Genomic DNA, 41,388 nt, shown 5'->3' with positions numbered 1-41,388 from the left:
GAACTACGGGGTTAGCTCGGTCAAATAAGAGAAACCGCTGCAAGTAAAGAAATACACTTGCAAGTACGCTCTATTCCCAAGAAGCTCCCACTTCAAGCGTGAAGAACCGCAAGGTTTAGCTAAGTGGTGAGTAGTTCACATCAATAGATTGTAAAACATTAGCCAAATTTTGCGAGGAGCATCCTGCAGTCATATCTTGTTACCGAGTAGCGGGAGAAATAAGCTATATTGCTCATGTTGCTACGGATTCCGTGGAATCGCTTGAGCAATTCATTGATGCGTCAATGGTTTATGGAACACCGTCAACCAATATTGTTTTATCATCTGTTACTGAGCAAATAATTATACCCTTAAAATAAAAAAGTTTCTTCTTGCCAAGATGTCTGCAGAAGAAACTTAGTCTCACTTTTCATTCAGTAGTTTTTTGTATGTTTGATATGTTTGAAGTGCAGTAAGCAAAATGAAAAGAAATAAGATTGGGCAAAGAACTAAAAGAATAATTTTTCCACTCACGACATCCATGACATAGAGTACAAGTGCTAAAACACAAAGGAACAGCATGTTGAATCCTAATTTTCTCATAAAAACCCCTCCAATTTTAAAATAAAGCTATGTCTAGTTTGACATAGCTTTTGTTTCGTCTTGGTGTACTGTCTCGATAATTGACGGATCAGCTTCGATTTCTTTTAACTTCTTGAATGATGCAATTGCAACTTCCACTTGATCATCTTTTGGTTCTTTTGTTGTTAAAAGTTGAAGCCAAAGCCCTGGGTAACCTAAGAATTTCAGACCAGGAATATTTCTGCAAGCGTTCGTTGCTTGAAGTACTTCGAATGAAATCCCTAAAACAACTGGAATTAATAAAATGCGGTCTACTACTCGAAGCCAAAGTGGATCAACAGGAACGAAGAAATATAAAACCATTCCGACGAAAACAGTAAATAGCATAAAGCTTGAACCGCAACGATAGTGAAGTCTAGATTGCTTTTGGACATTTTCGACAGTTAATTCCTCACCATTTTCGTAGCAATTAATTACTTTGTGTTCGGAGCCGTGATATTGGAACACCCGCTTAATAATCGGGGTGAGTGATACTAAATAAATATAGGAAACGAGTAATACTAATTTAAATGCGCTTTCTAACAATATTTGCGCCGTGTCACTTGGGAATTGATTATGCAGTAATTGAGCTAAAAATATCGGAATCAATGTGAAAACGAATTTTCCAAAAAGAAATGAAAGTACGCCGATTGCTGCAACGCCTAACCAAAGTTGTAATTTTGACGCGTTTTTCTCTTTTTCAGCAGCGGATAATTCCTCACCGGGGTTAACATCATAACGATCGCTCGCAAACTGCAGATGTTTTGAACCGTTTGCCGCAGACTCAATCAATGCGATAATACCTCTTATTAAAGGGATTTTCTTCATTTTTTGATACATTGGATTTTTAACGCGTTTAGCGTAATAGTAGTCGATTGAGCCATCATTTCGACGAATAGCAGAAACCGTATGCTGTCCACCGCCCATCATGACACCTTCGACTAGCGCTTGCCCACCATATATTGGTGTAGTAGGTTGTTTACTCAATTTCACACCGCTCTCTATGTATTTATCATAATGGACTAATTGTACTAAAAAAAATAAATAAACTCTAGAAAAAGATGTCATCACGATTAAAACGTTACGCTTCACGAAATATATGCTAAAATAGAACCGATAATATGAATAGAGGAGCGATTCATTTGAAATATCTTTGTTTAAATGGTCCGAATCTTCACCGTTTAGGGAAGAGAGAGCCTGAGATTTATGGTCATGAAACATTGCAAGATGTTGAACAAATGCTTCGAAGTGTAGCAGAGCAGTTCGGTTCGGAAGTGGAATTGAAGCAATCGAACTATGAAGGTCAGTTAATTGATTGGATTTATGACGCTGAAGATACAGGATTAGATGGTATCGTCTTTAATCCAGGAGCTTTCACGCATACGAGTGTTGCATTGCGGGATGCGATTGCAAGTGTAGAAATTCCGGTAGTTGAGATTCATATTTCAAATATACATAAACGAGAGGAGTTCCGTCACCATTCATATTTAGCGCCTGTTTGCGTTGGGCAAATTAGTGGTTTAGGTACTTTTGGATACGAAGCGGGATTACGTTCGTTAATACAATTGAAAAAGGGGAGTTTATAATGATGAAAGTCGAAAAATTAAGAAATTTACTTGCTGAGCAAAATGTTGAGGGGATTTTAATTACAAATCCTTATAACTTAAGATATATGACTGGTTTTACTGGAACTGCTGGGGTAGCGGTAATTAGTAAAAATGACGCGGTCTTCATTACAGATTTCCGTTATACGGAGCAAGCTGCTAAGCAAATCACTGGATTCCGCATTGCGCAACATACTTCTACAATGGTAGAAGAAATCGCGAAGCAAGTAAGCGATATGAATATTAAAACACTTGGTTTCGAAAAAGAAAACGTGACTTACGCTCAATTCCTTTTATATGAAAAGTACTTAAAAACTGATTTAGTCGGTGTTGAGGGACTAATTGAAAAATTACGTATGATCAAAACACCTGATGAAATAAAAATTATTAAAGTCGCTTGTGAAATCGTTGATGCGGCTTATGAACATATTATTAAATTCATTAAACCGGGCCTTACAGAATTACAAGTTTCGAATGAATTAGAGTTCTTTATGCGTCAGCAAGGAGCAACTCAATCTTCTTTTGATACAATTGTTGCTTCAGGTTTGCGTTCTGCATTGCCACATGGCGTCGCAACTGATAAAATAATAGAAAAGGGTGACTTTGTCACTTTAGACTATGGTGCGCTTTACAATGGCTATATCTCAGATACAACGCGTACGATAGCTGTCGGAGAACCAACAGCACAGTTAAAAGAGATTTATGATGTTGTTTTACAATCTCAATTACTTGGTCTTAAAGAGTTTAAGCCAGGTATTACTGGTCTGGAAGCAGATAAAATTGTACGTGATTATATTACGGAAAAAGGCTATGGAGAAGCATTTGGTCACTCTACAGGTCATGGAATTGGTTTAGAAGTCCATGAAGGCCCAGGGTTGTCACATCGTTCTCATGTAGTTTTAGAGCCAGGTATGACAGTTACTTGTGAGCCAGGCATTTATTTACCAGGTATTGGCGGCGTACGTATTGAAGACGATCTTCTAATTACTGCTGACGGCAACGAGGTATTAACAAGTGCCCCTAAAGAGTTAATTATTTTATAATATATTTATTTGGAGGAAATTTAGAATGATCTCAGTAAACGATTTTAAAACAGGCTTAACAATCGGTGTAGACGGAAACCTTTTCCGTGTTATCGAATTCCAACACGTAAAACCAGGTAAAGGCGCTGCATTCGTACGTTCTAAATTACGTAACCTACGTAACGGTAACGTAACTGAAAAAACTTTCCGCGCTGGTGAGAAAGTTGAAAAAGCACAAATCGACAACCGTAAAATGCAGTACTTATATGCATCTGGCGACCAATATTCATTCATGGATATGGAAACTTACGAGCAAATCGAATTAGCTGAATCTCAATTAGAGTATGAATTAAAATTCCTTCTTGAAAACATGGAAGTTCAAATTTTATCTTACGAAACTGAAATTCTAGGTGTTACACTACCTAACACAGTTGAGCTTACAGTTGCTGAAACTGAACCGGGTATTAAAGGTGATACTGCTTCAGGTGGTTCTAAACCAGCTAAGATGGAAACAGGCTTAGTTGTTAACGTACCATTCTTCGTAAACGAAAATGATAAATTAATCATTAACACGGAAGACGGATCTTACGTTTCACGTGCTTAATTGGACGAAATAACCTCTCACTTGCGAGAGGTTATTTTTTTCAGTATAATTAGCACCAGATGATAATAATTAATATAATCATCAAGTTATTAAAAAAACTGTGATAGTACAGTTGTCGAAAGCGATTTATTGTATTGAGTGTAATCGTTTACATAAAATGAAATTTGGTTTACTCATTCTGAATTTTATTTTTTCAGAAATTTTGTATTGTGTTTCATACGCTTATTTTCTGTAATACGACTAATAATATCTGTTTTTTAATAAATTGTTTCAAAACTTTGAAAAAAGAGATAAAATAATAAGTGTATTATAATACACACAAATAAGGGGAGTTTATTTATGTTAAAAATTCAAGAAATTCGTGAAATCATTAAATTGGTGGATTCATCTTCAGTGGATGAGTTTGTTTTTGAACATGACGATACTAAACTAAAACTTAAAAAGAATTCAGGCACTACAGTAGTTTCCACTACTCAAGCTGCACCTGTAGCAGTAGCTCCAGTTGTTGAAGCGCCAAAGGCACCAGAAGCGCCAAAAGCTGAAGTTGTTAAAGCTCCAGAAGCACCAAAAGCAGTGAAAGAAGAAGTAGTTGCAGATGCAAATCTACATAAAATTACTTCACCTATGGTTGGTACGTTCTACGCATCTCCAAACCCAGAATCACCTGCGTTTGTTAAAGCGGGCGACAAAGTTGGAGAAGAATCAATCGTTTGTATCGTTGAAGCAATGAAATTATTCAATGAGATTGAAGCAGAAGTAACTGGTGAAATCGTTGAGGTATTAGTTGAAAATGGCGAATTAGTTGAATACGGCCAACCTCTATTCCTAGTAAAAGAAGCGTAGAAGGGGAGTCCTATTGATGAAAAAAGTATTAATTGCCAACCGTGGTGAAATTGCAGTACGTGTTATTCGTGCTTGTAAAGAATTAGACATTCAGTCTGTAGCTGTATATTCAGAAGCAGATGCTGAAGCGTTACACGTTCAATTAGCTGACGAAGCTTATTGTATCGGACCTAAGTTTTCTGCAGATAGTTATTTAAAAATTGATCGCATTTTAGCGGTTGCAGAAAAAACAGGTTGTGACGGGATTCATCCTGGATACGGTTTCTTAGCAGAGAATGCTTCATTTGCTGAAGCTTGTGAAGATGCAGGAATTACTTTTATCGGACCAACTTCTGATGCTATTAAAGTAATGGGAATAAAAGATGTGGCTCGTGATACGATGGAAGCTGCTGGTGTACCGTTAGTACCGGGTACTGGTATTGTTCCTGATATTGAAACAGGCCGTAAATGGGCGAGTGAAATTGGCTATCCGGTCATCATCAAAGCAACTGCTGGTGGTGGTGGTAAAGGAATCCGTGTTGCTCGCACAGAAGAAGAACTTGTTAAAGGGATTGAGATTACTCAAAATGAAGCAGCTGCAGCATTTGGTAATCCAGGGGTGTACCTTGAGAAGTTTATCGAACTATTCCGCCATTGTGAAATTCAAGTATTAGCAGATAATTATGGTAACGTAATTCACTTAGGTGAACGTGATTGTACAGTACAGCGCCGTATGCAAAAATTAGTTGAAGAAGCTCCATCTCCAGCGCTTTCAGAAGAAAGACGTGAAGAAATGGGTCAAGCGGCGGTTAAAGCTGCTGAAGCTTGTTCTTATAGAGGTGCTGGTACTTGTGAATTTATTTACGACTACCGTGAAGATAAATTCTACTTTATGGAAATGAACACGCGTATCCAAGTAGAACATACAGTAACAGAAGCAATTACAGGTGTGGATTTAGTTTCACAACAATTAAAAATTGCATCTGGTGAAAAATTGGTGTATAAACAAGAAGATGTGAAATTGAATGGTTGGGCGATTGAATGCCGTATTAACGCAGAAAACCCATACAAAAACTTCATGCCTTCAGCTGGTAAAGTAGATACTTACATTACGCCTGGTGGTATCGGGGTTCGTATTGACTCAGCTATGTACGCTGGATATTCAATCCCACCTTATTACGATTCAATGGTTGCGAAACTAATCGTTCATGCAGATACGCGTGAAGCTGCGATCGCAAAAATGAAACGTGCATTAGGTGAATTTGTTGTAGAGGGTCCTGGTATTCATACAACTATTCCTTTCCATGAAAAATTAATGAGTAATGAAGTATTCAAATCTGGGAAATTCAACACGAAATTCTTAGAAGAAAACGACGTTATTAATTCTTAATAATGAGAGGGGCAGATTCAATGGCTGAAAAAGAGATTCAATCATTGCCACAAAGTACGCCGAATGGTAAAGAGGCTTTAGGTGATATTGAAGTAGCACCCGAGGTAATTGAAGTGATTGCTGGAATCGCAACAACAGAAGTAGAAGGAATCTTTGGTACAAGAGGGACTTTCGCAACTGGTGTAGCAGAGAAATTCGGCAAGAAAGTTCATGGTAAGGGAATCAAAACGGAATGGACGGAAGATGGATTAATCGTTGATGTATACTGTGTCGTGCAATATGGCGTAGCAGTTGCACATGTAGCGCGTGAGGTCCAACGTCAAATTCGTGAATCAATTGAAAATATGACAGATCTTCAGACAAAAGAAGTGAATGTTCATATTACAGGGGTTCAATTTGAACAAGCTGCAAATTCAAAAGCTGAATAAATGCCCACATATAGACGTTTTGAGCTGAAAAGCTTGAAACGTCTATTTTTTACAATTGACATAAAGACGAACATTTATTATAATTGGTATTGAAATCGTTCGCTTATGTTAATTATCACGAAAAAATAAACAGATTTTTAAAACTTGTCGTAAAGCGTATGATGACAAGCAAAAGTGTGATAAAATAAACTTCATATGAAAATAATTGTTATAGTGTTTGTATTATTGTAAACATTATAAAAAGGAGTTAATTAACATGAAGCGTCGCGAAGCACGCGAAAAAGCGTTACAAACACTTTTTCAACTAGAAAATACTGAAATGACTGTAGAGGCTGCTATTGAGCATGCTGTTGCAGAAGGAAAGTCATCTACATTTTTTGAACAACTTGTACACGGTACAGTAGATCATTTAGAAGAAATCGATGCATCACTTGAAAGCAAATTAGAAAAATGGTCATTAAACCGTTTAGCTAAAATTGAACGTACTATTTTACGTTTAGCTGCTTTTGAATTACTATACACGCCAGAAACACCTAGCAATGTTGTAATCAATGAAGCTGTTGAAATTTCTAAAACATTCGGCGATGAACAATCAGGCAAGTTCGTGAACGGCGTATTATCAAAATACTAGATCGTTAATGGGGCATTAGGGAGAGTTCGCTCTTCCTCACAACCTGTTGACGCATCAAGCTGAATTCGGGAGTGTTAAAAATGTCAAGTCAACTTATTAATGGTAAAGAGATTGGTCAACAAATTCGCGTTTCAATTAAAGAAGAGGTTCAACAATTAGCTACTAAAGGGATCACACCTGGATTAGCAGTGATTCTAGTTGGAGAAGATCCAGCTTCACATACATATGTAGCGAACAAAGAAAAAGCCTGTCAACAACTTGGGATTTATTCAGAGTTAATTAAGCTACCAGAACAAACTACAGAAGAACAACTACTGCAACAAATCGAGCAGTTGAACAGTTCAGCTAAAATTGATGGAATATTGGTTCAATTACCATTACCTAAACATATTAATGAACAAAAAGTAATCGAAACAATTTCTCCTCTTAAAGATGTTGATGGTTTCCACCCAGTGAGTGTTGGTAAAATGCTCCTAGGTCAAGAAACATTTCTTCCTTGTACACCACATGGCGTTATGAAATTACTTGAATTTTCGAATGTGGATGTAGCAGGTAAGCATGCAGTTGTCATCGGTAGAAGTCATATAGTAGGTGTGCCAATGGGGCAACTACTGCTTCAAAAAGACGCGACTGTCACATACTGTCATTCGAAAACACCTGACTTAGAAGCGATTACGAAACAAGCTGATATTTTAGTTGTTGCGGTTGGTCGAGCGAAGATGATTAAATCACATCATATTAAAGAAGGTGCAGTTGTTATTGATGTTGGTATGAATCGTGATGAATTTGGCAAACTTTGCGGTGACGTTGATTTCGCTGATGTTGTAGACCATACAGCAGCAATTACACCTGTACCTGGTGGAGTTGGCCCAATGACAATTACAATGTTGATGGTCAACACAATACAATCTGCAAAAATGAAGCTAGTATAAGACAAATGAGCATTATTAAGGTAAAATAGAATATACAGAAAGCTGATTTTCTGCGGAATTTCAGCTTTTTTTCATGGACGAATATCACTTCAGAAGATAAAAGGGAGCGCCCCTTAATTGGAAGGAGAAAAAAATGACAGTAAATTACTTAACAGTTCAAGCGTTAACTAAATATATTAAGCGAAAATTTGAAGTGGATCCTTATTTACGAGAAGTGTATGTGAAGGGTGAACTTTCGAATGTTAAATTACATACATCTGGACATATTTACTTCACCTTAAAAGATGAGAAATCGCAAATTCAAGCAGTTATGTATGCGCGCAATGCAAACGCTTTAAAGTTCAAACCTGAAAACGGTATGAAAGTAATGATTCAAGGTGATGTGAATGTCTATGAATCATCTGGGCGATATCAGTTATATGCAAATGATATCCAACCAGATGGAGTCGGTAGTTTGCATATCGCATTTGAACAATTGAAAAAAGAGTTAGAAGCAAGAGGGTATTTCAAACCGGAATTCAAACAACCAATTGTCAAATTTCCTAAGAAAATCGGTGTCATTACTGCCAAAACTGGTGCAGCCATTCGTGATATTCTCTCAACATTGAAACGACATTATCCAATTGCGGAAGTAGTCGTCATTCCTACATTAGTGCAAGGGAAGAATGCCGCTCCTCAAATTGCAGAGGCGATTAAGCGAGCGAATGAAGTTGGTCAGATCGATACATTAATCGTCGGTCGTGGCGGTGGCTCAATTGAAGATTTATGGGCATTTAATGAAGAAATAGTCGCTCAAGCGATTTTCGAAAGTCATATTCCAATCATTAGTGCGGTCGGACATGAAACGGACGTTACAATTACGGATTTCGTAGCGGATTTACGTGCGCCAACACCGACTGGAGCTGCAAAAATGGCAGTTCCTGATCAAATCGAATTAATGCAGTATATTATGTCTTTGAAAGCAAGGGTCTTTAATCAGACGCAAGGGATTTTGAAACATGAGCGAGCGCGCTTGAATCGCGTTCAAAACTCATATACAATGCAATACCCTGACAGACTATATCGCCCGTTTATTGAGCAATTAGCAAGGTTAGACGAACAATTAGACCACTATACTAAGCGAACGATTGAGCGAAGTAAAAATCAACAAATGCAATTAACGGAGCGATTACGAGCGCAAAATCCGATTAAAGAAGTGCAGTTCTTAAAACAATCAATCGATCAAATGACTACTAAATTATCTTACTTGGCGCAACATCAAGTCGAGCAAAAGCGTCAACTATTGTTTAATAATGTTCGTTCACTCGAAATATTAAATCCATTAGCCATTATGACTAGAGGATATGCGATTTTGTATGAAGAAAAAAATGTCGTGAAGTCGATTGAACAAATAAAAGTAGACCAAAACTTAAAATTAAAGTTAGCGGATGGACAAGCAAATGTGAAAGTACTTGAAATTACAAAATCGGAGGGAAAATAATGGCTAAAAAGAATGATTTCGCACAATCTATTTCTAAATTAGAAGAAATTGTGGCAGCTTTAGAAAAAGGCGATGTTCCGTTAGAAGATGCGATAGAATTGTACAAAGAGGGCATGACTTTATCGAAATCTTGCCATTCACAATTAGAAAAAGCAGAAAAACAATTAGTGACGATGATGGATGAAGAAGGCATTGAAACACCAATGACGAATAACGATGAGAAAGAGGCGTAGGAAATGACAGATGAACTAAAGCACTTTATGAACATTGAAATTCCAAAAGTGGAGAAACATATGTATGACCTAGTAGAAGGAATTGATGCTCCGCAGTCTTTAAAAGAACCAATGATTTATTCTTTAAAAGCTGGTGGTAAGAGAGTTAGACCACTATTTGTGCTTGCGGTATTAGATCACTTCCATGTACAATCGGAAGCTGGATACACTGCAGCATCTGCTGTTGAGATGATTCATACATATTCGCTAATTCATGATGATCTACCGAGTATGGATAATGACGATTTCCGCCGTGGAAAACCTACGAATCATAAAGTATTTGGTGAAGCACATGCAACGCTTGCAGGTGATGCATTGAATACATTACCATTTGGCATTCTGGCTCGTCTGAAAGATGTACCAGCCGAAACAAAAATTGAATTGATTCAACTTTTAAGTGAAACTGCTGGCGCAGAAGGTATGGTTGGCGGTCAAGTTCTTGATATGGAAGGTGAACAGCGTCTTTTAAATTTAGAAGAACTTGTTCGTGTTCATGAGAATAAGACGGGCGCTATTTTACGTTTTAGTATTGAAGCAGGAGCGATTTTAGCAGGTGCAACAAAAGAACAGCGTGAAATTTTAGTTGAATACGCGTATCATATTGGATTAGCATTCCAAATTAAAGATGATATTTTAGATATTGAAGGAACGACTGAAGAACTAGGCAAAACTGCTGGCAAAGATGAAGCGAGCGACAAGAGTACGTATCCTGCACTTTTAACTTTGGAAGGTGCGAAACAAAAATTACAAGATCATGCTACGAAAGCGCATGAATGTCTAATGAAAATCCCGTCTAGTAGTAAATATCTATCAGATTTAACGGATTATATAGTACATCGTAACAAGTAGTCATACTTAACACTTTCTGTTCGAGTTAATGACTGTTATAATAGTGAAAAAACGTCGTGTGAGTAAAATCTATGATAAGTAAAGGTGTGTGATGGTGATGGATTTAAACACAATTTCTAGTCCATCCTTTCTAAAGAATTTAACAAAAAAACAATTACAAGATTTAGCGGAAGATATTCGCAAATTTTTAATTGAGAAATGTTCTATTACAGGAGGGCATATCGGGCCAAATCTTGGAGTTGTCGAATTAACAATCGCACTTCATAGAGTATTTAATAGCCCTGAAGATAAGTTTTTATTTGATGTTGGACATCAAGCATATGTTCATAAAATTTTAACGGGCAGAGCGGATCAATTTGATACGTTACGCCAATATAAAGGATTATGTGGATTCCCGAAGCGCAACGAAAGCGAACATGATGTTTGGGAAACTGGCCATAGTTCTACTTCTTTATCAGGTGCGATGGGAATGGCAGCTGCTAGAGATGTCAAAGGCGAGAAGAATTTCGTCGTTCCAATTATCGGTGACGGAGCTTTAACAGGTGGTATGGCTTTTGAAGCATTAAACCATATTGGTCACGAAAAAACGAATATGACTGTTATTTTAAATGACAATGAAATGTCAATTGCGCCAAACGTTGGTGCGATGCATAATATGTTAACTAGAATGCGTTCTGCTACGCCTTATAATCGTGCAAAAGACGATTTAGAAGGTTTATTAAAGCGTATCCCAGCATTCGGAAATCGTTTAGCATCTACTGCTGAACGCGTTAAAGATGGCTTGAAATATTTAGTTGTTCCTGGCATGTTCTTTGAGGAACTTGGATTTACTTATTTAGGGCCTATTAATGGGCATGATTTTGAAGCATTAGAAGCTACATTAAATAGTGCGAAAAAAATTGAAGGACCTGTTCTAGTACATGTTGTAACGAAAAAAGGTAAAGGTTATTCACCTGCTGAAAACGATACAATTGGTACATGGCATGGTACTGGCCCATATAAAATGGAAACAGGGGACTTCGTTAAATCGAAAGTCACTGCTCCAGGTTGGTCTAAATTAATTGCAGATTCAGTTTCAGAGATTGCTCGTCAAGATCCAAGAGTCGTGACGATTACGCCAGCGATGCCTGTTGGTTCAAAATTAGAAGGCTTTGCAAAAGAGTTTCCAAACCGATTCTTCGATGTAGGTATTGCTGAACAGCATGCTACAACGATGGCAGCGGGTATGGCAGCAGAAGGTACAAAGCCATTCCTTGCAATCTATTCGACATTCTTACAACGTGCGTATGATCAAATGCTACATGATATTTGCCGTCAAAAGCTAAATGTTTTTGTAGGAATTGACCGTTCGGGATTAGTAGGAGCAGATGGAGAAACACATCAAGGTGTATTTGATATTAACTTCCTACGTTCTATGCCGAACATCGTTATTATGATGCCGAAAGATGAAAACGAAGGACAACATATGGTTAAAACCGCATTAGATTATGATGACGGTCCAATTTGCTTACGTTACCCACGTGGTAATGGTTTAGGTGTACCGATGGACGAAGAAATGAAAGCTATTCCAATTGGTACTTGGGAAGTGTTACAAGAAGGCGCCGATGCTACGATTCTAACTTTCGGTACGACAATCCCACTTGCTAAAGAAGCTGCAAAAGCACTTGAAGAAAAAGGGCTTAAAGTCGAAGTCGTCAATGCTCGTTTCATCAAACCTTTGGACGAAGAAATGCTTCACAGTATTTATCAATCGAAAAAACCTGTATTAACGATTGAAGAATCAATGTTACAAGGTGGATTTGGTAGTGCGGTACTAGAGTTTGCAAATGATCACGGTTATGATACTTCATGCACGGATCGCCTAGGTATTCCAGATGAATTCATCGAACATGGTAGCGTCGACTTACTAATGCGTGATATCGATTTAACGGCTGAAGAAGCTGAAAAACGAATCGAAAAATTAGTTCAGAAAAAAACAGAACAAGAAGGTCTAGAAGCATAATGGCAGATAAAGTCCAAAAAGAACGCGTTGATATTTTACTCGTACAACGAGGATTATGTGAAACACGTGAAAAAGCAAAACGTACAATTATGGCAGGACAAGTATTCTCAAAAGAGGTACGTGTCGATAAAGCTGGCGAAAAAATACCAGTAGATCAAGATTTAACAATTAAAGGCCAACAACTGCGATATGTAAGTCGCGGTGGCCTTAAATTAGAAAAAGCATTAGAACAATTTGATGTGTCAGTTGAAGGCAAACTAATGCTTGATATTGGTTCTTCAACTGGTGGATTTACAGATTGTGCATTACAAAATGGTGCGCGACATGCCTATGCACTTGATGTTGGTTCGAATCAATTAGCATGGAAAATCCGCTCTGATGAACGTGTCACTGTGATGGAGAAAACAAACTTCCGCTATGTGACAGGGCCAGATTTAGTCGAGGGATTACCTGAATTTACTTCTATTGATGTATCATTTATTTCATTAGAATTGATCCTTCCAGTGCTTAAAACTTTATTAGTTCCAGGCGGAGATGTTGTTGCTTTAGTGAAGCCACAATTCGAAGCGGGCAAAGAAAAAGTAGGGAAAAAAGGTGTCATTCGCGATGCGAAAGTCCATTTAGAAGTTTTAGAAAAAATCGCTTCATTCTCTACTGAATTAGGATTTTCATTAAAAAATGCTTCGTATTCACCTATTACAGGCGGAGAAGGTAATATCGAATTTTTATTCCATCTTTACAACCCAACTCAAGGGGAAGAAGTCGTAAATACGGTTGATCTAAAAGCGATTGTACAAGAAGCGCATAATCAATTAAAATAAACATAGTAGCGTCTTTAAGGCGCACTATGTTTTTTTAACGCAAAATATAAAAATCTGTTGAAAATACCGTAAATTGCTTTTTCTCTTGTCATTCAATAGAAATGATGATAACGTAATGATGAAAAGGCATATTTATGCATAGAGGTGATATTAGTGAATAAAAGTCAAAGACATATTAGAATTCGTGACATGATTGCAAACCGTGAAATTGAAACACAGGATGAGCTAGTAGATTTACTAAAAGAAGCGGGATACAATGTAACCCAAGCTACGATTTCACGTGATATTAAAGAATTACATTTAATTAAAGTACCTTTGCAAGATGGTCGTTACAAATACAGTTTACCAGCCGATCAACGATTCAATCCAATCCAGAAGCTACACAGAGCTTTAGCGGATGCATTTGTATCGATCGATGGGGCTAGTCATTTCTTAGTAATGAAGACACTTCCAGGTAATGCACATGCTATTGGATCACTTCTAGACCATTTAGATTGGACAGAAATACTAGGTACAATCTGTGGAGATGATACGATCATGATTCTTTGTCGCGAAGAATCGATGCGAGAAGTTATTAAAAATCGATTACTTGAAATGTTATAAAAACCATTTAATTTAGGGGTGAAAATCTTGTTAAAAGAACTTTCAATCAAGAACTTTGCGATTATCGATGAACTAACAGTGGAATTCCAAAATGGATTAACTGTGCTTACCGGCGAAACAGGTGCGGGGAAATCGATTATTATTGATGCAGTTCAACTTTTAGCAGGAGGGAGAGGTTCTCAAGAGTTTATTCGTCATGGAGCAAAAAAGGCGGAACTAGAGGGCCTTTTTACTTTGCCAGAAGGTGCGCATCCAGCAATTGATAAATGCGCAGAGCTGGGAATTGAAGTAGATGAAGGTACGATTATTTTACGCAGGGACTTAAATGATCACGGTAAAAGTGTTTGTCGTGTAAATGGGAAGCTTATGCCGATTGGAATGCTACGAGAAGTAGGAGCGACACTGATTGATATCCATGGACAACATGAGTCACAAGAATTAATGGATGATAAGCATCATATTAATTTATTGGATCAATTTGCAGGGGAAGCAATTTATGATGAAAAACAGCAATACATAGAAATATATCAATCTTATAAAGAATTAAAATCAGAACTTGCGGCACTTTCTTTAGGTGAGCAGCAAATCGCACAGAAAATTGATCTATACTCATTCCAAATAAAAGAGATTGATCGTTGTAAATTCCTTGCGAATGAAGAAACTGAATTGATGGAAGAACGACGAAGATTAAATAATTTCCATAAGATTTTTGAAGGTAGCTCATTGGCTCATGAAGCGATATTAGGTGAGTCTAAAGGAATTGATTGGATTGGTCAGGCGATGTCGGAATTAGAAGATGTCGCAAATGTTGACGATCAATTTAAAGAGCTATCAAGTACTGTTTCTGAAGCATTTTATTCTTTACAAGAAGCGGCATTTACATTAAAAAATCGCCTTGATGAAATGGAGTTTGATCCAGAGAGATTAAACGAAGTGGAGCAAAGGTTAGCGCTAATCCAAAATATGAAACGTAAATACGGCCACTCTTTACAGGAGGTTTTAGATTATAGAGCTCAAATTGGTTTGGAACTTGAAACACTTGAAAATAGTGATGAAAATATTCAACAAAATGAGAAAAAACTAAAACAATTTGAATTGAAATTAGCCGAGCAAGCAGCGAAATTGACTGTTATTCGTAAAGAATACGGGACTCAATTAGCTGAAAAAATAATGACGCAATTACAAGAATTATATATGGAACGAGCAAAATTAATCGTCCAAGTTAATGAGTATTCTGAAGGGAATTTCGATCAGAATGGTGTAGATGAAGTCGTCTTCTACATCTCAACAAATATAGGAGAACCGCCGAAACCATTGACTAAAATTGCTTCGGGTGGTGAACTGTCGAGAATAATGATTGCATTAAAAACCATTTTTTCTTCGACAATGGGCATTACTTCAATTATTTTTGATGAAGTTGATACCGGCGTTAGCGGTCGAGTAGCGCAAGCAATTGCCAATAAAATTTCGTTGATTTCTAGAAATTCTCAAGTACTTTGTATTTCGCATTTACCGCAAGTTGCAGCTATGGCGGATCATCATTACTATATTCGCAAACAAGAAGAAGATAATCGCACGAAGACTTCTCTTACCGAACTTTTTAACGATGACCGAATTGATGAAATTAGCCGTATGATGTCTGGACAAGTCGTTACAGAAAAAACTTTCCAGCATGCGAAAGAGTTAGTAGAGTTAGCGAATTCTCAAAAAGTGAATTAAAAAGAGAAAGCAATGTAAACAAAAGTTAATTACTTTTCAATACATTGCCTTTTTTCTTCGTATTACGAAAAATAATAATCAAAAGTTTACTAACAATTACTAATATATGCTATTTTATACAAAAAATCCTTTATAAACTGAAAAATATAAACAATTGTTTGAAAGTAAATGGTAAAAACCGTTTTTTTTTATATTAAATTTTGTTACAATTAATACAATGTGCAATGACATTGAAGTAGGTCGTATAGGAGGAAATTAAATGGCTCAAGTTAAAGTAGCAATTGCGGACGATAACAAAGAATTAGTTGCGTCACTTGTAACTTATTTACAACGAAATAGTGAGATTGAAGTAATCCATACAGCTTCAAATGGGAAGCAATGCTTAAACTTACTAGAGGATGATGTACCGGATGTATTGATCTTAGACATTATTATGCCTCATTTAGATGGATTAGCTGTACTTGAGGAGATTCATCAAGATGCGCGTCTAAAATCAATAGAAGTAATCATGCTAACTGCTTTCGGCCAAGAAGATGTAATGAAGCAAGCATCAGATTTAGGTGCAGCTTATTTCATGCTTAAGCCTTTTGAATATTCAAGATTAGAATCGAAAATTCTTGAATGTGCGACACGAAAAAACGACCGAGCTCAAAAGAAAACAGAAAATGACTTTGTTGCTTTAAGCCCTACGCAAAACATACCAAATCTGGAAAACAGAATTACGGCAATCATTAAAGAAATTGGCGTACCGGGACATGTTAAAGGTTATGGCTACATGAAGGAAGCAATCCAAATGGTATATGAGGATGTTGATTTACTTAGTTCAATCACAAAGGTTTTGTATCCAGAAATCGCTAAAAAATGTGATACAACTGCCTCAAGAGTAGAACGAGCGATTCGTCATGCAATAGGCCTAGCTTGGGACCGTGGTAATTACGAAGCCGTTTCTAAGCTATTTGGATATACAACACAACATATGAAACAAAAACCTACGAATTCGGAGTTCATCGCAATGGTCGCCGAAAAAATTCGTTTGGAAACTGCTGAAAAATAATTTCAAATTGATTATTGAACCGTGATGATTCACGGTTCTTTTTTTAAAATAAGAAAATATGCGTAAATATTAGTTTTTTTGCATAAGGCTATACTTTTTTATACGATGGGTATAGTAATAATAGTGCAACAAAACAATTGAAAAAATAGGTAAAAAAACCTATGTTTGTTTGTGTTAATTAGTATAATTTGAAATTAAAGTTTTTAATATAAGTAATAGGGATTGTTCTTAATGGAAACACTTAATAAAAGGCCTAATACTACGATAATATTTGTATGGATTAAATACAGAGAGGGTGAACATCTTGGAGATCTATAAGGATCATAATTTGGCAATCATTTCAGAAAATCAAATCGTATTTTTAAAAAAACTAAATGAAGAAGTAACGATCAAAGACTTCGAGCCTTTAATCAAAGATTTTCCTCGAGTTAAAATCAAAAGTTTTCTTGAATTGAAAAAAGTTTTCGATTCACCAATGAGTGATTTTGTAGAAGTCGGTGTCCTATTACCTGAAATGGATATTTCAATTTCAAAAGATTATATGTCTGCAAATTTATTATTTCATGAAGATCCGCGACTTTCTGTAACGAGTGAAGATGAATTGAATGATAAGATAACGAGAATTGCTAAAGAAATGGGTATTGAATTCGGTTTGAAGCGAGTGCTGTGGACCGAGTTAGAAAAAAAGAAACATATTATTGCAGAAGGTAAAAAACCGCAAGAAGGTGCGGATGCAAAAATTACCTATTTTCAAAATCCAATCAAAAAACCTAAAATAAGTGAGAACGGCAGAGCTGATTTTAGTGATATGAGTTTTATTTACGAAATTGAAAAAGATGATTGGCTTGGCGAGAAAATTCCTTGTTCTTCCGGTGAAAAAGGTATGGATGTATTGGGTAAGGAAATTCCAGCAAAAGCAGGTAAAGATCTCGTGCTGAAATATAATCCGACATCAGTTTACGAAAGTGAAGAAAATGGTAAAATCATCATTCGTGCGAAAAATCGTGGGGTTTTAGATGATGCAAATGGCATGATTAGTATTTTGAATCATTTAAATATTGGCACTGATATTGGAGTCGAAACAGGTAATGTGGAGTTTAACGGCTCCATTACGGTCAAAGGGACTGTTTTGCCAGGCTTTTCTATTCGAGCAACGGGGGATATCTCTATTGAGGCATCTGATGGTGTATCAGGAGCGAAATTGATCGAATCGACACAGGGTGATGTTTATATTCGTGGAGGTGTTTTTGGTCATGCAAAAACACAAATTAAAGCGGGTGGGAATGTGTATGTCCGCCATGCGAACGAAGCGAATATTGAGGCAGAGGAAGAAATCTGTATTGAAACATATTCTATTGGCTCGCATCTTCGTGGTAGAATTGTGCGATTAGATGAGCAAAAAGGGAAAATCATTGGCGGTATGGTCGAGGCGAAATCTGCAATTTTTACGTCAGTAGCGGGCAATAGCCATGAAAGAAAAACTGAATTGATTATTCATGCAATTGATCAAAAAGAAAAAATGGGTGAAATTCAATTTAAAGCAGCAAAAATTAAAGAACTCGAAAAAGAAGTAGCCGATCTTGAGAAAAAAATCGTCCAATTAGAATCGTTTATTAGTAAAATGAATCAACAACAAAAAGAATCATTTGAAGATACGAAATTCCAATTTGAAATAAAAAAATCATCGATATTCCAACTAAATCATGAAATACAACAAAATTTAAAGCAGTTAAAGGAAGCTGGCGATGAAAAAATCGTCGTTACAAAAGATGCTTTTGAAGGAACAATTATTAAAATTGGAAAACGATCGACAATGATTAAAACTAAAACAAATGGCAAATTTAAACTTGAAGATGGTGAACTGAATGTCTAAATTACCAATCTATGCTCACCGAGGATACGCGAAGTCAGCAAGAGGAAATTCATTAGAAGCGATGAAGGATGCGATGAATCATTATGCGACCGGTATCGAATTTGATTTACAATTAACGAAGGACCGCGTAGCAGTTGTCACACATGATTTAAATTTAAAAAGTCTAACAGGTAAATCGATTGATACGAATGAAGTGACATTAAATGACTTGCGAAAAATGAAGTTAAAAGGGGATTCAAATCCTATTTTAACTTTTTCAGAATTGCTTGATTGGGTTGTTCCTAATGGGATTCCGATGAATATTGAGTTGAAAGAATCTTTTCAAGGAAAAGAAGATGATATTGAAATTATCGTTAAAAAGACGAAAAATTTAACCAATATTCACTTTTCATCCTTCCATGAAGATGTACTTTATAGCATTAAAAAAATGAATGCGAATGCAGAAGTAGCATTTATCCCAACGAGGAAATTTGATTGGGAACAGTTGTCAGATATGCCTTGGCTGGACACCCTCCATGTAAATAAACGATTTTATTATAAAGATCGATACTTACAAAAGGCGAGTGAAACGAATAAATCAATTCGAGTTTACGGGGTTGTAGGCAATGAAAAATACTTAGCGAATCCTCATGAATCAGTCGTTGGATGGATTACAGATGAACCTGAACGAATAGCTGATGCACAAATATAGAAAAAAGGAAATTGCTTATGCAATTTCCTTTTTCTATATGCATATTAATCGCTCACTTTTTTGCAAAACGTGGCGAAACCTTACCTTGCTTTCGATCGCGATTAAGTAAGAAACCTGCGAGAAATAAAAAACCAGCAAGGAATAAAATAACACCGACTAGTAGTTGCAGCCAAATAAATGGAAAAGGCGAAACTAATTTCGAAAATAATGTATCTCGAATTAATTTGATCCCTCCAGCGGTAGCCAAAATAGGAATTAATAATACGACAAAAGCCAAGAATCTAGCCATTTTCTCACTCCTTTTACTATCTTAGACAATTTTACCCAATTGTTATAGATTGTCAAGAAGATGATTTTTAGTTAAAATCGAATTGAGCGAGAAAATAATCGTTTAATATAGAAGAAATATGTATTTAAACATAATTTTCTGACAATTAAGTAAAAGGTTTTTATTTTTAGATTAGGGAATCATTATAAATGTCATATATGTTTTAATGACATTTAATACCGGTATTACTTAATAGCTTATGTTATAAATAAAATAGAAGTATAATTTTCCACAACTTATTATAGGGGGTATTTCAATGGCTAAAGAATACGACTTAGTTATTTTAGGCGGGGGTCCTGCTGGTTATGTTGCTGCAATTAGAGCATCACAGTTAAAATTGAAAGTGGCGATTGTGGAACAGGCTAAATTAGGTGGTACTTGTTTACATAAAGGATGCATTCCAACTAAGGCATTACTTAAAAGTGCCGAGAAATATAATGCATTAACATCGATTGAAGACTTCGGCATCACATTTGAAAATGTCGAATTTGATTATAAGAAAGCGCATACAAGAAAAAATGATGTCGTAGAGCAGCTTCATAGCGGCATTCAATCACTCATGAAAAAAGGGAAGATTGATGTTTTCACAGGTACAGGAAGAATTCTAGGGCCGTCAATTTTCTCACCATTACCTGGTACTGTATCAGTAGATTTTGGCGAAAATCAAGAAAATGAAATGCTCGTACCGAAAAATCTATTAGTATGTACAGGATCTAAACCACGACAAATTCCATCAATTGAAATTGACGAGCAAATGATTCTGACTTCAGATGGCCTTGTGAAAATGGAGGAACTACCTAAGAGCATTGCGATTATAGGTGGTGGTGTCATCGGAGTTGAATGGGCTTCAATTATGCAAGACCTTGGAGTGGAAGTAACGATCATAGAAGCGGGAGAGCGTATTTTACCGACAGAGGAACAGGATATCGTAAAAGAACTTTCTAAATCTTTTGAAGCTAAAAATACGAAAATCTTAGTTAAGCAAACTGTTGAATCGTGTGAAATTGTTGGGCAAAAAGTGCATGTGAAATGTACAGATCAACAACTTGAAGTTGATAAGGTTGTGATCGCCATTGGTAGACAGCCGAATACGAATGGTATTGGGCTAGAAAATACAGATGCACAACTTGATGGTGGATTTATTAAAGTAAATAAAAACTATCAAACGAAGGAAAGTCATATTTACGCTGCTGGCGATGTTATTGGTGGTATTCAATTAGCGCATGTCGCGTCTAAAGAAGCCATTCATGCTGTCGAACATATGGCAGGTCTTAAGCCAGCAATCAATGATACGGCGATACCAAGTTGTATTTACAGCAATCCAGAAATCGCGCATATCGGTTTGACGGAAAAAGATGCAAAAGAAAAACACGAAAATATTAAAGTGAAGAAATTCCCTTTCACTGCAAATGCCAAAGCGTTGATCAATGGCAAGCATGAAGGATTTATAAAGATGATTGTAGATGCTGACACGGATGATTTAGTAGGTGTTCATTTAATCGGAGATCATGTAACAGAGTTAATAGCAGAGATGAGTTTAGCGTTCACTTTAGATGCTTCATCTTGGGAAGTGGCACATACGATCCATCCGCATCCAAGTGTTAGCGAAGTAATGCAAGAAGTAGCTTTATCAATTACAGATGGAGCAATTCATTTTTAGGGGGAGAAAAAATGACGATTTCTCATAAAGAACATGGAATTTCAGATGAGTTCGTATTAAAGATGTATTATGGAATGCTACGAGCTAGACGAGTGGATGAACGACTTTGGTTACTGAATCGTTCAGGGAAAATACCTTTCGTAATTTCATGTCAAGGACAGGAAGCGGCACAAATTGGAGCGGCTTTAGCACTTGATTTAACGAAGGATTACCTAGCACCATACTATCGTGACCTAGGACTTGTTTTAGAGGCTGGCATGACAGTAAGAGATATTATGTTGAATGCATTTGCAAAAGGCGAAGATCCGAACTCTGGTGGTCGTCAAATGCAAGCGCATTGGGGCCAAAAGAAAAACCGAATCATTACGGGTTCTTCACCTGTGACAACTCAAGTTGTTCATGCAGCGGGAGTGGCTTTAGCAGGGAAAATGAAAAAACAAGATTTCTACACTTTTGTAACGCTTGGAGAAGGTTCATCAAACCAAGGAGATTTCCATGAAGGATTAAATTTCGTTGGTGTTCATCAACTGCCAGTTATTACAATGGTTGAAAATAATCAATATGCGATTTCTACACATTATGATCAACAAGTTGCGAGTGCTACAGTTGCGCAACGATCAACAAGCTATAATATGCATGGCGAAGTTGTAGATGGGACAGATCCAATTGCAGTATACTTAGCGGTCAAGAGTGCGAGAGATTCTGGAAAACCAGCGTTGATCGAAGCGCTTTGCCATAGATTAACACCCCATTCATCAGATGATGATCATCGTATTTACCGTACCGATGAAGAATTGAATGATGATAAGGCGAAAGATGGCGTAATTCTTTTCGAAAAATATTTAGTAGAAAATGGATTGCTGACGGAAGAAATCAAAAATGACATGGAAGCAAAACTTAAAATTGAAATAAATGAAGCGACGAAATATGCGGATGAAGCCCCATATGCATCATTAGAAGATAATTTACGCTATGTCTATGCCGAAGGGGAGGATAAATGATGAGAACAATTTCTTATATTGAAGCGATTAATGAAGCAATTAGAGAAGAGATGCAACGAGATGAAAATGTCTTTATCCTTGGAGAAGACGTCGGTAAAAAAGGCGGCGTATTTAGAGCGACTGATGGATTATATGACGAATTTGGCGCGGATCGCGTACTCGATACACCACTTGCCGAATCAGCAATCGCTGGTGTAGCAATCGGTGCTGCAATGTATGGCATGAAACCAATAGCTGAAATGCAATTCGCAGATTTCATTATGCCAGCAGTCAATCAAATTGTTTCTGAAGCAGCTAAAATTCGTTACCGCTCAAACAATGATTGGAGCTGTCCTTTAGTAGTGCGCGCTCCATTTGGCGGCGGGGTTCACGGCGGACTATATCACTCACAATCTGTGGAAGCGATGTTTGCGAATCAACCAGGGTTGAAAATCGTTATTCCATCAAATCCAGCTGATGCAAAAGGATTATTGAAAGCGGCCATTCGAGACCCAGATCCAGTATTGTATTTTGAACATAAAAAAGCTTACAGATTGCTAAAAGGTGAAGTACCGAATGAAGACTATGTTGTACCAATCGGGAAAGCTGATGTCAAGAGACAGGGTGAAGATGTCACAGTCATTACTTATGGTTTAATGGTTGAGCAAACTTTGAAAATTGCAGAACAATTAGCAGAGGAAAAAGATATTTCAGTACATGTACTTGATTTACGTACAATCTACCCTCTTGATCAAGAAGCGATTATTGAAGCGGCAAAAGTAACGGGCAAAGTGTTACTTTTAACGGAAGATAATTTAGAAGGTAGTATTATTGGGGAAGTTGCGGCAATTATTGCGGAGCATTGTTTATTTGATTTAGATGCACCAATTAATCGCCTTGCAGCACCAAATGCACCATCTATGCCATATGCACAAGCGCTTGAAAAAGACTTTATGGTGACAACAGATCAAATTGAAGAAGCAATCATAAAACTAGCAGCATTTTAGGGGGATGAACTATGTTAGAGTACATTAAAATGCCACAACTTGGTGAAAGTGTTACAGAAGGTACAATTGATCGTTGGTTAGTAAAGCCAGGGGATCAAGTTGAACAGTATGATTCATTAGCTGAATTGACGACGGATAAAGTAACTGCTGACTTACCTTCACAATTGTCAGGTACCATTCAAGAAATTTTAGTTCAAGAAGGGGAAACGGTTGCTGTAGGAGAAATCGTTTGTTCTATAGTGGTTGAGCATGAAGGAACGCAAGAAACTTCTACCGCAACAGAAGCGGTTGTTCAAAGTCCTGTTGAAAAACCTGTGAAATCTGCTACTAAATCAGATGCAACTTCTAAAAAACGCGTTTCACCAGTAGTAGGGAAATTAATTGATGAGTATCATTTAAATATTGATTTAATAGAAGGAACTGGTTCGGGTGGTCGTGTTACGCGTAAAGATGTTATGCGCGCAGTCGAATCTGGGATCATGTCGTCGCAACTAACGCATGAAGAAAAACCAGCTATTCGAGATACGCAGGTGAAAGAAGCTACACCTGAAGAAAACGGGGATGTTGTTATTCCAGTTACTTCAATTCGCAAAACAATCGCAAAACGTATGACGGATAGTGTGACGCAAATCCCACATGCGTGGATGACGATTGAAGTGGATGTTACAGATTTAGTGAAATTAAGAAATGCTCATAAAAATCAATTTAAAGAGCAAGAAGGCTATAACTTAACGTATTTTGCCTTTTTCGTAAAAGCAGTTGCGCAAGCATTAAAAGAGTATCCGATGATGAATTCTGTATGGAAAGGTGATTCAATCATTCAGAAGAAAGCAGTCAATATGTCAATTGCGGTCGCTTCAGATGATGAATTATTCGTACCTGTGATTCAAAACTGTGATCAACTTTCAATTGCTGGGATTGCTAGTCAAATTGCGAGCTTAGCTGAAAAAGGTCGTAAAAAGCGCCTATCTGTTCAAGATATGTCAGGTGGTACATTTACGGTGAATAATACTGGTTCATTCGGTTCGGTTCATTCAGCGGGTATCATTAATGCGCCACAAGCAGCGATTTTACAAGTCGAATCGATTGTCAAAAAACCCGTGATCATCGGCGACGGAATGTTTGCTGCACGCGATATGGTAAATTTATGTTTATCATTAGATCATCGAATTTTAGATGGTTTGATTTGCGGTAAGTTTCTCGCTCGCGTCAAAGAATTGCTAGAAAACATGAATATTTCAAGCACTTCTGTATATTAAGAACAGTCAGAAAACCATTCTTTAATGGTTTTCTGATTTTTTTTTTCTTTTCCGTTCACCTTTTCTTGTGTAGAATAGAACATAGAATCATTGAAGGGGGGAAGCGTCAACGCGTCCGTATGACAAACATGAGAGAAGTAAATTTCGAAAAACCAAGCTATGAAGATTGGAAGGTTGCTGCTGAATCAGCATTGAAAGGCAAACCTTTTGAATCACTGTTGACTAAAACAATCGAGGGGATTACACTCGAACCACTTTATACAAAGGAAACTCTTTTTGAGAAATTAGATGGGAAATTAGAAGAACAAACTTCTACGATTCGATCTATGAAAACTGAAGGTGCATTTGGGGTCGCACAAGCAGCATATGGTAATAATATTGAAGAATTTGTTGCGCAATCAGAAGAATCGATTAAAAGAGGAAACGAATTTGTTTCAATTGGAAAAGTGAATTTTAATTGGACAGATGAGGCACTTCAAAAGCTCGGTACACTATTATCAAATCATCCTTTCCGAATAAATGTTGAGGATCCAGCGGTTCTTAATGTTTTTAAATATATTGAAAATAAAAATCAAATTGGTTATATCCAATCAAACGAGCATTACACTATCGAAGGTTTTCCGAATGTTCGAAATACAAACGCTTACACGGTGGATGCCCATTACAATGGCGCGACATCTACTCAAGAATTAGCAATTGCATTAGCACAAGCAGCTGATCAAATAAAAGATACAAACTTTGAAGATTTTGAGAAAAAATTCTTCGCGTCTTTCGCAGTTGATACGCACTTCTTTATGGCGGTTTCTAAAATCCGTGCATTCAGAGTATTATGGAAAGCGTTTGCAAAAGCATATGGAATTGAAAAGCCGCAGCCGGTTAAGATTTTAACAGAAACTTCATTACGCTCATTTTCTAAATTAGACGTATATGTAAACTTGTTAAGAGCTGGCAACGAAGCATTTTCTGCCGTAATTGGTGGAGCGGATTTAGTAACCGTTCACCCTCACAATATTTTGACTGGTCCAACGAATCAATCAGTTCGTATTGCACGAAATGTAGCATTAGTAATTAAAGAAGAATCTCAAGTAACGCGCGTTTTCGATCCTGCAGGTGGATCATACTTCATCGAAACATTAACGAATGAGTTAGTGAAAGATGCTTGGGCTTACTTCTTGGAAATTCAAGAAGCTGGCGGTTACACTGCTGCGAAATCAATGATTGACACTGATTTAGAAAAATCTTGGAATGAACGTATTGAAAAAGTTCAAAAACGTAAAACTGTACTAGTAGGAACGAATAATTACGCAGATCCAACTGAAGAAGTGCCTTCAGAAGATTTTGTGACTGTGAATCGTTTAGCAGAGCCATTTGAAAATTTAAGAATTGCTTTCAAAGAGCATCCGATGAATGTTCAAATTATTCCATTTGGTCAATTGAAAACGACGAAACCAAGAACTGATTTTGTGAAAGGTGTGCTTGCTACTGCTGGGATTGAACCAGAAGTAACAGAGCCATCGACTGACATTTCTATCATTCAACAAACGCTGAAAAATTCGACAGCTGATTATGTTATTATTTCGGCAACAGATGATGATTTAACTGAAAATATTGATGCGATTCTAGCTGCAAAACCAGCAACTGTCATTTTAGATGCTGCAGGTAAGTTCAAAACTGATTGGACTGAGCGTGGATTAAATAGTTATGTATTTGCAGGAATCAATATTTACGAAAAATTAACGGGCGTACAAGCAAGTATGAAGGAGGTTCAACGATGAGCATGCCAAAATTCAATCAAGTGAACATCGATGAAGTTTTAACAAATGAACAAATTACAGCGGATGAGCAAACTTTTTTATCAAATGAAGATATTGAAGTGAAATCGGTTTACACAGCTGTAGATAATGAAGGGTTAAAACACTTAAATGACTTAGCTGGTATCGCGCCAAATACACGTGGACCTTACCCTACAATGTACGTAGGTAGACCTTGGACTATTCGTCAATATGCAGGTTTCTCTACTGCCGAAGAATCAAATGCCTTTTACCGCCGTAACTTAGCGATGGGGCAAAAAGGACTTTCAGTAGCATTCGATTTAGCGACTCACCGTGGCTATGACTCAGATCACCCCCGTGTAACAGGTGATGTTGGTAAAGCCGGCGTAGCAATCGATTCAGTAGAAGATACGTCAATCCTGTTCTCTGGTATTCCATTGGATCAAATGTCAGTTTCGATGACGATGAATGGTGCTGTATTACCAATTTTAGCATTCTATATTGTGACAGCAGAAGAACAAGGTGTATCACCTGACAAACTAGCTGGTACAATTCAAAATGATATTTTAAAGGAATATATGGTTCGTAACACATATATTTATCCACCAGAAATGTCGATGAAAATTATTGCGGATATTTTTGAATATACATCAAAATTCATGCCGAAATTCAACTCGATTTCGATTTCGGGCTACCATATTCAAGAAGCAGGCGCTACGAATGATATTGAATTAGCTTATACACTTGCAGATGGACTTGAATATGTTCGTACAGGTTTAAAAGCTGGCATCGATATCGATAAGTTTGCTCCACGTCTATCATTCTTCTGGGCGATTGGTATGAACTATTATATGGAAATCGCAAAAATGCGTGCAGCACGTCGTATTTGGGCTCAAATGATGTCTACATTTAACCCGAAAAACCCTAAAACATTAGCTTTACGTACGCACTCGCAAACATCTGGATGGTCTCTAACAGAACAAGATCCATTTAATAATGTAACGCGTACACTAATTGAGGCAAATGCTGCAACAATGGGGCATACACAATCGTTGCATACGAATGCATTAGATGAAGCAATCGCATTACCGACTGACTTCTCAGCACGAATCGCACGTAATACGCAACTATTCTTACAAGAAGAAACGACGATGACGAAAACAATTGATCCATGGGGTGGTTCATATTATGTTGAGAAATTAACGGATGAACTTACGGAATCAGCATGGAAGTTAATTAATGAAATCGAAGAATTAGGTGGTATGGCAAAAGCGATTGAAACAGGCCTTCCGAAGATGAAAGTGGAAGAAGCAGCTGCGAAACGCCAAGCTAAGATTGACTCGAAATCAGAAACGATTATCGGCGTTAATAAATATCGCTTAACAGAAGAAGAACCAATTGAAATCTTAGATATCGATAACACGCTAGTGCGCCAATCTCAAATTGACCGTATTAATAAGATGAAAGACGATCGTGATGATGCGGAAGTTCAACGTCATTTAGTTCGTCTGACAAAAGCGGCTCAAGATGGTGGCGAGAATTTACTAGCTGTGGCAGTTGATGCAGCTCGCGCTCGTGCTACACTTGGCGAAATTTCAGATGCAATTGAAGATATCTCAGGTCGTCATAAAGCGATCATTCGTTCAATTAGCGGTGTTTACGCATCTAACTACTCTGATCGTGAAGCAATTCGCGAAGTAAAAGAAATGACAGATGAATTTTTAGAAAATGAAGGTCGTCGCCCACGTATTTTAGTAGCTAAAATGGGACAAGATGGTCATGACCGTGGTGCGAAAGTCGTTGCAACTGCATATGCAGACTTTGGCTTTGACGTTGATATTTCGCCATTATTCATGACGCCAGAAGAAGCGGCTATTATGGCTGTAGAAAATGATGTTCACTGTGTAGGCGTATCTTCATTAGCAGCCGGACATAAAACATTAGTACCAGAATTAATGGCTGAACTGAAAAAACTTGGTCGTGAAGATATTGTCGTAATTGTAGGTGGCGTTATTCCAGCACAAGATTATGATTTCTTATATGAAGCAGGAGCAGCAGCAATTTTCGGACCTGGTACGGTATTGCCGATTGCTTCTCAAAAAATGATTGAAATCATTTACGAAAGACTAGGATACGAAGAAGCTTAATGTCAGATCACGAATCTGCTTTATTTGTACAACCAGGGGTTAAGGCAGTACATGATGGCATGGAGCCGATGAAAAGACGTAAATTTGTAAAAAAGAGAAAGCCAGTTGATATTGAACAGTTGGCTACAGATGTGAAGTCTGGATCTAAACTGCATTTAGCGAAAGCTATTACTTTATTAGAAAGTTCAAATCTCGAGGATAAAGTAGAAGGTCAGTCACTATTAAAAACATTGCTAAGTTATACTGGTAAATCAATAAGAATCGGTATTACTGGGGTCCCAGGAGCAGGTAAGAGTACTTTTATCGAAACTTTTGGAAAAATGTTAATTGATGCTGGTCATCGGGTAGCTGTTCTAGCAATCGACCCAAGTTCTTCCATTACAGGTGGCAGTATTTTAGGGGATAAAACGCGCATGGAAGAATTGTCGCGTGAACCGAAAGCATTTATCCGACCATCGCCATCTGCCGGGACATTAGGTGGCGTGCATAAGAAAACGCGTGAAACAATGTTACTTTGTGAAGCTGCTGGATACGATGTCATCTTAATTGAAACGGTTGGCGTCGGTCAAAGTGAGACAATTGTCCGAGGTATGGTTGATTTCTTCCTATTACTAGTACTAACGGGTGCTGGTGATGAACTTCAAGGAATGAAAAAAGGTATTATGGAATTGGCGGATACCATCGTCGTGCATAAAGCAGATGGAGATAATGTTCGAAATGCGAAGAAAACAGTCGCAGAGTATAAGCAAATGATTCATTTATTGCAGCCTGCAACGCCAAAATGGACGACTAAGGCAATGTCCGCTTCATCTTATGAGCGTAAGGGCCTGGATAAAATTTGGACGACAATTGAAGAATTTAGATTACAAGGATTAGAAAACGGGGGTTGGAATACACGTCGCAATGATCAAACGACAGATTGGTTTAAGGCGATGATTTTAGATCAATTAGTAGATGACTTCTACGGTACACCTGGCAAGAAAGAAACTGTAGCTGCGCTCGAAAAAGAGATTTTAAAAGGCGAGCTAACCGTTGCACAAGGAATCGAACAACTTTTTAAATAATAAATCATAAAGAGGCGTTGGCTACTAGTTAGCTAACGCTTTTTTATTCATTCCTTTCAATTAGTACAACTCTCTAGTCTATATAAGGAAAAGAAAAGGTTAACAAAAAGAGAAACCGTGCGTTCACACGATTTCTCACGATAAATACTATTCAATTGGAACCCATACTTCAATATTTGATAAATCTTTACCTTTGTACTTTTCAAAACTAATGCCAGGGCGATGTGTATAATCTTGATTACTACTCAATGATCTGAATGCTTCGTCAATTTCTTGAATAGAATCAATCTTACCGATTAAATAACGACCTGCAGCAATTTTTGTGCTTTCAGTTGGTACTTCTTTAGGCATGTAATCATCTTTAATGCCCGCTAAGTATTCAATACCATCCTCTGTTAAATTCACAAATACGCCGTATAATACATCATGCTGTACGTCGTAATCTTCCAGCACCTCTGCAAGTTCTTCCCATTGTTCTGAAATATCGTCTGTTTTACATTCATGAATCTTCAATCCTGAGATGGTAAAATCCTTTACTTCTTGAGTTCTAATTTGCATTTGCTGGAATCCTCCCTACATATTGAATTATTATGTTACAACTAAAGTATATAGGATAATGGCTGATTCGTAAAATAATTCTGATAAATTATTCAGTATTTATTTTCTCGTTTCCCCTCCATATCATTTGCAATATTACTTTATGTGAAATATGCGATTCACAAGCTTTGATTTCATTTCAAAGTATTGTATAGTAGATAATGTATTTGAAGGGAGATTATTAAAATGAACGATTACGATTTATTTTATCAAGATATGTTAAGCCAAGCTCGTGGCGAACTTTCGGGCAATGGTTATGAAGAATTAAGAACAGCTGAAGAAGTTGAAGCAGCTGTAAAACGTGAAGGTACTACTTTATTCATGGTGAACTCTGTATGTGGTTGTGCAGGCGGAATCGCTCGCCCAGCAGCAGTACATTCAATCAACTATCCTAAACGTCCAGATCATTTTGTGACTGTTTTTGCTGGTCAAGATAAAGAAGCAACTGCAATGGCTAGAATGTTCTTCGGTGAAGATCACATTCCGTCATCTCCATCATTCGTATTAATGAAAGATGGCCAAGCTGTAGCAGAAGTACCTCGTCATGAAATTGAAGGACATGAGCCAATGTCAGTAATCACAAATATTCAATCACAATTTGAAGAATATTGTGAAGAAGTTTAAAGTGTTTGATCAGTAGCTGCAATTTAAAGCTACTGATTTTTTTTGTTAAGAGCGTGTAAACTTAGAAATCCGAGCGTTTACATAGTAAAAACTATGGTAATCTATATGTAAGAGGAGGCGGAGTATGCAACTTAAAAAGTTTTCAATTGGATACCGTACTTTAAAAACAGCAATTGGTATTGCGATTTCGATTGGGCTAGCATCACTTCTACAGTTAGAGTACTATACTTCTGCTGGGATACTAACCATACTTTGCATTCAAACAACGAAACGTAAATCTATTCACGCAATTTATACGAGGGTTTTCGCATCATTTCTTGTCATGCTACTATCGTATCTATTCTTTTCAATCGGCGGATATAATGTCGCATCATTAGGGTTACTCGTGCTAATATTTATTCCATTTCTTGTGATGTTCAAAATAACACCAGGATTTGTATCAAGCGTCGTCATTTTGTTACATATTTTCGATTCAGCAAACTTCACATTCGATTTATTATTGAATGAATTACTTATAATGCTAGTCGGATTTGGTGTAGGTTTCCTTGTGAATTTCTATATGCCAGACATTAGTAAAGGTTTGAATAAACACCGAATAGCAATTGAAGATGCTTATAGTACCATTTTTCATGAAATAGAGAGATATCTTCGAACAGGGGATACATCTTGGGATGGTAAGGAATTAATCATCGCAAATGAACATGTTGAAAAAGGTAAATCACTTGCTTATATGGATATTGAAAACCATCTCGCACGTAAAGAAGATCTCTATTATCGTTATTTCGATATTAGGCAGAAGCAATTGGAGATCATTGAGCGTGTGTTACCAAAAATTACGAGTTTACCTGCTTCTGTAGAACATTCTACAATTGTGGCGGACTTTATCGGCGAGCTTTCCGAAAACGTCCATTCAGGCAATACAGTTGTGGAAAATCGTAAGAAATTAAGAAAGGTTCGAGATGAGTTTGAAGAAATGCCGCTGCCAAAAACGCATGAAGAATTTTTGGCGATGTCAGCTCTGTATACATTCATAGAAGAAATTGATCAATATTTCGCTGTAAAACAAGGTTTCGAAGGTTTAGATATTAAAAAAGGTAAGGTTATTCAAAAATAAATATAAAAAAGTCGAACTACAGATTAATGTAGTTCGACTTTTTACGTTACTGTGAAACCTTGTCGTTAAGAGAGGTTTCGCTCAGTTGTTCAATTAAGCAATAATTTCGGAATAGAAGTTGAGAATAGTTTCTTAGAAAAGAAAACTGATTGGATCTTCCAACGCTCAACTTGCTGTAACCAATTGAAAACAGTAAGCTTTTTAGATGTTTTCTTCGACTGAGCTTTGCTACCGCGCATAGTCGATGGCAAAAGAAGAAGTCTGTGCTAACTGTAATTGAGGAGGCGTTTTATCAATATGCATAAATGTTTGCATATAAGCATCTCCAATTACGACAGAGTAACATAAAATAAGTAAAGCTTTCATTCAATTAATCAATTTTTCATTTCCCCTTTAGGATTGTATACATAGTATTACGATTTAAAAATGAAATAGTTTCAAAATTATTTAAATATATTTATACGATTAAAGCTAAGCCAAACATAAGTGTAGAGATTACCATTACGGCAACCATAATCATAACGATTATTTTCTGTGTTTTTTTGTTCCCCACGCTAATTCGCTCCTTTGTAACAAAGTAATTTCATTTTAACAAATTTTACAGTTTCGAGCAAAGATATTCTTAAAATAGAAAACTTCCTGATCATCAATGTGAACTGTAATATATAACACAGTTAAACAACAGAAATTATTTTTAAAATGAAATTTTCGAAAAATACAATGATTTTAGAAATATGTAAAATAAAAAAACGTCATTATAGTGATTTTTAGCATGGATTTGCTCGTAGTAACGTATTTAATTGAAAAACACAGATTTTTGTATAAAATTAGATAATGCAGATTGTTCAGAAAAGTAATCGCTTGCATACGAAAAAAAACGTTATTCTTGTAGAGTTTTCTGAAAAAATCAGTTACAATTGTGTTATACAACAAAAAGGAGTTGGGGACTCGTGGAGAATGTTGATCACATTGGAATCGCAGTTAAGGATCTTGACGCGCGAATTACATATTATACTAATGTGCTAGGTATGAAACTTTTAAATGTAGAGGAAGTTCAATCTGAACAAGTACGTGTTGCTTTTTTAGATGGTGGAAACACACATATTGAACTGCTCGAACCACTTTCAGAAGAAAGCGCTATTTATAAACATATTGAGAAGCGTGGAGAAGGAATTCACCATATTGCTCTAAATGTTATTGGAATTGAAGCAGAAATGGAACGCATGGCAAGTGAAGGGGCGCGTCTATTATCTGATCAGCCAAAACCAGGTGCAGGCGGAGCAAAAGTTGCGTTTGTCCATCCGAAATCATCTTTCGGAGTGCTTTATGAATTAGTGGATCGATCTTAATTTAAAAGGGGAGTCGTTATTATGGATATGTACGATAAAATCAATGAATTATTTGATAAAAAGCGCGAAATCGAGCTTGGTGGCGGTGACGCAAGAATTGAAAAACAACATGAAAAAGGAAAGTTAACTGCACGTGAACGTATTGAACTTTTATTAGATGAAGGTACTTTCGTAGAAGTTAATCCTTTCGTAAAACATAGAACAGTAGACTTCGGCATGGCTTCAAAAGAAGGCCCTGGCGATGGTGTCGTAACAGGATACGGAAAAGTAAATGGTCGTCCTGTTTATTTATTCTCTCAAGATTTCACCGTATTTGGTGGCGCACTTGGCGAAATGCATGCTATGAAAATTGCCAATGTAATGGATTTAGCAGCAAAAACTGGCGCTCCATTCATTGGTATTAATGATTCTGGTGGCGCTCGAATTCAAGAAGGTGTACTTTCACTTGATGGCTACGGTGAGATTTTCTACCGTAACTCAATTTATTCAGGCGTAATTCCACAAATTTCTGTAATTATGGGGCCTTGTGCAGGTGGAGCGGTTTATTCACCAGCTATTACAGACTTCATTTTGATGGTTGAGAAAACTTCGCAAATGTTCATTACTGGACCAAAAGTTATTGAAACAGTAACAGGTGAGAAAATCTCTGCTGAAGGTCTTGGTGGAGCGAAAGTGCATAATGCAATTGCTGGTAATGCTCATTTCCGCGCACCAAGCGAAGAAGAAGCAATCGATCAAATCAAACAATTATTAAGTTATTTACCACAAAATAATACTGAAAAAGCACCAATGGTCGAATTTAACGAAAAAGATGAGTATCGTTCTGAATTAATCGACATCGTGCCAATCGATCAAACGAAATCTTATGATGTGCGTAAAGTAGTGGAGCAAGTTGCTGACCCAGGTACTTTTATGGAAGTTCAAAAAGACTTTGCTAAAAATATCGTAGTTGGATTTGCACGTATTAAAGGCGAATCAGTTGGTTTTGTCTGTAACCAACCAAAAGTATTAGCTGGTGGGCTTGATATCGATTCATCTGATAAACTAGCTCGCTTCGTCCGTACTTGTGATTCATTCAATGTTCCGGTTATTACATTTGAAGACGTAACTGGTTTCTTCCCAGGCGTAAAACAAGAACATGGCGGAATTATTCGTCATGGTGCGAAAATCTTATTTGCTTATTCAGAAGCAACAGTTCCTAAAATCACTGTTATTTTACGTAAAGCATACGGCGGCGCATATGTGGCACTAAATTCTAAATCAATTGGTGCTGATATGGTTTACGCTTGGCCAAACGCTGAAATCGCAGTAATGGGAGCAGCTGGAGCGGCGAATATTATTCATGCAGGTGAGATCGCTAAGTCTGATGATCCTGAAGCAACTCGCGCACAAAAGATTGAAGAATATAAAGAGAAATTCGCAAATCCATATGTTGCGGCATCTCATGGCTTAGTGGATGATATTATTGATCCGAGAGAAACGCGTCTTAAACTAATCCAATCATTAGAAATGCTACGCAATAAGCAAGAGGATCGACCGAAGAAAAAACACGGAAATATTCCACTTTAATAAATGGAACCAAAGTTCGCTTTTTGAACTTTGGTTTTTTTATATAGATGAGATTTTGCTGTAGAGGCAGTTCATAGTATAATAATGTGAGATGAGGGGGTTTTTACAATGGGAATTTTGGGAAAAATGAAGAAAGCAGAACCTGTCTTTTGGCAAAATGATGCAAAGAAAAGTTGGGCAGAAATAAAGGATTTACCGATCTCAATTAATGAAATTGATGAAGCTGCTCAAAGACTTCAGCGATTCGCATCTTTTTTTCTAAAAGTCCGACCTGAAACTGAATCGAAGAATGGTTTAATTGAATCAGATTTATTCCATGCAAAAAACCTCGAAAAACAATATGCACGAACGAATGAGCAAATCTTTTTGAAGCGAGATGATCGTCTACCGATTGCTGGTTCAATAAAAGCGCGCGGTGGAATTTACGAAGTGCTTAAATTCGCAGAACAAGTTGCGATGGAAAATACGATGATTGATCCAACTAAGGATTATGCTCAATTTGCAAATAAGCAATTCAAAGAACTATTTTCAAACTATGAAATAATCGTTGGTTCGACTGGGAATCTAGGATTAAGTATCGGTATGATGAGTGCTATTCTAGGATTTAGTGTGACAGTACATATGTCGAATGACGCGAAGCAGTGGAAAAAAGATCAGTTGAGAGAAAATGGTGTGACAGTTGTCGAACATGCAGGCGATTATAGTAAAGCGGTTGAAAGAGGCAGACAAGAAGCTAGCGAGAATAAAAATGCGCATTTTATAGATGATGAAAATTCTATGGATTTATTTGCGGGCTATGCTGTAGCGGCGAGGCGTTTAGAAGATCAATTAAGCCAATACGGGGTACAGTACAGTGAACAGAAGCCGATTTCTGTCTATTTACCATGCGGAGTAGGTGGAGGTCCTGGCGGCGTTGTTTTTGGCTTAAAAACGATTTTTGGAGATGCGGTTAAATGTTATTTCATTGAGCCAGTACAATCACCATGCATGCTCCTAGGTATGGTAACGGGCAAACATCATCAAATTTCGGTTCAGGAAATTGGATTAACGAATTTGACAATTGCAGATGGATTAGCAGTCGGCACACCCTCAAAATTTGTTGGAGAAATGATGATGTCACTTTTAGATGGCATATTTACTGTAACAGATGATCAACTTATTCAATTTATGGATTGTTTCCATTCGAATGAGGCAATTATGATTGAACCTTCTGCAGCAGCAACATTAATAGGAATCGACCACGGTGAGACGATGAGTAATACAAATATTCTATGGCTTACAGGTGGAGGATTAGTCCCACAAAATGAGTGGGAACAATATTTTAAGAGGTGATTGAAGTATGTTTTGGAAAAAGAAAAAAATTACTGAAGAATCATCACCAGAAGAAGTTATACAAGAAGTTGAAGAAATTGATGAGATCCATGAATTAACGAAAGCGGTGGCGACAGAGCGCGAATATATCGATATTCAAAAAGAAAGTTTACCGATTGATGTCGTTGAAATGTGTCACTTTTTCAATGAATTGCCATCGATGATTCCTGTATCATTATTGAAGAAAAATGAAGAGGCGATTGATTATTTCCGGACATTCACAGGTACATATGTTGGAACACCTTTTGAATTTTATCAAACGGTCGTCCTGTTTTATTATAAAAATTGGCATAATCCAGAGTTTCCATTTGAAGGATCGCAATTAGAATTTGTCTTTTCGAAAGTCGCTCAAAATATAAGTGAGCAAATCGTGGCAGGTGTTGAAAATTCCTATCAAGAGATTGAACAACTCGTAATTGAAAATCCTAAAGCATTCTACTTCCATGAAGATCAAATTGAAGTTCATGCGAATCGTTTTATGAGGCGTTTGATCACCATGATTCCCCAGTTCGAATACTCGGATTACTATACGCCAATTGAATCGGAATTTGTTATTTTAGGAAATGAAATCTATCGCGATGTACTGGATCTTTTTTATGATTTAGAACATCGGGATTTTAGTGAGTTTGATCGTATTTACCGCTTATTAGAACAAAATGAAACACTTATGTCCACACCGGATTTAATGCCTGTAAAAGCGCTGTTTTACTATCCTATTAAGCATGTTGAAATTATTCGAGTATTGCAATACATCCGAATACAGCGACTGCAAGAGGTAATTCTTCAAGCTTTGCAATATGATTTATCGACTCAAATCGAAAGTATAAAGACGGTACGCGTATTGGAACAGTATTTACTAAATGAAAATGAACGACTTTATTCGCAGTCTAAGGAAGTACATTTACAAAATCAACGCGTGCTTTCACTATTCTTCGCTAGTTATTATTTTGAAAAAGGAATTGATGATGCTTTTGACAGTCCAAAGGTTCGCAATTGTTTAAATGAACTAGTCGAGAGAAAAAAAGTGATGGCGCAAGATTTAGAATTTGTAAAAGAGCTTGAAATACTCATTAAAAGAGCGTACTATGAACATCAATTATTAGCCGGCAATTAAGTAATAAAAAGCCTATTGTGTTAAAATGGAAATATATTTATATAATAAAGGGGACATTTACATGACAAGTCGCGTAGTTACAGAATTTTTAGAATTAGTTCAAATTGATTCAGAAACCTTCCATGAGGAAAAAATTTCACCTGTATTACAAGAGAAGCTGAAAGCATTAGGATTCAATGTTTTCGTAGATGATGCACATACGCGTAATGGCCATGCATCAGGTAATATTATCGCTACATTACCAGGTAATGTGGATGCTGATACAATTTACTTCACGACTCATATGGATACAGTAGTACCAGGCGTTGGTATTAAACCAATCATTAAAGAAGATGGTTATATCTATTCAGATGGTACGACAATTTTAGGTGCAGATGATAAAGCAGGTATTGCGGCACTTTTAGAATTAGGTAAAAGAATTAAAGAAGAAAAGATCGAACATGGTACGATTGAGTATATTATTACAGCAGGAGAAGAATCAGGTTTAGCTGGTGCGAAAGAATTAGATCCAGCATTAGTTACGGCTAAATATGGTTTTGCTGTAGATTCAGATGGGAAAGTTGGCGGCATCGTTACAGCTGCACCATTCCAAACGAAAATTGAAGCGACTTTACGTGGTAAAACAGCTCACGCTGGTGTAGAACCTGAAAAAGGAATTTCAGCTATTACAATCGCTGCAAAAGCAATTGCAAAAATGAAATTAGGACGTTTAGATGCTGAAACAACAGCAAATATTGGTCGTTTTGAAGGCGGTAAAGCGACGAATATCGTTTGTGATGAAGCTTATGTTCTTGCTGAATGTCGTTCATTAAATGAAGAAAAGCTTGCTGTCCAAGAAAACCATATGAAAGCGGTATTTGAAGAAGCGGCTGCAGAAATGGGCGGAGAAGCAGAAGTTGATGTGAAACGTATGTATCCTGGATTCCATTTTGCTGAAGAAGATTTAGTTGTTCAAGTAGCTAAAGAAGCTGCAGTAAATATTGGTCGTGAAGCGAAAATCATGCAATCTGGTGGCGGTAGTGATGCCAATGTCATTGCAGGATTTGGCATTCCAACAGTAAACTTAGCAGTTGGTTATGAAAATATTCATACGACGAAAGAATGTATTCCAGTTGTAGAATTAGAGAAATTAGCTGATTTACTAGTTGAAGTAGTGAAAGTTTCTGCAACTAAAAAAGCATAAATAGAATAAAAAGGCCAATTCAATGCAAAATTGAGTTGGTCTTTTTTCTAATTATAATGAAAAAAATGTTTATAAATAAGGACAAAAGTAATGATTTATAGTAAGATGAATAAAGTATAAAGACTTACTACAAGGGGGATTTTTGAATGTCTAACACAAAAGTAATTGTATTTCGTTGTGGTAAAGAGGAATATGCTATTTCTGTAGATTATATTATTTCAATTGAAAAAGTAGAGGATACAAATCGTATTCCACATTTACCTATATTCGTGGAAGGCATTACTAGAAATCGTGGGAAATTACTGCCGATTCTTGATTTTGAACAAATTTTATATAGTCAAAAAGCTGTTGGAATGGAATGTAAGTTGCTAATGATTCAAATTGAAGGATTTAGCTTTGCATTGAAAGTGATGGAAGCGAAAGAAATCCTAGATATTCCGATGAGTAATCTTCAAGATATCGGATTAATGAGCTACAGTAAGACAAAATATTTTACTGCAGTGGCAAATTTAGATGAACGTATGATCACGGTCATCTCACCTGAAATTCTCGTCGATTCATTAGAAGGAATCAAAGAAATAAAACAATATATGCAAGAATTACAACAGCAGGAATTAGAAAAATAAAAAAACACACAAGGTCTATTACTCACTAAGAGTGATCAGAACCTTGTTTTTTATTTTACAATTAGGTAAATAGTAACCGTATTCATTAATAATAGTCATTACATTAAGAATTATTTGAAAATTTTAAAATGTTCTAATGTCCTACTTTAAGCGTTAATTCTTTCTTTCATGCCGCAATCATGTTAAATGGTTAAAAAAGTTAATTAGTCCTTAGTAATCAATCTAATCAAAATGTATTGTTTGTCATTAATTTGTTTTTTATACTTTAATAAGATCAATACACGACAATTGAATAGTTAATAGAGGTGCTGCGAGAGCGGCGTAAAAGGAATTAGGTGAAAATCCTAAGCGGTCCAGCCACTGTAATATGATTTGATTATTTTTTAATACCACTGGGAAACTGGGAAGGTAGAATAATCGCAAAAATCTATAGCCAGGAAACTTGCCTATATTAGTCGATGATCATGCCTTCTTGGATTGAGGTTATGTGTTCTTTTTATTATGAAAATAATGAATTGTTCATACCAATCTATTTAGGATTGGTATTTTTTATTTTCCAAGGGGGAAAATGGGAGAAGGGGAGAAATGAAAATGAAAAAATTAGGAGTATGGTTCTTATCGCTTATGGTAGCGCTTTCAATTATTTTACCATTTGCTCAATTTGAAGCTGAAGCAAAAGCATTCGATCCAAATGCAGAGTATAAAGATATAAATCTGCGCTTTTGGAATGATGAAAAACCAAATCAGCGTTTCTATATAAACGCAGCGTCAAGGTATATTTTAGAAACTGTAAAGAAACCTGAGATGGGGTCGACATTTGGAGAATGGTCAGTAATGGATTTACTAAGAGGGATGTACACAGGGGCAGATTATATTAATTACATTCCAGAAAATTATTTTACAGATTATAAAAGTCGAATTGATACATATGTAAAGGACATAGATGGAAATTTAGATCGAAATAAGTCAACTGAGTGGTCACGTCTTACATTATCGATGACTTCATTAGGTTTTCCGATTACAGATATCGCCGGCTATGACTTTGTGGATCGTCTTGCACAATCACATAAGTTCTCTTATCGACAAGGGATTAATGGACCGATTTGGGAAATCATCGCGTTGAATACGGGTGGGTACGAATTTCCTGAAACACCTTCTAAGTTTGTGGAAGGTGACATAAATACGGTTGGTAAGATGATCGATTATATTATGAAATTAGAAATAACGGATAAAACGAATAAAAAAGGTGGATGGGCTTTATTCGGTAAAGTTCCTGATCCAGATATTACAGGTATGGCACTACAATCATTAGCACCATACTATGTGGATGCGTCAAAATATCCGAAAAAAGATATTAATACATCTTATGAAGATTTTAAAAAAGCAGTTGAAAGAGCCATTAAAGTTTTATCAGAAATCCAAGCTGATGGCGGAGCGTACAAAGCATTCGGGAATATTAATGCTGAAAGTACAACACAAGTAATTGTTGCCTTAACTGCAATGAATATGGATCCAAAAGCAAAAGTAATCAATCTACCGACAATTAATGATCAAGCTCACTTCAATCAAAAAGGTGGAGTGAATGACGGTGTTTATACTGATAATATGATGGATGCATTATATACATTCTTTGCGGAGCGTTCGGGTTCTTCTCCTGAAGTATCAGGATTTAAACATGTTACTTCTGGCTATGATGGAGGTGGTGGTTCTGGTACCGGTGTCAATGCTATGGGAACAGATCAATCTCTATACGGATTAATTGCATATGACCGATACATTAATAAAGAAAAACCACTTTATGATATGACAGATCAAAGCAATGGTCAATATAAAAACATGAAGGCAAAAAAATTCAAAGTGTTGTTTGATACTGAAGGAACTACATCGGAGGAAACATATTCACCATATGCGACACTAAATATTCCGGCAAGTTCGCCAACTTCAAACGCTAAAGTGATTACGTGGAATACGAAGAAAGATGGGAGCGGCGTAGCTTATTTACCGAATGAATTACTAGTTATGCCTGAACAGAATATTACGTTGTATGCGCAGTTTGAAAACCAGTATTTTGCGATTAATTATGAATTAAACGGTGGGGAATTTAACATCTGTTCGGTAGAATTCCCCCATCTTCTATAAGTGGGGGATGAATACCGTTCAGTTTGAGGGTTACCGTTGGTAACTCGAAAACTGATATAAAGGTCTTATCGCCTTTTTCTTTTAGCTT

General features: G+C 36.8%; 39 protein-coding genes, 1 pseudogene and 1 riboswitch. Of the genes and pseudogenes, 35 read left to right on the top strand and 5 right to left on the bottom strand.

What is annotated here, in order from left to right; genetic code table 11:
- Positions 1–134 precede the first annotated feature (134 nt).
- A pseudogene (locus DF281_RS09610) lies at positions 135–359 on the top strand (Lrp/AsnC ligand binding domain-containing protein); the annotation flags it as partial.
- 43 nt (positions 360–402) lie between these two features.
- On the opposite strand, the gene DF281_RS09605 reads toward DF281_RS09610, so the two are convergent.
- Together DF281_RS09605 and DF281_RS09600 are read right to left on the bottom strand one after the other, a co-directional pair.
- On the bottom strand, positions 403–582 hold the full coding sequence (locus DF281_RS09605) for a hypothetical protein (protein ID WP_109350043.1): 180 nt from the start codon (positions 580–582) through the stop codon (positions 403–405).
- Positions 583–615: 33 nt separating this feature from the next.
- Positions 616–1,530 carry a DUF1385 domain-containing protein gene (locus DF281_RS09600; protein ID WP_240605537.1) on the bottom strand — a complete coding sequence of 305 codons (915 nt, stop codon included), beginning with the start codon at positions 1,528–1,530 and terminating at the stop codon, positions 616–618.
- Between the two features lie 212 nt (positions 1,531–1,742).
- Here DF281_RS09600 and aroQ point away from each other — a divergent pair, with 212 nt between their 5' ends.
- The 18 genes from aroQ to DF281_RS09510 all read left to right on the top strand — a co-directional run bounded on the left by aroQ (position 1,743) and on the right by DF281_RS09510 (position 19,397).
- The gene (gene aroQ / locus DF281_RS09595) at positions 1,743–2,186 is read left to right on the top strand and encodes a type II 3-dehydroquinate dehydratase (protein ID WP_109350042.1); all 444 of its coding nucleotides are present in this window, start codon (positions 1,743–1,745) and stop codon (positions 2,184–2,186) included.
- Positions 2,186–3,247 carry a M24 family metallopeptidase gene (locus tag DF281_RS09590; RefSeq protein WP_109350041.1) on the top strand — a complete coding sequence of 354 codons (1,062 nt, stop codon included), beginning with the start codon at positions 2,186–2,188 and terminating at the stop codon, positions 3,245–3,247. Before aroQ ends, DF281_RS09590 begins: the two co-directional genes overlap by 1 nt.
- 25 nt (positions 3,248–3,272) lie before the next feature.
- A complete protein-coding gene (gene efp / locus DF281_RS09585) occupies positions 3,273–3,830 on the top strand; it encodes an elongation factor P (RefSeq protein ID WP_109350040.1) in 558 nt (185 codons plus the stop codon).
- A gap of 339 nt (positions 3,831–4,169) precedes the next feature.
- A complete protein-coding gene (accB, locus tag DF281_RS09580) occupies positions 4,170–4,673 on the top strand; it encodes an acetyl-CoA carboxylase biotin carboxyl carrier protein (RefSeq protein ID WP_109350039.1) in 504 nt (167 codons plus the stop codon).
- A gap of 16 nt (positions 4,674–4,689) precedes the next feature.
- A complete protein-coding gene (gene accC / locus DF281_RS09575) occupies positions 4,690–6,042 on the top strand; it encodes an acetyl-CoA carboxylase biotin carboxylase subunit (RefSeq protein WP_109350038.1) in 1,353 nt (450 codons plus the stop codon).
- Positions 6,043–6,062: 20 nt separating this feature from the next.
- Positions 6,063–6,470: an Asp23/Gls24 family envelope stress response protein gene (locus DF281_RS09570; RefSeq protein ID WP_109350037.1), complete on the top strand. Its 408-nt coding sequence runs from the start codon at positions 6,063–6,065 to the stop codon at positions 6,468–6,470.
- 256 nt (positions 6,471–6,726) lie between these two features.
- Positions 6,727–7,101, top strand: coding sequence for a transcription antitermination factor NusB (nusB, locus tag DF281_RS09565; protein ID WP_109350036.1), 375 nt, complete (start codon positions 6,727–6,729; stop codon positions 7,099–7,101).
- An 80-nt stretch (positions 7,102–7,181) separates the two neighbouring features.
- Positions 7,182–8,033 (top strand): bifunctional methylenetetrahydrofolate dehydrogenase/methenyltetrahydrofolate cyclohydrolase FolD, encoded by an 852-nt coding sequence (gene folD, locus DF281_RS09560; RefSeq protein ID WP_109350035.1) that lies wholly within the window; start codon positions 7,182–7,184, stop codon positions 8,031–8,033.
- A gap of 133 nt (positions 8,034–8,166) precedes the next feature.
- A complete protein-coding gene (xseA, locus tag DF281_RS09555) occupies positions 8,167–9,513 on the top strand; it encodes an exodeoxyribonuclease VII large subunit (RefSeq protein ID WP_109350034.1) in 1,347 nt (448 codons plus the stop codon).
- Complete coding sequence (locus DF281_RS09550) at positions 9,510–9,746, top strand: exodeoxyribonuclease VII small subunit (RefSeq protein ID WP_172461985.1); 237 nt, start codon at positions 9,510–9,512, stop codon at positions 9,744–9,746. The genes xseA and DF281_RS09550 overlap by 4 nt, the downstream gene beginning before the upstream one ends.
- Before the next feature lie 3 nt (positions 9,747–9,749).
- The gene (locus DF281_RS09545) at positions 9,750–10,634 is read left to right on the top strand and encodes a polyprenyl synthetase family protein (protein ID WP_109350032.1); all 885 of its coding nucleotides are present in this window, start codon (positions 9,750–9,752) and stop codon (positions 10,632–10,634) included.
- Positions 10,635–10,731: 97 nt separating this feature from the next.
- The gene (gene dxs / locus DF281_RS09540) at positions 10,732–12,636 is read left to right on the top strand and encodes a 1-deoxy-D-xylulose-5-phosphate synthase (protein WP_109350031.1); all 1,905 of its coding nucleotides are present in this window, start codon (positions 10,732–10,734) and stop codon (positions 12,634–12,636) included.
- Positions 12,636–13,457 carry a TlyA family RNA methyltransferase gene (locus DF281_RS09535; protein ID WP_109350030.1) on the top strand — a complete coding sequence of 274 codons (822 nt, stop codon included), beginning with the start codon at positions 12,636–12,638 and terminating at the stop codon, positions 13,455–13,457. The genes dxs and DF281_RS09535 overlap by 1 nt, the downstream gene beginning before the upstream one ends.
- Before the next feature lie 153 nt (positions 13,458–13,610).
- A complete protein-coding gene (gene ahrC / locus DF281_RS09530) occupies positions 13,611–14,060 on the top strand; it encodes a transcriptional regulator AhrC/ArgR (protein ID WP_109350029.1) in 450 nt (149 codons plus the stop codon).
- Positions 14,061–14,087: 27 nt separating this feature from the next.
- A complete protein-coding gene (recN, locus tag DF281_RS09525; protein WP_109350028.1) occupies positions 14,088–15,779 on the top strand; it encodes a DNA repair protein RecN in 1,692 nt (563 codons plus the stop codon).
- Positions 15,780–16,038: 259 nt separating this feature from the next.
- On the top strand, positions 16,039–16,833 hold the full coding sequence (spo0A, locus tag DF281_RS09520; protein WP_109350027.1) for a sporulation transcription factor Spo0A: 795 nt from the start codon (positions 16,039–16,041) through the stop codon (positions 16,831–16,833).
- Between the two features lie 304 nt (positions 16,834–17,137).
- A complete protein-coding gene (locus DF281_RS09515; RefSeq protein ID WP_109350026.1) occupies positions 17,138–18,706 on the top strand; it encodes a FapA family protein in 1,569 nt (522 codons plus the stop codon).
- On the top strand, positions 18,699–19,397 hold the full coding sequence (locus DF281_RS09510; RefSeq protein WP_109350025.1) for a glycerophosphodiester phosphodiesterase: 699 nt from the start codon (positions 18,699–18,701) through the stop codon (positions 19,395–19,397). Before DF281_RS09515 ends, DF281_RS09510 begins: the two co-directional genes overlap by 8 nt.
- A gap of 52 nt (positions 19,398–19,449) precedes the next feature.
- On the opposite strand, the gene DF281_RS09505 is transcribed toward DF281_RS09510, so the two are convergent.
- Positions 19,450–19,686 (bottom strand): DUF2627 domain-containing protein, encoded by a 237-nt coding sequence (locus DF281_RS09505; protein WP_109350024.1) that lies wholly within the window; start codon positions 19,684–19,686, stop codon positions 19,450–19,452.
- A gap of 295 nt (positions 19,687–19,981) precedes the next feature.
- Between DF281_RS09505 and lpdA the strand changes: the two genes are divergently transcribed.
- The 7 genes from lpdA to meaB all read left to right on the top strand — a co-directional run bounded on the left by lpdA (position 19,982) and on the right by meaB (position 29,614).
- Entirely contained in the window at positions 19,982–21,385 is a 1,404-nt protein-coding gene (lpdA, locus tag DF281_RS09500) for a dihydrolipoyl dehydrogenase (protein WP_109350023.1), read from the top strand.
- Between the two features lie 11 nt (positions 21,386–21,396).
- Positions 21,397–22,386, top strand: coding sequence for a thiamine pyrophosphate-dependent dehydrogenase E1 component subunit alpha (locus DF281_RS09495; protein ID WP_109350022.1), 990 nt, complete (start codon positions 21,397–21,399; stop codon positions 22,384–22,386).
- The gene (locus DF281_RS09490; protein WP_109350021.1) at positions 22,386–23,372 is read left to right on the top strand and encodes an alpha-ketoacid dehydrogenase subunit beta; all 987 of its coding nucleotides are present in this window, start codon (positions 22,386–22,388) and stop codon (positions 23,370–23,372) included. The genes DF281_RS09495 and DF281_RS09490 overlap by 1 nt, the downstream gene beginning before the upstream one ends.
- A gap of 11 nt (positions 23,373–23,383) precedes the next feature.
- A complete protein-coding gene (locus DF281_RS09485; RefSeq protein WP_109350020.1) occupies positions 23,384–24,631 on the top strand; it encodes a dihydrolipoamide acetyltransferase family protein in 1,248 nt (415 codons plus the stop codon).
- Positions 24,632–24,750: 119 nt separating this feature from the next.
- Positions 24,751–26,406 (top strand): methylmalonyl-CoA mutase family protein, encoded by a 1,656-nt coding sequence (locus DF281_RS09480; protein WP_109350019.1) that lies wholly within the window; start codon positions 24,751–24,753, stop codon positions 26,404–26,406.
- Positions 26,403–28,550 (top strand): methylmalonyl-CoA mutase, encoded by a 2,148-nt coding sequence (gene scpA, locus DF281_RS09475; RefSeq protein WP_109350018.1) that lies wholly within the window; start codon positions 26,403–26,405, stop codon positions 28,548–28,550. Before DF281_RS09480 ends, scpA begins: the two co-directional genes overlap by 4 nt.
- Entirely contained in the window at positions 28,550–29,614 is a 1,065-nt protein-coding gene (meaB, locus tag DF281_RS09470) for a methylmalonyl Co-A mutase-associated GTPase MeaB (RefSeq protein ID WP_109350017.1), read from the top strand. The genes scpA and meaB overlap by 1 nt, the downstream gene beginning before the upstream one ends.
- A 147-nt stretch (positions 29,615–29,761) precedes the next feature.
- Here meaB and DF281_RS09465 read toward each other — a convergent pair whose 3' ends face one another.
- Entirely contained in the window at positions 29,762–30,172 is a 411-nt protein-coding gene (locus DF281_RS09465; RefSeq protein ID WP_109350016.1) for a GyrI-like domain-containing protein, read from the bottom strand.
- Positions 30,173–30,397: 225 nt separating this feature from the next.
- On the opposite strand from DF281_RS09465, the gene DF281_RS09460 reads away from it, so the two are divergent.
- Both DF281_RS09460 and DF281_RS09455 read left to right on the top strand, forming a co-directional pair.
- Positions 30,398–30,835 (top strand): BrxA/BrxB family bacilliredoxin, encoded by a 438-nt coding sequence (locus tag DF281_RS09460; RefSeq protein WP_109350015.1) that lies wholly within the window; start codon positions 30,398–30,400, stop codon positions 30,833–30,835.
- 124 nt (positions 30,836–30,959) lie between these two features.
- The gene (locus tag DF281_RS09455) at positions 30,960–31,949 is read left to right on the top strand and encodes an aromatic acid exporter family protein (protein ID WP_109350014.1); all 990 of its coding nucleotides are present in this window, start codon (positions 30,960–30,962) and stop codon (positions 31,947–31,949) included.
- Between the two features lie 457 nt (positions 31,950–32,406).
- On the opposite strand, the gene prli42 is transcribed toward DF281_RS09455, so the two are convergent.
- Positions 32,407–32,502 carry a stressosome-associated protein Prli42 gene (gene prli42, locus DF281_RS14745; RefSeq protein ID WP_166636115.1) on the bottom strand — a complete coding sequence of 32 codons (96 nt, stop codon included), beginning with the start codon at positions 32,500–32,502 and terminating at the stop codon, positions 32,407–32,409.
- 397 nt (positions 32,503–32,899) lie between these two features.
- On the opposite strand from prli42, the gene mce reads away from it, so the two are divergent.
- The 7 genes from mce to DF281_RS09420 all read left to right on the top strand — a co-directional run bounded on the left by mce (position 32,900) and on the right by DF281_RS09420 (position 41,300).
- Complete coding sequence (mce, locus tag DF281_RS09450) at positions 32,900–33,298, top strand: methylmalonyl-CoA epimerase (RefSeq protein WP_109350013.1); 399 nt, start codon at positions 32,900–32,902, stop codon at positions 33,296–33,298.
- Positions 33,299–33,319: 21 nt separating this feature from the next.
- Positions 33,320–34,867, top strand: a complete 1,548-nt coding sequence (locus DF281_RS09445; protein ID WP_109350012.1) for an acyl-CoA carboxylase subunit beta — start codon at positions 33,320–33,322, stop codon at positions 34,865–34,867.
- A 108-nt stretch (positions 34,868–34,975) separates the two neighbouring features.
- Positions 34,976–36,199 carry a D-serine ammonia-lyase gene (locus tag DF281_RS09440; protein ID WP_109350011.1) on the top strand — a complete coding sequence of 408 codons (1,224 nt, stop codon included), beginning with the start codon at positions 34,976–34,978 and terminating at the stop codon, positions 36,197–36,199.
- Between the two features lie 7 nt (positions 36,200–36,206).
- The gene (locus tag DF281_RS09435; RefSeq protein WP_109350010.1) at positions 36,207–37,352 is read left to right on the top strand and encodes a hypothetical protein; all 1,146 of its coding nucleotides are present in this window, start codon (positions 36,207–36,209) and stop codon (positions 37,350–37,352) included.
- 61 nt (positions 37,353–37,413) lie between these two features.
- A complete protein-coding gene (locus DF281_RS09430; protein ID WP_109350009.1) occupies positions 37,414–38,535 on the top strand; it encodes a M20/M25/M40 family metallo-hydrolase in 1,122 nt (373 codons plus the stop codon).
- A gap of 146 nt (positions 38,536–38,681) precedes the next feature.
- Complete coding sequence (locus tag DF281_RS09425; RefSeq protein ID WP_109350008.1) at positions 38,682–39,161, top strand: chemotaxis protein CheW; 480 nt, start codon at positions 38,682–38,684, stop codon at positions 39,159–39,161.
- Positions 39,162–39,447: 286 nt separating this feature from the next.
- A riboswitch (cobalamin riboswitch) is annotated at positions 39,448–39,625 on the top strand.
- A 127-nt stretch (positions 39,626–39,752) separates the two neighbouring features.
- Entirely contained in the window at positions 39,753–41,300 is a 1,548-nt protein-coding gene (locus tag DF281_RS09420; RefSeq protein ID WP_166636114.1) for an InlB B-repeat-containing protein, read from the top strand.
- Positions 41,301–41,388 lie beyond the last annotated feature (88 nt).

Source organism: Kurthia zopfii (assembly GCF_003143955.1).
GTDB classification, from domain to species: Bacteria; Bacillota; Bacilli; order Bacillales_A; family Planococcaceae; genus Kurthia; species Kurthia zopfii.
Note: the sequence above shows the minus strand (reverse complement) of the source record. Positions and strands in the feature narration are given on the sequence as shown.

Coding starts and splice junctions, on each gene's coding strand:
- DF281_RS09605 (WP_109350043.1), bottom strand. CDS start 582: ATGAGAAAATTAGGATTCAACATGCTGTTCCTTTGTGTTTTAGCACTT.
- DF281_RS09600 (WP_240605537.1), bottom strand. CDS start 1,530: ATGATGGGCGGTGGACAGCATACGGTTTCTGCTATTCGTCGAAATGAT.
- DF281_RS09590 (WP_109350041.1), top strand. CDS start 2,186: ATGATGAAAGTCGAAAAATTAAGAAATTTACTTGCTGAGCAAAATGTT.
- efp (WP_109350040.1), top strand. CDS start 3,273: ATGATCTCAGTAAACGATTTTAAAACAGGCTTAACAATCGGTGTAGAC.
- accB (WP_109350039.1), top strand. CDS start 4,170: ATGTTAAAAATTCAAGAAATTCGTGAAATCATTAAATTGGTGGATTCA.
- accC (WP_109350038.1), top strand. CDS start 4,690: ATGAAAAAAGTATTAATTGCCAACCGTGGTGAAATTGCAGTACGTGTT.
- DF281_RS09570 (WP_109350037.1), top strand. CDS start 6,063: ATGGCTGAAAAAGAGATTCAATCATTGCCACAAAGTACGCCGAATGGT.
- nusB (WP_109350036.1), top strand. CDS start 6,727: ATGAAGCGTCGCGAAGCACGCGAAAAAGCGTTACAAACACTTTTTCAA.
- folD (WP_109350035.1), top strand. CDS start 7,182: ATGTCAAGTCAACTTATTAATGGTAAAGAGATTGGTCAACAAATTCGC.
- xseA (WP_109350034.1), top strand. CDS start 8,167: ATGACAGTAAATTACTTAACAGTTCAAGCGTTAACTAAATATATTAAG.
- DF281_RS09545 (WP_109350032.1), top strand. CDS start 9,750: ATGACAGATGAACTAAAGCACTTTATGAACATTGAAATTCCAAAAGTG.
- dxs (WP_109350031.1), top strand. CDS start 10,732: ATGGATTTAAACACAATTTCTAGTCCATCCTTTCTAAAGAATTTAACA.
- DF281_RS09535 (WP_109350030.1), top strand. CDS start 12,636: ATGGCAGATAAAGTCCAAAAAGAACGCGTTGATATTTTACTCGTACAA.
- spo0A (WP_109350027.1), top strand. CDS start 16,039: ATGGCTCAAGTTAAAGTAGCAATTGCGGACGATAACAAAGAATTAGTT.
- DF281_RS09510 (WP_109350025.1), top strand. CDS start 18,699: ATGTCTAAATTACCAATCTATGCTCACCGAGGATACGCGAAGTCAGCA.
- DF281_RS09505 (WP_109350024.1), bottom strand. CDS start 19,686: ATGGCTAGATTCTTGGCTTTTGTCGTATTATTAATTCCTATTTTGGCT.
- lpdA (WP_109350023.1), top strand. CDS start 19,982: ATGGCTAAAGAATACGACTTAGTTATTTTAGGCGGGGGTCCTGCTGGT.
- DF281_RS09495 (WP_109350022.1), top strand. CDS start 21,397: ATGACGATTTCTCATAAAGAACATGGAATTTCAGATGAGTTCGTATTA.
- DF281_RS09490 (WP_109350021.1), top strand. CDS start 22,386: ATGAGAACAATTTCTTATATTGAAGCGATTAATGAAGCAATTAGAGAA.
- DF281_RS09485 (WP_109350020.1), top strand. CDS start 23,384: ATGTTAGAGTACATTAAAATGCCACAACTTGGTGAAAGTGTTACAGAA.
- DF281_RS09480 (WP_109350019.1), top strand. CDS start 24,751: ATGACAAACATGAGAGAAGTAAATTTCGAAAAACCAAGCTATGAAGAT.
- scpA (WP_109350018.1), top strand. CDS start 26,403: ATGAGCATGCCAAAATTCAATCAAGTGAACATCGATGAAGTTTTAACA.
- meaB (WP_109350017.1), top strand. CDS start 28,550: ATGTCAGATCACGAATCTGCTTTATTTGTACAACCAGGGGTTAAGGCA.
- DF281_RS09465 (WP_109350016.1), bottom strand. CDS start 30,172: ATGCAAATTAGAACTCAAGAAGTAAAGGATTTTACCATCTCAGGATTG.
- DF281_RS09460 (WP_109350015.1), top strand. CDS start 30,398: ATGAACGATTACGATTTATTTTATCAAGATATGTTAAGCCAAGCTCGT.
- DF281_RS09455 (WP_109350014.1), top strand. CDS start 30,960: ATGCAACTTAAAAAGTTTTCAATTGGATACCGTACTTTAAAAACAGCA.
- DF281_RS09445 (WP_109350012.1), top strand. CDS start 33,320: ATGGATATGTACGATAAAATCAATGAATTATTTGATAAAAAGCGCGAA.
- DF281_RS09440 (WP_109350011.1), top strand. CDS start 34,976: ATGGGAATTTTGGGAAAAATGAAGAAAGCAGAACCTGTCTTTTGGCAA.
- DF281_RS09435 (WP_109350010.1), top strand. CDS start 36,207: ATGTTTTGGAAAAAGAAAAAAATTACTGAAGAATCATCACCAGAAGAA.
- DF281_RS09430 (WP_109350009.1), top strand. CDS start 37,414: ATGACAAGTCGCGTAGTTACAGAATTTTTAGAATTAGTTCAAATTGAT.
- DF281_RS09425 (WP_109350008.1), top strand. CDS start 38,682: ATGTCTAACACAAAAGTAATTGTATTTCGTTGTGGTAAAGAGGAATAT.
- DF281_RS09420 (WP_166636114.1), top strand. CDS start 39,753: ATGAAAAAATTAGGAGTATGGTTCTTATCGCTTATGGTAGCGCTTTCA.